This window comes from Pseudomonas sp. D1HM (assembly GCF_019266105.1).
Lineage (GTDB): Bacteria > Pseudomonadota > Gammaproteobacteria > Pseudomonadales > Pseudomonadaceae > Aquipseudomonas > Aquipseudomonas taetrolens.
Window position 1 is genome coordinate 285,864 of the sequence record NZ_LRMN01000002.1, and the last position, 55,372, is coordinate 341,235.

A 55,372-nucleotide genomic window follows, 5' to 3' on the forward strand; every position below is an offset into this window, starting at 1 on the left:
AAGTTACCGGTAAGGGTCCGGTGACTGGGAATAACATTTCCCACGCAAATAACAAAACCCGTCGTCGTTTCCTGCCGAACCTGCAGCATCACCGCTTCTGGGTTGAAGAAGAGAAACGTTTCGTACGTCTGCGCGTATCTGCTAAAGGCATGCGTATCATCGACAAGCGTGGCATTACTGTCGTGCTGGCCGAAATCCGCCGTGCTGGCAAGATCTAAGGGAGCTAATCATGCGTGAATTGATCCGTTTGGTGTCGAGCGCTGGTACAGGCCATTTCTACACCACTGATAAGAACAAGCGCACCACTCCGGACAAAATCGAAATCAAAAAATTCGATCCGCGGGTTCGCAAGCACGTGATCTACAAAGAAGCCAAAATCAAGTAATTGATTTTTGCCTCTTTAAGAAAAAGCCCGCTTCGGCGGGCTTTTTTTTGCCTGAAATTCAAGCGTTCTGCTCAAACACGACATACGTCTTGCGGCATTTTTCCAGCACTTCCCACGTTCCGCTGAAGCCGGCAGGAATCACAAAACGGTCTCCCGCCCGCAGGGTTTTGGCATTGCCTTGCTGGTCGCGCAGGACCGAAACACCTTCAATGATTTCGCAGTACTCGTGCTCGGTGTAGTTCACCGTCCATTGACCGACTGCGCCCTCCCATACACCCGCGCTCATCTGCCCGCATGGACTGGCGTAGTGGTTGTGGATAACTTGTTCGGGATTCCCCTTGAGCACCTTTTCCGGTGCCGGACTGAAACGCTCAGCCTGGGTGTTGGCAGTGTTGAAGTCGACGATGGTTGTGATACTCATGGTGCTTATCCCCCCGGAATGACGGTGTGTTGAGCCAGAAAGTCCAAATACTATGTTTATTAAAACGAACAAGCCATGTCGTTTACGACACATATGTCAAATATATTGAAAGTCCCCGGGCCACTGGTTTAGGGTGGCGCATGTCTCGTGCCAATCACTTTAGTCGATTGGACAGCATCCCTGAGGCGCCACGCGAAAGCCGGGGCGCTTCTATTTTTAATAAGAGGAGGACACTCGAATGACCACCCTGACCCGTGCTGACTGGGAACAACGAGCCCTACAGCTAAAGATCGAAGGCCGCGCGTACATCAACGGTGAATACACCGCCGCAGTCTCCAATGAAACATTCGAGTGCCTCAGCCCGGTCGATGGCCGTTTGCTGGGCAAGGTTGCCAGCTGCGATGCCGCTGACGCCCAGCGTGCCGTCGAAAACGCGCGCAAGACCTTCGACTCCGGTGTCTGGTCGCGCATGGCCCCGGCCAAGCGCAAAGCCACCATGATCCGCTTTGCCGGCCTGCTCAAGCAAAACGCTGAAGAGCTGGCTCTGCTTGAAACCCTGGACATGGGCAAGCCCATTACCGACTCTCTGGAAATCGACGTCCCTGGCGCGGCCAATGCGCTGAGCTGGAGCGGCGAGGCCATTGACAAGATTTACGATGAGGTAGCCGCCACGCCGCATAACCAGCTGGGCCTGGTGACCCGCGAACCCGTAGGTGTTGTCGCGGCGATCGTGCCGTGGAACTTCCCGCTGATGATGGCCTGCTGGAAACTCGGGCCTGCGCTGTCCACCGGTAACTCGGTCATCCTCAAGCCATCCGAGAAATCCCCGCTGACCGCCATCCGCATTGCTGCACTGGCCGTTGAAGCCGGTATCCCGGCCGGCGTGCTGAACGTACTGCCAGGCTACGGTCATACCGTCGGTAAAGCGCTGGCGCTGCACATGGACGTCGACACCCTGGTGTTCACCGGCTCGACCAAAATCGCCAAACAACTGATGGTGTACTCCGGCGAGTCCAACATGAAGCGCGTCTGGCTCGAAGCCGGCGGCAAAAGCCCGAACATCGTGTTTGCAGATGCTCCCGACCTGCAAGCCGCCGCCGAATCGGCTGCCAGTGCCATTGCCTTCAACCAGGGCGAAGTCTGCACCGCCGGTTCGCGCCTGCTGGTCGAGCGCTCGATCAAAGACCGCTTCCTGCCGCTGGTCATCGAAGCCCTCAAGGGCTGGAAGCCTGGCAACCCGCTGGACCCGGCTACCACCGTGGGCGCACTGGTCGACACCCAGCAAATGAACACCGTGCTGTCGTACATCAAGTCCGGCCACAGTGACGGCGCCAAACTGGTGGCGGGCGGTAACCAGATCCTGCAGGAAACCGGCGGGACTTATGTAGAGCCGACCATTTTCGACGGCGTTAACAACGCGATGAAAATCGCTCAGGAAGAGATTTTTGGCCCGGTGCTGTCGGTCATCACCTTCGACACAGCTGAAGAGGCGATCCAGATTGCCAACGACACACCCTACGGGCTCGCAGCTGCCGTCTGGACTGCTGACATTTCCAAAGCTCACCTGACGGCCAAAGCCTTGCGCGCCGGCAGCGTGTGGGTCAACCAATACGATGGCGGCGACATGACCGCACCGTTTGGCGGTTTCAAGCAATCGGGCAACGGCCGCGATAAATCGCTGCATGCGTTCGACAAATACACCGAGCTGAAATCCACCTGGATCAAGCTGTAACAGCACACACGTAACACACGGTGGGAGCGGGAGTGCCCGCGATGCGGGCCTGGGGGCTGATTCAGACTCCATGCCCGCACCGCGGGCAAGCTCGCTCCCACTGTTATTTCTTCTCTCGAAAATTGAGTTATCCACAGGAGCGCGGACATGCGTTGGGCGACTTATTTCGCGGTGCTGGCTTCAATTCTCAGTGTCGGCCTGGCACTGGGCGTCAGCATGCCGCTGGTCTCCTTTCGTCTTGAAGGCTGGGGCTATGACGGATTCGCAATTGGCGTAATGGCGGCCATGCCTGCGGTGGGCGTGCTGGTGGGAGCCAGCGTGGCCAGTAAGCTGGCTGCCCGTTTTGGCACACCGGGCCTGATGCGCCTGTGCCTGTGGGGAGGCGCGCTGTCCATCGGTTTGCTGGCACTACTGCCCAGTTACCCGGTGTGGCTGGTCTTGCGCCTGCTTATCGGCGTGGTACTCACGGTGATTTTTATTCTCGGCGAAAGCTGGATCAACCAGCTGGTGGTCGAACAGTGGCGCGGTCGCCTGGTGGCACTGTATGGCTGTGCCTATGCCTTGAGCCAATTGTCCGGCCCTCTGTTGCTGGGCCTTATCGGTTCGGAGGATGACTACGGGTTCTGGATCGGCGTCGGCTTGCTGACACTGGCACCCTTGCTGCTGATGGGCCGTGACGGAGCGCCGAGCACTGAAGCGTGCAGTGTGACATTCAAGGATTTGCTGGGGTTCTGTCGGGGAATGCCGGCCATTGCTTGGGCCGTGGCGCTGTTTGCAGCCTTCGAGGCGATGATTTTGACGCTGCTGCCCATTTACTGCCTGCGCCAGGGGTTTACGGCGGACATCGCACTGGCGATGGTCAGCACGGTGGTGGTGGGCGACGCCCTGTTGCAGCTGCCGATTGGCGCACTGGCCGACCGCCTGTCCCGCCGCTCGCTGTTTACCGGCTGTGCCGTACTGTTGATGGTGTCGAGCCTGGCGGTGCCATTGCTGCTCAATACGCTGCTGATCTGGCCGCTGTGGGTCATTTTCGGCGCCAGCGCTGGCGGACTGTTCACGTTGTCGTTGATTTTGATCGGTGAACGCTACCGCGACGACGCGCTGGTGCGCGCCAATGCCCACGTGGCGCAACTGTGGGGCATCGGCTGCCTGATCGGTCCGCTGGCCGCCGGGGCCGGTAGCCAGTGGATAAGCGGGCATGCGTTACCGCTGTTCATGGCCGCCGGAGCATTGGGGCTGGTCATCCTGGTATCGCGCCAGGGCGCATTCGGGACAGAAGCGGGCACCAGGCCTCTCAATACAACACCGTGATGAGAACCCCGGGGCGTGATTCAGAGCATCTTCTCCAACCCGACACTTTTACTGAACCACGCATTGACCCGGCGCCACCAACTGCCCGGCTCACGCTTGAGGGTATGCAGCTGGCCGTTGTCTTCCGTCTCCCAGACGATGTCACCCTGCTCCAGTTTCGGCTGGTAGCTCAACGCCGGGGCCATGCCCTGCAGGGCGAGTTTGCGGGCTTCGGCAGCCAATTGCGGGCTATCGACCAACACCCCGACCTCGGTATTCCACAACCCCGAACGCGGGTCAAAATTGAACGAGCCGATAAACGATTTTTGCTGGTCAAAGATCATCGCCTTGCTGTGCAGACTCGAGTCAGAACTCATCCCTTTTCTGAACAAATGCGGGCCACTGCCTCCGCCCACACCCGGCTGGCGCCGCAGTTCGTAGAGCTTGACGCCGTGCTCGAGCAACGCCTTGCGATAGGGTGCATAGCCGCCGTGAACGACCGGCACGTCCGTGGCTTCCAGTGAATTGGTCAATAAACGCACATCGGCCCCGGCATCTGCGCGGCCGGTCAGGTACACAAGGCCGGTTTCGCCGGGCACGAAGTAAGCCGAAATCAGGATCAACTCCTGGGTGACATTGGCCATGTCGGGCGCCAACTGCGTGGTCAGCAGTAAATGCGGGTCGGGCTCGCCTCTGGCCAGCACCTTGCTCGGCGCATCCCACAGCGCCTGATTCCAGGCCCAGATCAGCTCTTGGCGCCATACGTCCAGCCGGGGATCCGTTTCATAGGAAGCCAGTTGCTCATACAGTGCGCGGTTGCGGTACTGCGCCACCTTGAGGGAGGCCTCCAACTCGCTGCGCGCCTTGGCCAGCTCACGCCCGGACAGGCGTGAAGACACGAAATCACCAATCGGCTGACTCAGGGCGCTGTTCCAGTATTGATCGAAGCTGTGCCCCAACTGTTCGGCCACCGGGCCGACGCCGAGCAGGTCGATGTCCGTGAAGTTCAGCTCAGGCTTGGCATCGAAATACTCATCGCCCAAGTTGCGTCCACCGACAATCGCCACACTGTTATCGGCCAACCACAGTTTGTTGTGCATCCGTCGGTGCTGACGCGAAAGATTGAACAGCCGCCCAAGGGCCCGTGTCACCCCGGTGCTGCGCCCCAATTGCAACGGGTTGAACAACCGGATATGGATATTGGGATGGGCGCCAAGGGTGGCAAGCAGCCCGTCCAGGCCATCGCTGGCCGTATCATCGAGCAAAATCCGTACACGGACCCCGCGATCAGCGGCTTTGAGCAGCTCGTCCACCAGCATGCGGGTGCTCAGCCCGTCGTGGACGATGTAATACTGCAAGTCGAGGCTGCTCTGGGCATTGCGAATCAACTCGGCCCGGGCACGGAACGCTTCACCGCTGTTGGGCAACAGGCGAAAGCCCGAACGCCCCATGTATGGCGCAGCTTGTGCCTGAATCGAACGGCCAAAGGCCGAGTCCGATGCAGGCAAAGCCTGTGACGATTCACGGGGTACGTCCAAAGTGGCACAACCTCCCAGCCATAGGGTCAGCAGCAGTACGCCGAGTGGTTTCATCAAAAGAGCCATCAAACGGTCTCTGCCAACAATTGACTGGCCGCCAGGGCAACCTTGCGCACAGCGTCTTCGATCTGCGGCGTAGGCTTTGCAGCGTAGTTCATGCGCAAGCAGTTACGGTACTTGCCCGAGGCTGAAAAAATACTGCCCACCGCAATTTGCACCCCTTGCTCCAGCAAAATTCGGTTGAGGCGCAAGCTGTCAAAACCCTCAGGGAGCTCCAGCCACAGCATAAAACTGCCTTGGGGGCGGCTCACCCGCGTGCCCACCGGGAAGTAACGACTGACCCACCCCAGCATCAAATCGCGATTACGCTGATATTGACTGCGCATGCGGCGCAGGTGCGGCTCGAAATGCCCCTTCTTCAAAAAGTCGGCAATCGCCAGCTGCGGCTGCGGCGCGGTCGAGCCGGTGCTGATGTATTTCATGTGCAGCACCCGCTCCAGATAACGTCCCGGAGCGACCCAGCCAACCCGTAAACCGGGGGCCAGGGTCTTGGAAAATGAGCTGCACAGCAAGACTCGCCCATCATCGTCGAAGGATTTAATGGTGCGCGGGCGGGGGTAGGTATAGGCCAGCTCACCGTAAACATCGTCTTCGATAATCGCCACATCAAACCGCTGCGCCAACGTGACCAACGCCCGCTTTCGCGCCTCGGGCATGATGTAGCCCAAGGGATTATTACAACTGGGCGTGAGCTGGATCGCCTTGATCGGCCATTGTTCAAGTGCCAGCTCAAGGGCTTCCAGGCTGATACCGGTCAGTGGATCGGTCGGGATCTCGAGTGCTTTCATACCTAACCCTTTCAGGGTTTGCATGGCTCCATGAAAGCTTGGCGAATCGACCGCCACGATGTCACCCGGCTCGCACACCGCGCGAATGCTGCACGACAGGGCCTCATGGCAGCCGGTGGTAATCACCAGATCATCTGGCCCGAGATGACAGCCGGAATCGAGCATCAGGCGCCCGATCTGTTCGCGCAAGCTCAAGACGCCGTAGATGTTGTCGTAATACAGCCCGGGCAAATCCTGACGGCGGCTTATCTGAGCCAGGCTGCGCAATAGCGGCTTGATGGTCGGCGTGGTGACGTCCGGCATGCCGCGCCCCAACTGAATCACATTTTTTTGCGGGACCGAGCGCACCAGCTCCAGCACTTGCTCCCATTGCGAAATTTCCACCGGCCGTTGCGCTGGCCTACTCATGACCGGCAAAGCGTGAAGCTCACGCTCCACCGGCACAAAGTACCCGGATTTCGGGCGAGGCGACGCCAGTCCGTTGTCTTCCAGCAAGCGGTAAGCCTGCTGCACCGTGCTCAGGCTGACGCCATGTTCGGCGCTTAAGGCCCGCACCGACGGTAAACGGTCGCCGGGGCGATAAAAGCCCTGTTCGATACGCGTGCCAAGCAAGTCGGCGAGATTAACGTAAAGGGTCATGGCAGAGCTCTCGGCAGATAGGCGAACGACGAACCAGTACAGATGGTGCAAAAACAGAGGATTCAGCAACTAAAAACGCTATCTGTATGAGCGTAAAAGCATGCTGTTGAATCTGTCATGGTTTTTGGTGCAGCGCCATCATGCTGACTCATGACATTTGAGTCAAAAGGGAGCGTCCAATGAATGGTTTGAGCGATGTACGCCTGACACTGCATAACCCGCAACTTCAAACCGAGCACGAGCTCGGCCACGGAGTCTATCCAACTACCAGTGCGCCTCAAGGGTTAAGCCGTTGGGCCTTGTTCTGGCACCGCTCGCGCACTCGCCGCGCCTTGCTCAACCTCAATGAACAGCAACTGCGCGACGTGGGCCTGAACCGCCATCTGGCGCAATGTGAAGGGCTAAAACCGTTTTGGCGCTCTTGACCCGCGCACACGCTGTAAATGTCGTAGCCGCTGCCGCACGCTACGCCCGATTGCGAAGCGATTGTAAATGCGACGGTGTCGGACTTAGCTGACACACCGCCGGACGCAGCCTTCGGCAGCGGCTCCGTTTGTTAGCGCAGCTCTTTCAGCCGGTGCCAGAGCATCCCCAACGCCAGCAAGGGTGAGCGCAGGTATTTGCCGCCCGGGAAGGTGATATGCGGGACTTGGGCAAACAGATCAAAGCCGTCACTGTGCTGCCCGCTGATTGCCTCGGCCAGCAACTTGCCAGCCAGGTGGGTGGCGTTCACCCCGTGCCCTGAATAGGCCTGTGCGTAATACACATTGGGTTGATCCGGCAGTCGACCGATTTGCGGAAGCCGATTGGCGCCAATCCCGATCATCCCGCCCCACTGGTAATCAATTTTCACGTTGGCCAGATGCGGGAATACATCGAGCATTTTCGGACGCATATAGGCGCCAATATCCTGCGGATCCCGTCCCGAATAATGGCAAGCGCCACCAAACAGCAAACGCCGGTCGGCCGAAAGCCGGTAATAGTCCAGCGCCACGCGCTGATCGCACACCGCCATATTTTGCGGCAGCAAGGCATGGGCCTGGGCTTCGCTCAACGGTTCAGTGGCGATGATATAGCTACCGGCAGGCAGCACCTTGCCGCTGAGCTGAGGGTTCAAGTCCTTGAGATAAGCATTGCAACCCAGCACCAGGCTCTTGGCCCGAACCGTCCCCTGCGCCGTGTGCACACGGACTTCAGGACCATAATCGATACGGGTCACCGCTGAGTGCTCGAACAGGCGTACACCCAGCTGTGCCGCGGCAGCAGCTTCGCCCAGCGCCAGGTTCAACGGATGCAGGTGCCCCGATCCCATATCAACGAGCCCTCCGACATAGCGATCGGAGCCCACCACACTGCGCACCTCATTCGCTTGCAGCAGGCGGAGTTCGTGACGATAGCCCAAACCGCGCAGCGCTTCGGCTTCCTCGGCAAAGCCCTCAAGGTCACGCGGCTTGTTGGCCAGGTCACAATAGCCCCACGTCAGGTCACACGGGATATTGAAACGCTCGACACGCTGGCGAACGATTTCCACCGCCTCCAGCCCCATCAGTTTCATCTGCCGCACACCGTCTTTGCCGATGATGCCTTCAAACTGTTCGAGGCCATGACCGACACCGCGAATCAGTTGCCCGCCATTACGCCCGCTGGCCCCCCAACCGATCTTGTGCGCTTCGAGCAGCACCACGCTCATGCCACGCTCGGCCAGTTCCAGTGCTGTGTTCAGGCCCGAGAAGCCACCCCCGACCACGCACACATCCGCCACATGCTCACCTTGCAACACCGGATGGTCGGGTTGCGGCAAGCTGCTGGCGGCATAGTAAGAGGCGGTGTGCTGGCTGCGCTGAACCGGGGCGTTCATGTGCGTAATCCTGATATTTGTGTTTGGAAAATTTTACGGAGCATAAGCCGGGCCATTCCCAAGGAGCAAGAACAGCCGGACGGCGCTGTCTAGAGCAAGGGTTTTCAGGCAGACTTTGCGGTCTTTACACATCCGGTAAGCTTTAGATGAGCTGCAACAGTCACAAGATCCACTTTCTCAGGCAACAGATTCCGTCGTTTGAATGCGTACCGGGTTGCCACGACTGCTGCGGGCCCGTGACCACCTCATCCGAAGAAATGGCCCGCTTGCCGCGCAAAACCGCAGCCGAGCAAGAAGCCGCCATGGATGAACTGAACTGCGTGCACCTGGGCCCCAACGGCTGCACCGTGTACGAAGAGCGGCCGCTGATCTGTCGCCTGTTCGGCACCACGCCGACCTTGCCGTGCCCTAACGGACGCCGCCCGGTGGAGCTGATCCATCCCAGCGCCGAGAAGCTGGTACATGAATACATCGCCAGTACCCGGCAGGTCCTGGTTTAAGGCCAAAGTGCGGGTCAGTCCGGAATCGGCAAGTTCAGGCTTTCCTTCACTTCCTCCATCACGATGTAGCTCTTGGACTCCCGTACGTGGGGCAGCTTGAGCAAGATGTCGCCCAACAGTTTGCGGTACGAGGCCATCTCGCTGATCCGCGCTTTTACCAGATAGTCAAAATCGCCTGAAACCAAGTGGCATTCCAGAACATGGGGCAATTTCAGCACGGCCCGTCGAAATTCTTCGAATGTATCGCCTGATTTGTAATCGAGGCTGATCTCAACGAATACCAGCAAACTGCCCTGCAGATGCTGCGGATTGAGCCGCGCGTTGTACCCCATGATGATCCCTTCGCGTTCCAGCCTGCGTACCCGCTCGGTACAAGGCGTGGTCGACAGTCCCACCTTGTCTCCGAGCTCGGTAAAAGAGATCCGGCCATCAGCCTGCAGGATGCGCAAAATATTCCGGTCAATCTTGTCCAGTTCCCGCTTGGTTTGATGATTTGTACGCATAGGAGATTCTCCTTTGTCAAAAGCGTTTTGGCCGAGAATTGTCGCCAAATATAGCTGGTTATATAGTGAAATTCACTGGCCAATGCTTCTTATACTGCGCTCATCTTCGCTTTGAACAATAAACGTCTGCGGCTGGCCGCGATGAGGGAAATAAATATGCGAGTTATGGTATTGGGTGGCGGCGTTATTGGTACTGCCAGCGCCTATTATCTGGCCCGAGCCGGTTTCGACGTTGTCGTTGTGGACCGTCAGCCAGCCGTTGCAATGGAAACCAGTTTTGCCAACGCCGGCCAGGTGTCCCCGGGCTACGCGTCGCCGTGGGCAGCGCCAGGCGTGCCGCTCAAAGCCATCAAATGGCTGCTGGAACGCCATGCACCCTTGGCGATCAAGGCCACCGCCAATATCGATCAATACCTGTGGATGGCGCAGATGCTGCGCAACTGTACCGCCAGCCGCTATGCCGTCAACAAGGAGCGCATGGTACGTCTGTCCGAGTACAGCCGTGACTGCCTCGACGAATTGCGCGCCGAAACCGGTATTGCTTATGAAGCCCGTAACCTCGGCACCACCCAATTGTTCCGCACACAGGCGCAACTGGATGGTGCAGCCAAGGACATCGCGGTACTCAAGGAGTCCGGCGTTCCTTTCGAGCTGCTCGACCGTGCAGGTATTGCCCGGGTTGAACCGGCACTGGCCAGCGTCACCGACATTCTGGCCGGGGCCCTGCGCCTGCCGAATGACCAGACCGGCGACTGCCAGATGTTCACCACGCGCCTGGCGGAAATGGCGAAGAACCTTGGCGTGGAGTTCCGCTTCAGCCAGGACATCCAGCACCTGGACTTCGCGGGCGACCGGATCAATGGCGTCATGATTGACGGCAAGCTCGAAACCGCTGATCGCTATGTACTGGCCCTTGGCAGCTACTCGCCGCAAATGCTCAAGCCGCTGGGGATCCGTGCACCGGTGTACCCGCTCAAGGGTTACTCGCTGACCATCCCGATTACCAACTCGGACATGGCACCGACTTCGACCATTCTCGACGAAACCTACAAAGTCGCGATTACCCGCTTCGACAACCGCATCCGTGTCGGTGGCATGGCTGAAATCGCCGGCTTTGACCTGTCGCTGAACCCGCGTCGACGCGAAACCCTGGAGATGATCGTCAACGACCTTTATCCTCAGGGCGGCGACCTGACCCAGGCCAGTTTCTGGACAGGCCTGCGTCCGACGACGCCGGATGGCACACCGATTGTGGGCGCAACCCCCTACAAGAACCTGTTTCTGAACACCGGTCATGGCACACTCGGCTGGACGATGGCCTGCGGTTCCGGTCGTTTCCTCGCTGACGTAATGGCCCGAAAGACCCCGCAAATCAGCACGGAAGGCCTCGATATTTCTCGTTATGGCACCCACAAGGAGACTGCACAAAATGGCAATCCAGCGCCAGCTCACCAATGAACGCATGAGCCAGATCGTCGCTCATAACGGCACCGTGTACCTGTCGGGCCAAGTGGGCGACGACATGAACGCAGGGGTCGAGCAGCAAACCCGTGAAACACTGGCCAATATCGAACACTTGCTGGATCTGGCGGGCACCGACAAAAACCATATCCTGTCGGTCACCATCTACCTCAAGGATATCGATGCCGACTTTGCCGGCATGAACAGCGTGTGGGACCAGTGGCTGCCTAAAGGTGTAACACCGGCTCGCGCCACCGTTGAAGCCAAGCTGTGCGAACCGGAGATCCTGGTCGAGCTGTCCGTCATCGCAGCGCTGCCTTGACACCGGGCATCGAGTACCGCCTCTGTGCGGCACAACACGCGGTTAACCCTGCGCGTCAGTGCCGCTTTTTCTTCCTCCGCCGTTAGAAGCCCGCCGCCATGCGCCCAGCCCGTGCCCTGATCGATCTTCAAGCCCTGCGTCATAACTACCAACTGGCCCGCGAAGTGTCGGGAGCCAAGGCCCTCGCCGTGATCAAGGCCGATGCCTATGGGCACGGCGCGGTACGTTGTGCCCAGGCTCTGGAAGCCGAAGCCGATGGGTTTGCCGTCGCCTGTATCGAAGAAGCGCTGGAACTGCGTGCCGCCGGCATTCAGGCTCCGGTTTTGCTGCTCGAAGGCTTTTTTGAAGTCGATGAGTTGCCGCTGATCGTCGAGCACGGATTTTGGTGTGTCGTGCATTCGCTGTGGCAGCTCGATGCACTCGAGCGCGCCAACCTCGCCAAGCCGATCCAGGTGTGGCTTAAACTCGACACGGGCATGCACCGTGTCGGCTTGCACCCCACCGACTACAAAACCGCGTATCAGCGCCTGCAAGCCAGCGCCAACGTGGCCAAAATCGTCTTGATGAGTCACTTTGCCCGCGCCGATGAACTGAACTGCACCCGCAGCGAAGAGCAACTCGCGGTCTTCCAGGCCGCCCGCGCCGACTTGTCTGCTGAAATCAGCTTGCGCAATTCCCCTTCAATTCTGGGCTGGCCCGCCGTGCCCAGCGATTGGGTACGTCCGGGCTTGATGCTGTACGGCGCCACGCCGTTCGAAGAAGCCCAGGCTCAAGCCTCGCGCTTGCAACCGGTGATGACGCTGGAGTCCAAAGTGATTTGCGTACGTGAATTACCTGCCAGCGAACCGGTCGGGTATGGCGCGAAATTCATCACGTCGAAACCAATGCGCATCGGCGTCGTGGCCATGGGTTATGCCGACGGTTATCCGCGTCAGGCACCTACCGGCACCCCCGTACTGGTCGCCGGTCAGCGCAGCCAGTTGCTGGGGCGGGTCTCGATGGACATGCTGTGCATTGACCTGACGGATGTTCCGCAAGCCGGCCTCGGTTCGAGCGTTGAGTTGTGGGGTAAAAATATCCTGGCGAGTGAGGTGGCAGATAAGGCGGACACTATTCCTTACCAGATTTTTTGCAACCTCAAACGCGCGCCACGCCTCTATTCCGGGAGCTGATGGGTTGTAGCCAAAATGCGGGGCCAAAAGGGCGCACAGGTTTGAAGTCGAAGTGTTGTAAATACTGAACGCTATCGCCATGATGGCGGCTTCTCGACTTGAATCTGATCCCCAGGAGGCTCCCGCATTGGACGTCGGTGAACGACTGCAATCCATCCGCAAACTGAAAGGCCTGTCACAGCGTGAACTCGCCAAGCGCGCGGGCGTCACCAACAGCACCATTTCGATGATCGAAAAGAACAGCGTGAGCCCTTCAATAAGCTCCCTGAGAAAAGTGCTGAGTGGCATTCCCATGTCCATGGTCGAGTTTTTTTCCGAAGAGATCCTTCAGGAAAAACCGACACAGATTGTCTACAAAGCCAATGAACTGATCGACATTTCAGATGGCGCCGTGACCATGAAACTGGTCGGCAAGGCGCATCCCAGTCGGGCCATTGCCTTCCTCAATGAAATTTATCCACCGGGCGCAGACACCGGGGACGAAATGCTGACCCATGAAGGCGAAGAAACCGGAATCCTGGTCGAAGGTCGTCTGGAGTTGACCGTAGGTCTTGAGACCTTCGTGCTTGAAGCAGGTGACAGCTACTATTTTGAAAGCTCCAAGCCACACCGCTTCCGTAATCCGTTCGACGTTGCGGCGCGACTTATCAGCGCAGCCACACCGGCTAACTTCTAATAACCAGAGGCACCCTGTAGTTACAGAGGTACCCGGCGCTGCATTTCGCCACCTCTATTCCCCCTTTGTCTTTAGGGTTGTTTCAGAGTGGCGGGCTAACCGTTATACTTTCGCCTGCCCGCGAAACCGTGGTTGTGGGCGTGACTAGCCACCATTGAGGGTGTACGCGTGAACCTAATTATGAAAATGCTGGCCGTACCAGCAACAGTAATGGCCCTTTGGGCAGTCAACGCTCAAGCAGCGACCAACGATGACATCGCAAAACGCCTGGAGCCCGTTGGCAAGGTCTGTATCCAGGGCGAAGAATGCAAAGGCATGGACGTTGTGGCCTCTGCAGGCGGCGGCGGTGGGATGACCCCCGATGACATCATTGCCAAGCACTGCAATGCATGCCACGGCACCGGTCTGCTGGGGGCACCCAAGATCGGTGACACCGCAGCCTGGAAAGAGCGCGCCGATCACCAGGGAGGCCTTGACGGCATCCTGGCCAAGGCCATCACCGGTATCAACGCCATGCCGCCAAAAGGCACGTGCATGAGCTGTTCCGATGAAGACCTCAAAGGTGCCATCCAGAAGATGTCTGGCTTGAAGTAAGCCGACCTTCTCCAAAAAAGCCGCTGATGGGCGGCTTTTTTGTGCCTGAAGGTTTTCATCTGCTCTCTGGTCTTTGCAACGAACAACCGTCACTCTCTGTCACATCTCTATTCACGGATGGTTTTGGAGGCTCAGATGGTGCAGTCCTGTTCGATCGAGAATGCAGTGGATGATGTGCTGGCGCGTTTACCCGCACATATCCACCTCGGTCTGCCGCTGGGTCTGGGCAAAGCCAACCGCTTCGTCAACGCGCTGTATCAGCGGGTCAAGCAATTACCCGAACGTCAGTTGACGATCTACACCGCCTTAAGCCTTGGCCGCCCCATGCTGGGCGATGGGTTGCAGCGACGTTTTCTGCAGCCCTTTATTGAACGGGTATTTGGCGATTACATTGAGCTGGATTATCTGGCGGACCTGCAGCGTGATGCCGTGCCCGACAACATTCAAATCGAGCAGTTTTTTTTGCAACCAGGCAGCTTGCTGAACAGTCCCGCCGCTCAACAACATTACGTCAGCAGCAACTACAGCCACGCTGCCCGCGACATCAATGCTGGTGGCTTGAATCTGGTGGCACAACTCATCGCGCGTCATCCCCAGGACGCTAACCGCCTGAGCTTGAGCTGCAACCCCGACATCACCCTCGATTTATTGCCGATGATCGCCAAACGGCGGGATGCCGGTGAAACCATTCTGATTCTGGGCCAGGTTCACCGCGACTTGCCCTATATGCCAGGCGACTCAGAACTCAGCGCCGATGATTTTGACCTGCTGATCGACGACGAAGAGTGCACTACGCTGTTTTCTACGCCCAATCTGCCGGTGAACACCCAGGACCACTTCATTGGCCTGCACGCCAGCACACTGATTCGCGATGGTGGTACGTTACAAATCGGTATTGGCGCCATGGGCGATGCCTTGAGCGCAGCGTTGTTGGCACGGCATGCCGACAATCCGGGCTATCGCGCCCTGCTCGATGAAATTGATATCACCCCTTGGCGCACGCTGATTGAACAGCAAGGCGGCGTCGAACCGCTCGCTCAGGGCTTGTATGGCTGCAGTGAAATGTTTGTACACGGGCTAATGATGCTGGTGGATGCCGGCATTGTACGGCGCAAGGTGTACCCGGATGCCGAACGACAGGCCCAAGCCAATGCTGGCACCCTGAATGAAAGCCTTCACACCGATGGCGTCAGTGTCCACGGCGGCTTCATTCTGGGGCCAAGCAGCTTTTACCAACGCCTGAGGGATCTGCCCCCCAACAAGCGCGCCGAATTCAACATGACGGCTATCAGCTATATCAACGAGCTGTATGGCCAGGAAGATCTGAAGCGCCTGCAACGGCGTGATGCACGCTTTGTGAACAGCGCCTTTACCGCCACCTTGCTGGGGGCCGCCGTAGCTGATCAGCTGGAGGATGGGCGGGTGCTCAGCGGGGTCGGCGGGCAATATAACTTCGTCGCCCAGGGTCACGCCCTGCATGACGCACGCTCCGTCATCATGTTGCGCAGCTGGCGCGAGTCGGGTGGCGAGGTGAGCTCGAATATCGTCTGGGAATATGGCCATTGCACCATTCCCCGGCATTTACGAGACATCGTGGTGACCGAGTACGGGATCGCCGATTTACGTGGCAAAACCGATCGCCATGTCATTGAAGCGATGCTGAACATCAGCGACTCACGCTTCCAGACCGAACTGATCGAGCAGGCACAGCAGATCGGCAAGCTGCCCAAGGACTTTTGCCTCGATCCACGCTTTGCCGATAACAGCCCGGAACGCTTGCAGGCGATTGCCGCACGCCATGCCCCCTTGTTCCCGGAATACCCGCTTGGCAGCGATTTCAGTGCGCAGGAGCAAGACCTGCTACGAGCGTTGAACTGGCTCAAAAGCAAATTCAAACTCACGCAGATCTACGCGCTGGGCAAAGCTACGCTGGACGCACCTTCGCCGCAGGCATTCCCCGAGCATCTGGCACGCATGCAACTCGCGCAGCCCGAAGGGCTGCGCGAGGAGCTCTACCAGCGTCTGCTGCTGGCCGGGCTACAGGCCACCGTAAAATAACGGGGCCAACCTCCTGCCGGAGCGAGCTTGCTCGCTCTTACAAAAAGGTTACAACGCCGCCAGCCAGGGATTTAACCCGCGCCAGGGACTCAACGCGATAGCCTTGAGCGTCCAGCTCGGCACGGCCGCCCTGGAACGACTTCTCGATGACGATACCCAGGCCCGCAACGGTCGCGCCGGCTTGTTTGATGATCGAAATCAGCGCCTGCGAAGCTTTGCCATTGGCCAGAAAATCGTCGATAACCAATACACGATCGCTGCTGGTCAGGTGACGCGGGGAAATCGCCACGGTGCTTTCAGTTTGCTTGGTGAACGAGTAAACCGTGGCCGACAGCAGGTTCTCAGTCAGGGTCAGCGACTGATGCTTGCGTGCGAAAATAACCGGAACACCCAGATTCAGGCCAGTCATCACAGCCGGGGCAATACCCGAAGCTTCAATGGTGACGATCTTGGTGATGCCGGCATCTTTGAACAAGCGCGCGAACTCGTCGCCGATTTCTTGCATCAGCTTCGGATCGATTTGATGATTCAAAAAGGCGTCAACCTTCAAAACCTGATCGGAAAGCACGATGCCTTCTTCGCGAATTTTCTTGTGCAGTGCTTCCAACGTAACGTCCTCAAATAGCGCCTATGCGCTGAAGGTAGAGTAAAAAATAGTCAAGTTTAGCGTTTTAGCATCGCGCGTATATCGGCCAATGCCGTATTTCCGCGAACCGCTTTCACTTCGGTGGGGGTATCGTCGTTGCCTTCCCAGGCCAAATCGTCCGGCGGCAACTCATCGAGAAAACGACTCGGTGCACAATCGATGATTTCGCCGTACTGCTTGCGCTTGGCGGCAAAGGTAAACGCCAGCGTCTCGCGTGCACGGGTAATCCCCACGTACGCCAGTCGACGTTCTTCTTCGATGGTATCGGCCTCGATGCTGGAGCGGTGCGGCAGGATCTCTTCTTCCATGCCCATGATGAACACGTAGGGAAATTCCAGGCCTTTGGACGCATGCAGCGTCATCATCTGCACACCTTCGGCGCCGTCTTCCTCTTCCTGCTGACGTTCAAGCATGTCACGCAACACCAGCTTGCCGATGGCTTCTTCGATGGTCATACCACCGTCTTCGTCTTTTTCGAGGGTGTTTTTCAACGCCTCAACCAAAAACCAGACGTTGGACATGCGGTAGTCCGCGGCCTTTTCGCTGGAGCTGTTGGTACGTAGCCAGTTCTCGTAATCGATGTCCATGATCATGCTGCGCAGCGCTGCAATCGGGTCTTCACCCGAACACTGCTGGCGAACACGGTCCATAAAACGCTTGAAACGACCCAGACGGTCTGTAAATCGTGCGTCCAGATGTTCGCCCAGGCCAATTTCATCGGTCGCGGCATACATCGAGATTTTACGTTCAGTGGCGTAGTTCCCAAGCTTTTCGAGCGTGGTCGAACCGATTTCACGACGCGGAACGTTGATCACCCGCAAGAATGCGTTGTCGTCGTCCGGGTTCACAATCAGCCGAAAGTAGGCCATCAGGTCTTTAACTTCCTGACGCCCGAAGAAGCTGTTACCGCCTGACAGGCGATAGGGGATCTGATGGTGCTGAAGCTTCAGTTCGATCAGCTTGGCCTGGTAGTTACCGCGGTACAGGATCGCAAAGTCGCTGTACGGGCGGTCGGTGCGCAGGTGCAAAGTGAGAATTTCGACCGCCACGCGCTCGGCTTCAGCGTCTTCGTTACGGCAGCGAATGACCCGAACCTCATCGCCGTGCCCCATTTCGCTCCACAGTTGCTTCTCGAACGCGTGCGGGTTGTTGGCGATCAGAATGTTGGCGCAGCGAAGAATCCGGCTGGTGGAGCGATAGTTTTGCTCAAGCATCACCACTTTCAGGGACGGGTAATCGTCCTTGAGCAGCATCAGGTTTTCCGGGCGGGCACCGCGCCAGGCGTAAATGGACTGGTCGTCATCGCCCACCACGGTGAACTGGTTACGCTTGCCGATCAGGTACTTCACCAGCAAATACTGGCTGGCATTAGTGTCCTGGTATTCATCCACCAGCAGGTAGCGGACCTTGTTCTGCCACTTCTCGAGAATGTCGGCGTGCTCCTCGAACAGCTTCACCGGCAGCAGGATCAGGTCGTCAAAGTCCACAGCGTTATAGGCTTTGAGCGTGCGCTGGTAGTGGGTGTAGACAATGGCCGCCGTCTGTTCCTTGGGATTGCGCGCGTTTTCGAGCGCCTCGGGCGGCAGGATCAGGTCGTTTTTCCACGAACCGATCATGTTCTTGATTTCGTCGACCCCATCATCGCCCGAGTATTCCTTTTGCATGATGTCGGTCATCAGCGCTTTGACATCTGCTTCGTCAAAGATCGAGAAGCCCGGCTTGTAGCCCAGCCGGGCATGCTCCTTGCGGATGATGTTCAGCCCCAGGTTGTGGAACGTGCAAACCGTGAGGCCCCGACCTTCGCCCTTCTTGAGCAATGTGCCCACCCGCTCTTTCATCTCGCGCGCGGCCTTGTTGGTAAAGGTCATGGCGACGATGTACTGGGCACGGATACCGCAATTCTGAATCAGATGCGCAATTTTACGGGTGATCACGCTGGTTTTGCCGGAGCCTGCGCCGGCGAGCACCAAAAGAGGGCCGCCGACGTAGCTCACGGCTTCTTGCTGCCGGGGATTGAGTCGGGACATGACGAGTCAGGGGGTCGTATATAAAAAGGGCGGGCATTTTAACAGGCTGAGCAGATAATGCTGCCTCTGTGCGACAGTGTGACGTAGCCCTCTATCTAAATTTGCCGCTTTTATTACTTTCGCGCAGGATGCCGGGCAGATTTAAGGCTAATGTTGGGATAAAACCGGCAATATGTATTTGATAATCCATGTCATTTGCCCCCTGTAAGCTTGCACGTCATACTGCCCATCGCCTGATTTTTTGCAGAGTCTAGGGAGCTAGCTTGTCTACGCCTGTCGAACCCTTGCGTTTGCTGCTACTGGCCGAAGAGCCATCTTGGGCAGCGTTATTGCGCGAGTGTCTGGCGCCCATGGGAAACACGGTTTTACTGATTTGCGCGCCGGACTGGGAGTCTGTGAACTACCTGTTCGAGGCCGATCGAAATACGCTGCTCCTGACCACCCCGGCCCTGCAACCGGCGCCGGGCCGTTGCCGCTTGTCCAGCGTATTGCTGCTGGATACCGAGCCAGATGCTCCGCCCCAAGGGGTCAGCGACTGGTTGGTGGCGGCCACCCTGAACACCGATGTCCTGCGGCGCTGCCTGCGTCATGTGCGCGAACGCGGTGTGCTTGAACACACGTTGCAGCGTCTGGCCGAGGAAGACCCCCTGACCGGTATCGCCAACCGCCAAGGTTTCCAGACACTGCTAGCGGTGCGTCTGGCCGAAAATGAAGGCCGTGGCATTGCCCTGGGTCACCTGGATCTGGACAACTTTCGCCATGCCAACGACGCCTTGGGCCATCAAGCCGGCGACCGCTTGATCCTGCAAGTGGTGGCACGCCTTAAAAGCCAGCTCGAAGCCGGTGATCAAGTGGCCCGCTTGGGCAGCGACGAATTTGCCCTGGTGATCGACACCCGGCGAGCGCCTGAGCGCGCGGAGTGGATGGCCGAGCGGATCATCGAAGTGATGGCTGAGCCTTACTGGGTCGATGGCGAAAGCCTGCTGATCGGCTGCAGCCTGGGCATCGCCCACGCACGCGCCAACGCGGGGGCCGACCCTTTGATGTGGCATGCGCATATCGCCATGCAGCAGGCCAAAAACACCCAGGGCTGTACGTTTTACCTGTTCGACGAGCGTATCAACCGCAACGCCCGCAGCCTCGCAGACCTCGAAAGCGAGCTGCGTCGCGCCTTGCGACGCGACGAACTGGAACTGCATTACCAACCGCGCCTGGATCTCAGCAGCGGGCAGATTGTCGGGCTTGAAGCATTGGTGCGCTGGCGCCACAGCGAGCGCGGCTTGCTCGCACCCAGCGAATTCGTACCGCTGGCCGAGCAAAGCGGCCTGATCGTGCCCTTGGGATACTGGGTTATTTCGCGGGCCCTGCGCGACATGCAAACCCTGCGTGAAAACAAGCTGGCACCGCTGCACATGGCAATCAACCTGTCGTTCCGCCAATTCCAGGACAGTCAGTTGCTCTCGACCCTCAGCCGCCTGATCACCGAGCGGGGTGTCGACGCTCAGTGGCTGGAATTCGAACTGACCGAAACTGCCGTCATGCGCCGCAGCGAACTGGTCAAGCAAACGATGGATGCCCTGGGTCGACTCGGCGTACGCTTCTCGCTGGATGACTTCGGCACCGGGTTTTCATCGTTCGTGCACCTCAACAGCCTGCCGATCACCCTGCTCAAAATCGATAAAAGCTTCGTCGGCGGCATGGAGAGTCGCGAGGAGAACCGTAAGCTGGTGCACGCCATGATTAATCTGGCTCACAACCTCCAGCTGCAAGTCGTGGCCGAAGGCGTCGAAACCCCCGAGCAGTTAGCGTTGCTACGCGATTTTGGCTGCGACCAGGTGCAAGGCTACTTCATCAGCAAACCGTTGCCGCTGGTGGCGCTGGTTGAATACTTGACCCCCGAAGCAGGACAGCAGGTGTCACACGCGATCTGAGCACGGCACGCCAGCGCCTACACCGTCATGGCCGCTGCGTTCGCCGCCTTGCGCTCACGTTTGAGCATACGCCGTACTTTCCACTCGAATGCCAGCGTCAAACTCACAGAGGCGCACGCCAGGCCCAAGGCCAGGCCCCACCACACGCCGGTTGGGCCCCACTCGAAAGTAAATGCCATCAGCCAGGCCATTGGCGCACCAATGACCCAATAGCAGAAAAGCCCGACCAGGAAGGTCGTCTTGGCGTCCTTGAGCCCACGGATAGCGCCCATGGCAATGGTTTGCGCACCATCGAAGAGCTCAAACCAGGCCGCCACCGCCAACAGGCTGACCGCCAGTTCAAATACCGGGCGAAACGCGGGATCGTTGTAGTCCAGGAACAGGCCGATCAGCTCCTTCGGCCAAAACCAGAACACGAATGAAAAACCAAGCATCACCGCCGCACCAAAGCCGATCCCGACCCGCCCTGCCAGCCGCGCCCGCACCAGATCACCCCCGCCATAATGCTGACCGATGCGCATGGTAATGGCGTACGACATGCCCGCCGGGACCATGAACGCCACCGATACGATCTGCAACGCAATTTGGTGGGCGGCCAGTTGCGTACTGCCCATGGTGCCCATGCAGAGCGCAGCGAAGGCAAACAGTCCGACCTCCACCGCATAGGTGCCACCAATGGGCAGACCGAGGCGCCACAACTCACGCAGATAGGTCAGATTAATCCGCGACAGCCCCTTGCTGATCGGATAAGCCTCGTAGGCCGGGTGCCTGTGGATATGCCAGGCCAGACCCAGCGCCATGCAGGTCGCCACAATGGCCGTCACCAGGCCAATCCCCATCAGGCCCAGTTTTGGCAGGCCGAACATGCCGGTAATCAGCGCGTAATTGAGCAAAAAGTTGGCAACCGTACCGATCAGGCTGATCACCATCACCGGCGTTGCGCGCCCCATCGCACTGGTAAAGCCGCGCAAGGCCATGAATGTCATGTAACCGGGCAGGGCAAATGGCAATAGCAGCAAGAATTGCCCTGCCGCCTCTACGTTGGTGGGCGTCTGGCCGAACAGCAACAACAACGGCTTGATGTTCCACAGCATGACCGCGCCCGCTAATGCCAAAGCCCAGGCCAGCCACAGCCCGGCCTGGGTCAGGCGCGTCGCGCCCTCAATATCACCGGCGCCCTGACGAATCGACACAAGGGTGCCCACGGCAGCAATCACACCAATGCAGAAAATCGACACGAACGAATAACTGGCGGCCCCAAGACTTCCGCCGGCCAGTGCCTCAGGACTCAAGCGAGCCATCATCAGCGTATCGGTAAGTACCATCAGCATATGTGCCAACTGCGAGGCAATCAGCGGCCCTGCCAGCCGCAAAATGGCCCGGAGTTCGATACGTGCAGAATGCTGTTTGATCATCAGTTCGATTTCTTTAGATACGTTGAAAGGCTTGATTCTCGGCGCCTTGAGTGTTTTAAGCAAAGGGATAAAAACGATCCCTGACATAATTAAAACTCATGCATTAGTACAGATATGCTGCCTTTTCCTGCTGAATTGTCGGAATAAACCTCATGCCTCGTAATCTTCCTCCACTCTATGCCTTGCGTGCCTTCGAGGCCGCCGCTCGCCATAGCTCGTTTACCCGCGCGGGCGAAGAGCTGTCGATTACCCAAAGCGCTGTCAGCCGACATATCAAAACCCTGGAGGCGCACTTTGCCTGCCGGTTATTTCAGCGCAACGGCCGTACTTTGCAACTCACTGAAGCCGCCCGTTTGCTTCTGCCCGGGGTTCGCGAAGGGTTTAGCGCCCTGGAACGCGCCTGCACCACCTTGCGCGCCGAAGATGACATCTTGCGCATGAAGGCCCCCTCAACCCTGACCATGCGCTGGCTACTGGCCCGACTCAGTCGCTTTCGGCATTTACAGGCCGGCAACGAGGTGCAACTGACCAGTGCCTGGATGGACATCGACCATGTGGACTTCAATCAGGAACCCTTCGACTGCGCCGTGCTGCTGAGCAATGGTCACTTTCCGCCAGACTGGGAGGCTACGTTGCTGTTCCCGGAAATGCTGATCCCGGTGGGCGCGCCCAATTTGCTGAACGAGCAACCGTGGGATGCCAAACGGCTGGCGGCGACCGAATTGCTCCACCCCACGCCTGACCGCCGGGACTGGCGTCGCTGGCTCGATTGCATGGGCCTCGGCGGGCAAGTTTCGCTCAAGGGCGGACAAGTGTTCGACACTCTGGAACTGGGCATGATCGCCGCCGCCCGAGGCTACGGAATTTCGATGGGGGACCTGTTGATGGTCGCAGAAGACGTTGCCCAGAATCGCTTGAGCCTGCCGTTCTCAGCCGCCGTGGCCAGCGGCGAGAACTACTATCTGGTATGGCCAAAAACCCGCCCCGGCGGCGAACGTTTACGCCGCTTGAGTGATTTTTTGCAGCAAGAAGTCGCCGCCATGGAACTGCCGGAGGTGGAGCGGTTGGGCTAACTGCGCCACCTCCACCCACACACAAATGTCCTTTTACCCAGGCAAACTCGGAATCCACCTACAAATCCGCCCCGGCAACCCGCCATAGACTGCTCGCTTCCACTCAAGGCGAAGGCGAGCAGCTCATGGCGAATAACAGTTACATGACCATTACCGGGACCACCAGCGGTCTCATGTCAGCGGGTTGTTCTACCCCGGCCTCCATGGGCAACAAATGCCAGGCCACCCATGTCGACGAAATCATGGTGCTGTCCGTCGACCACAGCCTGGCCAGCGGTCATAACACCAACCAGTTTGGCAGCAACGCCAAACACCAACCCGTCGTCATCAGCAAATACATCGACAAATCCTCGCCCTTGCTGGCCAAGGCACTGGACGACGGCGAAAGCCTGAACTGCATCATTCACCTTTACCGTTCCTCACCCACCGCCACAGGCGAAGAGAAGTACTTTCGCATCGAACTGCGCGAAGCCCGCATTGCCCACATCAACCTCAGCGTGCCCACCGCAACCTCAAAGGGCGATTCACAACCCATCGAATACGTGGCCATCCGCTATCAGGACATCATCCTCGAACACATCGCCGCCCGCACCAGCGCTGGCATGTCCTGGCTGACCAAAAATGAATGATCCGCGCTGCACCCAGGCAGACGTCGACCAGGCCGGCGAAGAACTCATCGCCCTCGGCCGCAAAGCCTGCGCCCTGCATATCAATGACGGCGTTGCGCGGCTCAGTTTCATGAGGCAAGTAGACGCGTTTGTCGACGAGATTGTTCAAGATGTTGTGGACGGGGTTATCAGCGCGCAAGAAGGGCTGGAGACGTTATGGGAGGAGCATGAGGCGCTGAGGAGGAGGGTGGAGTTTTATTTTTGGAATGGGGTCACAGTAGCTGCTGGCACAACACAAACAACACTTGGCATCACAACTACGGGAGCAACACTGGGTGCGGCAACTCCTTTTGGAGCACTACTAGTTGCACATGGTAGTAATAATATATATGAAGGCGCGGCCAGCATTTGGAACGGCCCAGATGCACGTCCTGCCCAAGGGCTAACCAGACAGTTTTACCAGTTAATTCTTAAAGACGAACATAAAGGGAACATCGCTTATGGCACCTTCGACTTGGGCTTATCTGCTGGCAGCCTATTCCGGCCAGTGCGAAAAACTGGCTCTTTACAGCTATTCAGACGAGACGCCATAAACTATGTAAATGCATACAAACAAGCTGGACGCTTTTCTTTAGCGCTAGAGGCTTTTTCCAATTACAGTACAGTAAGTTCAATATTTTTCGACGAGGAAGACCCTAAATAAATGCCCTACCTGCAGCGCTCGAACCAGGGCTAGACGGCAAAAAACGCTACGCACATAGGATATGGACAATTGCAAACCGGGCACCTACCATTTTTTACGCAGAACAGGAACAGAATATCGCACAGTCAACAAAAAAATAATTACGAATATAATTGCCGCAACAATTCCATACAAAACTCCATCAAGAACAAAAACCAATTCCAGCCCCCACAGTATGACTAACGTATAAAAAGCATCACACGTAAAAACTAAAAAATACAAACTCAAAAAATACCTAGCTCTTTGTAAATTCACACCACACCTCTTAATTTAGAAATACAGTGTTACCAACCAAAGGAAGACACGACAATGTGAATCGCAATACTTTGTGATAATTATTTTTTAATGCTCAGACTAACTTGCGCAGCCTTGGGATATAAAAATGCAAACCAAAAAAACAAAATAACACATAAACCAAAACATATAAAATCTTTAACTCCCACCCTTCTACTGGCACTAATTTTAGAAGCAACCACACCAAAAGTAGCGTATAAAAAATAGAACTACCGCACACCATAAATGCCACAGCCAGATGGTATCTAATATTTTCATAACTCATAATTCGATAAGCTCCCGGCATAATTCACCAACACAAAATCGCATACAGCCCCACCCACCGGCATAAAACTGTCAATCCAAAACACAATAGGTGCTGTATAAAACACGCTGGTCGCCAGCACTATTAAATACACCCCCAGATCGGATACTAAGCCTAATAAAAACATGACTGACCACACCCCAATAAATTCACCACACTATACCTGCCCTCTGTTATGCCTTCCCACCTCCGAAACTTTCATTTACCACAATTACTACGGGTACTACTTATATAAAAGAAACACCTCATTACACCAAAAGACATTTCTTACAAATAACAAACATACCCCACACCTATCACCCAATCACCGGCCGATACTGCAACGCTTCCGCCAGGTGTTTGCGCTCAATGCACTCCACTTGCTCCAGGTCCGCCAATGTGCGCGCCACTTTCAGCAAGCGATGCGCCGCCCGAAGTGACAAGGTCATTCGCTCGCAAGCGGTCTCCAGCCAGGCGTTGTCCACTTCGCTCAGACCACACTGGGTTCGCACACCCGGTAGGTCGAGGAAGGCATTGGCGCACCCCTGGCGTTGCAACTGCCGTTCACGTGCCTTTGCCACTAACGCGGCGACGTTGGCGGTGGTGTCGCCAGAGACAAGCGGGGGGTTGAGTGCGGTGGTTTCGCGGGCTACGGTGAGGTGCAGGTCGATACGGTCGAGCAGGGGGCCGGAGAGTTTGTTGCGGTAGCGCTGGATCTGCTCCGGGGTGCAGCGGCAACGCCCGGTGGGTTCGCCCAAGTAACCGCAAGGGCAGGGGTTCATCGCAGCGACCAGCTGGAAGCGCGCCGGGAAGCGCATCCGGTCCCGGGCGCGGGCAATCACGATAAACCCGGACTCCAGGGGCTCTCTTAAGACTTCCAGCACTTTGCGATCAAACTCGGGCAGCTCATCAAGAAACAACACGCCATGATGGGCGAGAGTGATTTCCCCCGGCTGCGGTTTTGAGCCGCCACCTACCAGCGCCGGGCCGGACGCTGAGTGGTGCGGCTGCCTGAACGGACGCTTAGGCCAGCAACTCAAGGGCACATGACTGGCCACCGACTGGATGGCTGCCACCTCCAGCGCCTCTTGCTCGTTGAGCGGTGGCAATAACCCCGGCAGGCGGCTGGCCAACAGGGTTTTACCGGTACCGGGCGGGCCGGTGAACAGTACATTGTGGCTACCCGCTGCCGCGACCAATAACGCTCGTTTGGCCGAGAGCTGACCTTGTACATCGCTCAGGTCCGGATAAGGTTGGCTCACATGCAACAAACCACTGGCTGCATAAGGCTCAATCGCCCCACGGCCTGCAAAGTGCGCCACGACCTGCAATAAATGCTCGGCTGCGATGACGGTCAATCCGGACGCCAGACAGGCTTCTTCCGCATTCGCCAGCGGCACCACCAGGGCCCGACCTGCCGCTCGCGCGGCCAAGGCCGCCGGCAATACACCCTGGACTGGCCTGATGGCCCCCGACAATGCCAGCTCACCCAAACATTCCACGTGTGCCAGCGCCGGGGCGGGTAATTGCCCGCTGGCCGCCAAAATGCCCAGTGCAATCGCCAGATCAAAGCGCCCGCCATCCTTGGGCAGGTCGGCAGGCGCCAGGTTGAGGGTAATGCGCCGGGCAGGGAAATCCAGCCCGGCATTGAGAATCGCGCTGCGCACACGATCCTTGCTTTCCTTGACCGCGGTTTCAGGCAGCCCGACCAGTGTCAGCGCCGGTAGACCATTGGCCAGATGCGCCTCGACCGTGACACAGGGAGCTTCGACACCCACTTGGGCGCGGCTGTAAACGATAGCCAGCGACATGACTCATTCCTTGAGTTCGCAAAAAGGCATGGTGCGCGAATCAGGATCAAAGAGCAGGGCGGGAATGGATACGGGATGTGTGCTCGATCGTCTGCCAAATGGCCATTCACGTGACGACTACACGGCTTTCGTTCCCAGATCCTCGGCAAAGCGCAGCAAGTAGCCATCGGGATCGGGCACCAGGAAGTTTCGTTCGCCAAACTGCAGGTCGTTACTGCGATACCAGCACTCTTCCAGCGGTTTACGCAGGCGGTGTCCGGCGGCTTCAAGACGGGTGATCAGGGCTTGGGCGTCTGGGCATTTGATCGATAGGTTCATGCCTCGACCAAAGGGCGCTTCGAGCGGGCCGACACGCCAGGCGGACTCTTCAAGATCGTCCTGCTCCAGCATCAACTGGCTGCCATGAAAGGAGAGAAAGGCGAATAGATGCTCGGGCCGCTGGTATTCAATACCAAAGCCAAGTACCCCGCAGTAAAACTGCAGGCTGCGCGCCAGATCCGAGACAATCATCTCGGGCACCAAGCGGTTCATGACCAACATATAAAAACATCCTTGTTTAGAGAAACGCACCGCGGTTGAGCATTACTCGGTCGGCGGCAACATCCGGGCTTCCAGTTCTGCCACTTTGGCTTCAAGGCTTTCGAGGCGGGCACGGGTGCGGGCCAGGACGACCATTTGGCTGTCGAATTCCTCACGGCTCACCAGGTCCAGTTTGCTGAAGCCACTTTGCAGCAAGGCTTTGAACTGGCTTTCGATTTCGTTGCGCGGCAGCGGAGTTTCCCCACTGAACAAACGTGAAGCGTGGCCACTCAGGGTGTCGAGAAGATCTTTGGGCGCGAGCATGGTTAAGGTCCTGAAAACTGATGGCAGGAGTGTATCACGCAGTGTCAGGGCCCATTTATCGCGTGCCCGCGCACGTTTTTTGGGCGTGCCGCCCGCAAACCATGCACCGTTTATGTGCACAAATGGCCTTCAAAATCAGGCTAAAAGCCATCAACTGCGGATAACTTGCTGTAATTGCTGGCTTTCCCAGACATGGCAAGGTTTCTGCTTAGTTGCCTGAGACTCATGCACTGATGCGGTAGCTGTGACGAAAGCAGTGCGGCAAGTGGTTCAAGGAGTGTTTTCGTCACCAGCGATTTATACACGTCGTGCAGCCTGCAGAAGGCTGACGACGCGTTACAAAGCCAGGCACTGCGCTTAGACTTGAGCCGGGTTTGTTTTCCTGGGGCAAGTCCACTATTTCGGGAGAAGTTTCATGAAGCTAGTCACCGCCATTATTAAGCCATTCAAGTTAGATGACGTGCGCGAGTCGCTGTCTGAAATCGGCGTGCAGGGCATTACCGTTACTGAGGTTAAAGGCTTCGGCAGGCAGAAAGGTCACACCGAGCTGTATCGCGGCGCGGAGTACGTGGTCGATTTTCTGCCAAAGGTGAAGATTGATGTCGCCATCGACGACAAAGACCTTGACCGGGTTATCGAGGCGATAACCAAGGCTGCCAACACCGGCAAGATTGGTGACGGCAAGATTTTCGTGGTCAATCTGGAACAGGCAATTCGCATCCGTACCGGCGAAACCGATACCGACGCAATCTAAGCCGCCAAACCCCAACGCCCCAGGAGAAAACACTATGACTCTGCGTAAATTCGCAGGGCTCGGAGCCCTGTTGTCTGTCGTAATGCCTGGCCTGGCCATGGCCGCCGACGAAGTGGCTGCTCCAGTCCTGAATTCCGGCGACACTGCCTGGATGCTGACTGCAACGGCATTAGTGCTGTTCATGACCATTCCCGGCCTGGCACTGTTTTACGGCGGCATGGTTCGCTCCAAGAATATTCTTTCGGTCATGATGCAGTGCTTCGCCATTACCGGCCTGATCAGCATCCTGTGGGTCATTTATGGCTACAGCATCGCGTTCGACACCACCGGGATGGAGCAGGGCGTCACCAACTTCAACTCGTTCATCGGCGGGTTCTCCAAGGTATTTCTCAACGGCGTCACCCCCGACAGCCTGACCTCCGCCACGGCGCTGTTCCCTGAAGCGGTGTTCATTACCTTCCAGATGACTTTCGCCATCATTACCCCGGCACTGATCGTCGGTGCGTTCGCTGAGCGCATGAAGTTCTCGGCCATGCTGATCTTCATGGGTATCTGGTTCACTCTGGTATATGCGCCGATTGCGCATATGGTCTGGAGCGGTGACGGCGGTCTGTTGTGGGACTGGGGTGTACTCGACTTCGCAGGCGGCACCGTGGTGCACATCAACGCCGGCATTGCAGGGCTGGTGGCGTGCATCGTGCTCGGCAAGCGTAAAGGCTACCCGACCACCCCAATGGCTCCGCACAACCTGGGTTACACCCTGATCGGCGCCGCCATGCTGTGGATTGGCTGGTTCGGCTTCAACGCAGGCTCTGCTGCAGCCGCTAACGGCACTGCAGGCATGGCGATGCTGGTTACCCAGATCGCGACAGCTGCTGCCGCGCTGGGCTGGATGTTTGCCGAGTGGATTACCCACGGTAAACCCAGCGCACTGGGCATCGCCTCGGGTGTCGTCGCCGGTCTGGTTGCAATTACACCGGCCGCAGGCACTGTCGGCCCGATGGGCGCGATCGTGATCGGCCTGGCCTCTGGTGTGATCTGCTTCTTCTGCGCCACCAGCCTCAAGCGCAAGCTGGGTTATGACGACTCGCTGGACGCCTTCGGTGTTCACGGCGTCGGCGGTATTGTCGGGGCAATCCTCACCGGCGTATTCGCAGCGCCGGTATTGGGCGGCTTTGGCGAAGTGACCGATATCGCCACCCAGGTCTGGATTCAGTTCAAAGGCGTAGCCTTCACCGTGGTCTATACCGGGATCGTGACCTACGTCATTCTCAAGGTGCTGGATGCCGTGATGGGCCTGCGTGTGGCTGAAGAGGTTGAGGCGGTCGGCCTCGACCTGGCAGAACATAATGAGCGTGGCTACAACTTGTAATTTACCTGCAGAAAAATACCCGGCTTGCCGGGTATTTTTTTGACTGAAATACCGCATCACTCACAGTAATAAAATGGTTTTTCCCTCATCTTCAAGGGAATATCAGGCGCACACCTGTTTGTGAGATGAACACTTACAACACAACTCGACTATTAGCCGCTTTGCTTTTTTATTCAGCACGCTAGAATGCGCGCCGAAGGGCAAAAAACTGCGCCCGGGCAAGACGAAGGCGAGGATGACCTCCCGACGCTTTCAAGGCCTGCGGGCCGAGTAGCCAGAACAACTGGCACCTGGCTCCCGGCAACGTGTTTATGTGAGCGAACACCGTGCTTGCGGCGGTGTCCGTAAAGCCCTCTTCACCCTCACCGATGAAGAGGCGTGAGCCGCGGTTTACCCAAGGCTACTTTTTCACCAGCGGCGGTCGACAGTTGGCGCAGCTGGTCTATAACTAATCTGCTTTACGTAAGTCATGGGGTAGAACATGAGCGACGACGATCTGGAAAATGATGACCTCGAAGTAGGCGACGAAGACGAGACTGAAGAGGGTCTTGAGGCCGCTGCCGATGATGTGGCTGACGATGATGACAGTGGCGACGATACGCCGGCCCCTGTGGCCAAGGGCAAATCGAAAGCCGCAGTCTCGGTTGATGACCTGCCAAGCGTAGAAGCCAAAAACAAAGAGCGTGATGCACTGGCCCGTGCCATGGAAGAGTTTCTGTCCAAGGGCGGCAAGGTGCAGGAAGTCGAGGCCAATGTGGTGGCAGACCCACCCAAGAAGCCTGACAACAAGTACGGCAGCCGCCCTATCTAAGGGTCGATTGTCCGCTTGAAAGAAAAAGCCCGCCGTCGCTGCGGGCTTTTTTGCAGGTGGCTGTAGCCGCCCGCATCAGGGTTACAGATGTTTCAACACTGCCGGCAACTCGCTCAAACAGCCAATTTCGGCATCCGGAGGGGTTGCGCCGTCCCAGTGCTTGCCGCCGGGGTTGAACCAGATGGCACGCAAACCGGCTTGCTGCGCCCCGGCGATATCGTCACCCGGGTGATCACCCACATGCACAGCCATATTCGCCGTCACTCCCCCGCGCAACAACGCTTCGTGAAACAGCCGCGCATCCGGCTTGGCAATGCCAATGTCTTCGGCGCACAACACGAACGCGAAATGGTGACCCAACCCGATCCGCCGCACATCGGCATTGCCATTGGTCACGACGCCCAAGGCGTAATCCCGGGCCAGAGCTTCAAGTGTCGGCTCCGCCTGCGGGAATACCTGCAACGCGTGCCGAGCCTCGATAAACACTTCAAACGCCTGATCCGCCAACGTTGCCGCATTCCCATAGCCCACACCGTGCAGGGCCCGGAACAGGACTCGGCGACGCAATGCACTGATTCGGTGCTTGAGCTGCGGCTCTTCGCGCAAAACCTGCTCGCGAACCGTCTGAAAAAGCCCGGGTTCAATAACGCCCAATTGTGGTGCGTTATGGGTCAGCCACTCGTGCAACGCGGCCTCGGCGCTGGCGATCACCGGCGCGGTGTCCCATAGCGTGTCATCGAGGTCGAAGGTAATCAGCTTGATCGTCATTCACTGCCCTTACTGCGTTTGGCCCGTGGATGGGCGCTGTCGTAGACCGATGCCAAATGCTGGAAATCCAGATGAGTATAGATTTGCGTGGTTTTGATGTCCGCATGCCCGAGTAGCTCTTGTACCGCCCGCAAGTCCTGGGAGGACTCCAGCAAATGACTGGCAAATGAATGACGCAGCATGTGCGGATGCAGATTTTGTCCCAGCTCGCGCTCACCTGCGGCCTTGACCCGCAACTGAATTGCCCGGGCGCCAAGACGCCTGCCGCGCTGGCTGACGAACACGGCGTCATCCTCAGGGTTGGCCAGTGCCCGTAAAGGCAACCACGCCTGCAACGCTTCACGGGCCTTTTTACCCACCGGTAATACGCGGGTTTTACTGCCCTTGCCGAGCACCTGAACCAGCCCGTCAGCCAAATCCAGCTGATCCAGATTGAGCCCGGTCAGCTCCGACAGTCGCAGCCCCGACGAATAAAAAAGCTCCAGGATGGCCTGGTCTCGCTGGGCCAGAAAGTCATCTTCGACCGCTCCCTCCAGCAATTGCAGGGCACGGTCGGTGTCGAGGGTCTTGGGCAGGCGTCGTTCGCCCTTGGGCGGGGCCAGACCGTTGGCCGGGTCGTGATCGCACAGACCTTCGCGATTGAGGTAGTGATAAAGCCCGCGCACCGCCGACAGCAAACGGGCAATGCTGCGTGAGGACTGGCCTTGCTGATGCAGGCGCGACACCAGTTGGCGCAGACGCTGAATATCCAGCGTGGACCAGCTGACAATGGATGCTTTGGTGCAAAACGCCACCACCTTGTTCAGGTCGCGGCGATAGGCTTCAAGCGTATGGGGCGACACCTGGCGCTCACTGCGCAGGTGAGTGCAGTAAGCCTCCAGCTGCCGCTCCATCGCTAACGTACCGAACGCAAAGCGTTGGTAAAACGCGGCAACACGCGACCCAGCACTTCAGCGATATAGCCCAGGAACAGCGTGCCCACCGAGCTTTTGTAGTGCTGCGGATCACGACTGGCAACTGCGAGTACCCCGTGCAGCCCCAAGTGATTGAGCGCTACCACCGCAGTGGAGCCAATCTGTTTGCGCTGCTCTTCACCGAACAGGAAGTCCAGTTCATGCTCACGCAGGCTGCCGCTGACCGTCTTGCCTTCAGCCAATAGACCGCCCAGCGCACGCTGGGCATCGGCACTGCTCACCCACCGACCGACCGGCATCGGATTATCGCCAAACAGGACCAGGCTGACGAAAGGCACCTGAAAGTCCTGACGCAAGCTGTCTTCAACCGCAATCACCAGCTCTTCAAGGCTGGTGGCATCCATCAGGGCCAGGTTGAGACGCCGGGTTTTTTCAAACAGGCGGTCGTTGTCACGTGCCACGTCCATCAGCTGCGACAAACGATGACGCATCTCGATGTTACGGCCACGCAACAGCTCCAGCTGGCGCTCTACCAGCGAAACCGTATCACCACGCTGGTGAGGAATCCGCTGCGTCAGCAGCAGCTCCTCGCGCTGGCTGAAAAAGTCCGGATGCGCCTGCAGGTACGCCACGACGGCCGCAGCCTCAGGGCTTTCAACAGGTGTTTCGAGATCTGAAGGCTGTGCCTGGTCGGTCATCGGTTACGCTCGCTCATAAACGGACTTGTCCTTCGTAAACACGCATCGCCGGGCCGGTCATGATCACGGAATGGCCGGGGCCTTCCCACTCGATGGACAAACGGCCGCCGGGCAGATCAAGGATCAGTGGCGAGTCCATCCAGCCTTGACTGATGGCAGCCACCGCGGCGGCACAGGCGCCAGTACCGCAGGCCTGGGTTTCCCCGGCACCGCGTTCCCAGACACGCAGCTGCCCGCGCTGACGGTCGATCACATGCAAAAAGCCGACATTGACCCGTGCCGGAAAGCGCGGGTGATGCTCGATTTTCGGGCCCAGCTCATGCACCGGTGCGGCATTGATATCGTCCACACGCAGTACCGCATGCGGATTGCCCATTGATACGGCAGCCAGCTCGACGCGCTGACCATCGACGTCTACTTCATAACTCAAGGCTTGAGCATCGGCCACAAACGGAATGTCAGCCGGAACCAGACGGGGCGGCCCCATGTCGACACTGATTTGCCCATCACTGCGCACATTGAGTTCGATGATGCCGCTTTTGGTTTCGACCTTGATCTGGCGCTTGGTGGTTAAACGCTTGTCGAGCACAAAGCGCGCAAAACAGCGCGCGCCGTTGCCACATTGCTCCACTTCAGAACCGTCGGAGTTGAAGATCCGATAACGGAAATCCACTTCCGGGTTACTCGGTGCCTCGACAATCAATAATTGGTCAAAACCGACACCCGTGTGCCGATCACCCCATTGTTTGGCGTGCTTGGGCAAAATATGCGCGTGCTGGCTGACCAGGTCGAGCACCATGAAGTCATTGCCCAGACCGTGCATTTTAGTAAAACGCAGCAACATGGGCTTACTCCGCCAGCAGGCTTTCGCCAGCGAACAACTCGGCGATGGTCTCGCGACGACGCACTTCAAACGCTTGATCACCGTCCACCAGAATTTCGGCGGCACGGCCACGGGTGTTGTAGTTCGAGCTCATGACAAAACCATAGGCACCTGCCGAATGCACGGCCAGCAAATCACCTTCGGCCAGCGCCAGTTGACGGTCCTTGGCCAGGAAATCGCCCGTTTCGCAAATCGGCCCAACGATATCGTAAGCACGTGTTTCGGTGTCGCGCGGGCGAACCGCGGTCACGTCCATCCAGGCCTGATACAACGCCGGGCGAATCAGATCGTTCATCGCCGCATCAACGATGGCGAAATCTTTGTGTTCGGTGTGCTTGAGGTACTCGACCCGGGTCAGCAGAACGCCCGCATTGGCCACGATAAAACGGCCCGGCTCAAACACCAGGGCCAGATCACGACCGTCGATGCGCTCGCGCACAGCCTTGATGTACTCCGCTGCCAGGGGCGGCTCTTCGTCGCGATAACGTACGCCCAGGCCGCCACCCAGATCGATGTGACGCAGGTAAATACCGCAATCACCCAAACGGTCGATCAGCGCCAGCAGGCGATCGAGTGCATCGATGAACGGCTCAAGGGTGGTCAGTTGCGAACCGATATGGCAATCGACGCCCACCACTTCGAGGTTCGGCAACTGCGCAGCACGGATGTACACATCTTCGGCATCGGCGATGGCAATACCGAACTTGTTTTCCTTGAGGCCGGTGGAGATGTACGGGTGCGTGCCCGCATCGACGTCCGGGTTGACCCGCAACGAGACCGGCGCACGAACGCCCAGCCCGGCGGCGACCTCTTGCAGGCGCTCCAGCTCATCGGTGGATTCAACGTTAAAACAGTGAACCCCGACTTCCAGGGCACGGCGCATATCGTCGCGCGTCTTGCCAACACCTGAAAACACGATTTTGTCTGCCGAACCGCCAGCGGCCAGTACACGCTCAAGTTCACCACGGGACACGATGTCGAAACCAGCGCCCAAGCGCGCCAGGACATTGAGTACGCCCAGGTTGGAGTTGGCCTTGACCGCAAAACAGACCAGGTGCGGCGTGCCGTTCAGGGCATCGGCGTAGGCGTTGTATTGCGCCTCGATGTGCGCCCGGGAATAGACATACGTCGGTGTGCCAAAACGCTCGGCGATAGCCGTCAGCGCTACACCTTCGGCGAACAGTTCGCCGTCCCGGTAATTAAAAGCGTCCATGGTGTTCCCTTATTGGTGCTTGTGCGATTGCGATTGCGACGACTTCGCTTGGTCTTCAGGGGATTGGCTGTCATCAGGCAGATACAGCGGTCCTTTTTGACCACAGGCAGAAACAAGGCAGGCGACCGCGACGAGCGCAGCAATAGAAGAGATCAGGCGCTTCATGGCGAAATCCTTTGAAAAGCATTAATTGCGCCCGAGTATACCGAGCACCTACCAGCTTGCCTATGCAGCAGAGCGGCCGAACGGGGGGCCTGTGTGGATAATCAGTGGTGCTCCGACAGCAGGTGCCTTAGGGTTTGCAATCAGTCTGGAGCGCCCGTATCTTGCGAGTTCCGAGCATGACTAGATACTACGAGGTTCCACCATGAGTTTGAATGAAGCCCGTTTTCACGATCTGGTCGATGCCACCCAGGAAAACCTGGAAGACATCTTTGACAACTGCGACCTGGATGTCGATGTAGAGAACTCGGCCGGTATCCTTACGGTCAAGTTCGAAAATGGCAAAGCACTGATTTTCAGCCGTCAGGCCCCCTTGCTCCAGCTCTGGCTGGCCGCCCCCAATGGCGGTTTTCACTTCGATTACGATGAAAAACGCAGCGCGTGGAAGTGCGATAAAAGCGACGAACTGCTCAGCGAAATGGTTGAACGCCTGACCCGGGAACATGCGGGTGCTGAGCTGGAATTTGAAGAGATCTGATTGTGACTGCTCCTGCAAAACCCGCTAAACCGCTGTACAGCAACGTCAGTCCGGCAGTTGCATCGCCTTGCATCAGCACCTGCCGGCTGGATGAGCACAAAGTCTGCCTGGGCTGTTTTCGCCACGTCGAAGATATCCGCGAGTGGCGCTCGGCAGACGACCAGCGGCGCAGAGTCATTTGTGAGCAGGCCCGGCTCAGGCAATCGATGTAGCCGCTGCCGCAGGCTGCGACAAGGCCCGCACAGCCTTCAAAATCTGAGGGCTGCTGCGTAACCCGTCGCGACCTTCGGCAGCGGCTACAGCCTTGACGGCGCCCCCGCTCGCTTGTGTATTTATTCTGCTGTGGTAGTGTCCGGGTTCGCCTCGCACTAACGAGGTTCGTCAAAACCCCGCCATTTTCCGGCGGGGTTTTGCTTTTTCGTGCAGAAAAAAGGAGTCTGCCAGGTCATGAGCACTACACCTTCCATCATCCTCACTCGCCTGGACGTACAGCGTCTGGAGCGCTTGATCGACAGCCTGGACGAATCGACTCCTGGCATTGCCGCGCTGCAAGCCGAACTCGATCGGGCCGAAACCATCGTCGGCCACGAAGAAATCCCGTCGGGCGTCGTGACCATGAACTCGCGTGTACATTGCCGTGAACAAAGCAGCGGCAAGGACTACCACCTGACGCTGGTGTACCCGAAAGACGCCAATGCCGATGAAGGCAAGGTCTCGATTCTGGCACCTGTGGGCAGCGCGCTCCTGGGTTTGCAGGTCGGCCAACACATCAACTGGCCAGCACCGGGTGGCAAAACCCTGAAGCTGGAGTTGGTAGAAGTCGAATACCAGCCTGAAGCAGCTGGCGACTTCAACCTTTAAGCCTTACCCCGGGTACGCCCCAGTCAGATCTATCACAGCGGTAGCGCTCGATTTCGCGGCGCTGCCCCATGTGCAGCCGACTCGCCTGACACGTGTTCATCACACGCCTGCAGGCTCAAGAATCGATAGCTGCCATTGAGTTCACGCGCCAGTGCCAATCGCTCACGACAGACCTGCTCGTCCGTCCACTGGCCGCGATTGTCCAGCAACGCCAGTTGGCACTCATCCCAGCCCCATTCAATCGTCAGACGCTGCAACAACCGTCGCTGCCATTGGGCACCCTGCGGTGCGGTAGCGTCTGTCAGCTTGCGGTTGACCTTGAGGTACAAGCTTCGACGAACGATTTCCAGGCGCTGCAGATCACCCTGCGCCTTCAGGTAATGCTCGATACGGCGGTAGACCATCAGATACGGATCCAGCTCATCAAGGTCCAGTTGATTGGCGTACACCGCTCGCTTAAACCCCAAGGCCAGGCACTCCACCTGCGGTTGCTCGCTGGCGTACACCTCAATCAGCAACAGCTTGAGCACCGATTTGTAAGGCGACTCTGCGCCCTTGAGCAACTGCCACAGACCCGCGCCTAAAAAATCGCCGGCCGGTATGTGCGCCAGATGCCCGAAATCAATGACCTCATCAGGGTCGATCAAATGCCGGCTCAGCAATGAATCAGTAAACTCGGCAGAACGCGCCTCTTCATGCTCCGGCACCCACCACCACAACGGTGTTCTGCCAGCAAGCCAGATGGCGGTTCGATAGAACTCATCCAGCAACAGGCAATACGGCGTCATTGCGCAATCCTCACGGCGCAATTGAGCCTTGCTGGCACGCACTGCATCCATCAGGAAAAAGTGCGCTTCGCAGCCCTCACTCGCCGCCCAGATTTCAAGCCGGTGACATTTTTCGCGCAATGCCACCAACGCCGGCTCATCCAGATCCGGGGCGTGGCAAATCCACACGTCCATATCGCTTTGATCGGTCTGGGCCAGCGAGCCCAGGCTGCCCATCAGAAAAAGCCCATGAATCGGTCGACCCGGACTCGGGAGACAACAACGTGTGTATGAGAAGACACCAGCCAGGCGCTGCGCCGCCGTGAGCGTCGACGCATCCGGCTCATAACCCGAGACTCCAGCCGGGGTACAGGCCGACACATAGCCGGGTAACTGCGGGTGATTCACATGGAACAACAACGCCAGAAGGCTCAGGAGCGTTTGCTGACGCGGTGCGAGCCCTTCGATTGCACGGGCTCGTCGGTACTGATTAACGGCCAGAAATCGTCCACGCAATTGACTGAGAATCTGCCGGTCGATTCCCTCGCTTTGCGCAGGACGTACTTTATGGGGACGCGTCATTTCACTCAGATCGGCTCGCCAAACGAGAAAGAGAAGGGGAGAAACGAAAGGGGAGTTTACAGCCGGCGGCGTGAAAGGCTTAGGAGGAATGTATTTTTGACGTCAGATTTTTTACTTACTGCAGAGAATGAGCCCTCGGAATCATCATTCCTCATAAGATCCCGGGGGCGCGACAACTCGACGTTAAGCGATCTCTGCCAGTTTTTCACCCAACCGGGACTCAGAGTTCAGAATCAACAGCAGACCCTGTACATGCTCGGCCGCATCACGGCCCAGGCTCGTCAGGTAGCCACCATCGGGCTGATTGATCAGATCTTTTTCATAGAGACGCTGGGCTGCCGCAACGACTTTTTGGTCGGCGGATTGATGGATTTTCAGGCCCTCCAGAGTACTTTCCAGGTCAAACAGTGCAAGGACTTCCAGTTCGGCAACCAACTCAGGGGTAAACGACATAAAGACTCCAGACTATGCAGGAAAAGACGACAGCCGCTCTAAGGTGATCGCACTCGCGCCAACTGTCCAGTGACAGTTCACACCTTGTCCACGCTACTTGTCGCACCTGCCCCAAATTGATCCGTTGGCGGGGCAATTGGAGTGTAGTCCGAGTCCTCAACTCCGTGCGTCCAAATGAATAAACGATGCAAGAAGGCTTGCCGACAGCCATTACTTCATCCGGCCAGCAATTCGGTTATATAAACATTCTTAAATAGTATTTTTAAGAATATCCGAGGCTCACTAGTATTGCCCTACGCCAGCAACCCAGTCGGCCACCACCTTTCAAGGAGCAGCACCATGAGCGCATCCCTGCGTAGCGTTGACGGTCAGGACGAAGCCACCATTCTGCGGGAAATCCAGAGCGCGCTTCGAGACCTGCGCTTTGGTGCCGTAGAAATTACCGTCCACAACGCCCAAGTGGTTCAAATCGAACGCAAAGAAAAATTCCGGTTGCAGAACCCAGGCCAGAAGAACACCTGATTCGCAACCTGCGCACTCGCCCGGGTGTGCTCATAACACTAAAAAACGCTTTGGAGCCTCACCTATGTCCCTACGCCGTTACGCTTTGGCCGCGCTGGCCAGTGCCATTTTTGCTGGCTCCGCTGTGGCCAAAGATTACGAACTACTCAACGTTTCCTACGATCCGACCCGCGAGCTGTATCAGGATTACAACGCTGAATTCACCCAATTCTGGAAGCAAAGCCACCCGGACGACACCGTCAAAATCCAGCAATCCCACGGGGGCTCCGGCAAGCAGGCACGCGGTGTAATCGACGGGCTGCGGGCAGATGTCGTGACTCTGGCGCTGGCCGGTGACATCGACGAAATCTCCAAGCTGGGCAAGACACTGCCGGCAAACTGGCAAACCCGCCTCCCGCAAGCCAGCACACCCTACACCTCGACCATCGTGTTCCTGGTTCGCAAAGGCAACCCTAAAGGCATCAAGGATTGGGGCGACCTGACCAAAGAGGGTGTGTCGGTCATTACACCCAACCCTAAGACCAGCGGCGGCGCACGCTGGAACTTCCTGGCCGCTTACGCCTATGGCCTCAAAGCCAACGGCGGCGACGAAGAAAAAGCCAAGGAATACGTTAAAAACCTGTTCAAACATGTTCCCATTCTGGACACCGGTGCCCGGGGTTCGACCATCACCTTTGTCAACAACGGCCAGGGTGACGTATTGCTGGCCTGGGAAAATGAAGCCTTCCTGGCCCTTAAAGAAGACGGTGGCGGCGACAAGTTCGACATCATCGTGCCTTCGCTGTCGATTCTGGCCGAGCCTCCAGTGGCCGTGGTCGACAAAAATGCTGATAAAAAGGGCAACGCCGAGATCGCCAAGGCTTACCTTGAACACTTGTACAGCCCGGCCGGTCAGGAGATCGCAGCCAAAAACTTTTACCGCCCTCGTGACGAAAAAGTGGCGGCCAAATATGCAGAGCAATTTCCAAAGCTGGACCTCGTGACTATCGACAAAGACTTCGGCGGCTGGAAGACTGCGCAACCGAAATTTTTCAATGACGGTGGCGTGTTCGACCAGATCTACCAGGCGCAATAACCTGTGGGGCGAGGGTTTCAAGCCTCGCTGAAAGCTAGAACATAAAGCCCGCAATCACGTTGCGGGCTTCGTGCGTTAACCAAGGACTCTTATGTCACGTCGTATCTCCCCCGTCATACCCGGCTTCGGGCTGACGCTGGGCTACACCTTGGTGTACCTCAGCCTGATTGTGCTTATTCCTCTGGCGGCGATGTTCGTGCATGCCGCTCAACTGACCTGGGACCAGTTCTGGGCCATCATCACCGCTCCCCGGGTTCTGGCCGCACTCAAACTGAGCTTTGGCACCGCCTTTGTCGCCGCGCTGATCAATGGCGTGATCGGTACCGTGCTGGCCTGGGTGCTAGTGCGCTATACCTTCCCGGGGCGCAAGGTCATCGATGCCATGATCGACCTGCCGTTTGCGTTGCCCACAGCAGTGGCAGGCATCGCACTGACCGCGCTGTATGCGCCCAACGGCTGGATCGGCCAGTTTGCTGCCGACCTGGGCTTCAAGATCGCCTACACCCCGATGGGCATCACCCTGGCACTGACATTCGTCACGCTGCCGTTTGTCGTGCGCACGGTGCAACCGGTATTGGCCGATATCCCGCGGGAAGTCGAAGAGGCCGCCGCCTGCCTGGGTGCCAAACCGCTGCAAGTATTCCGTTACATACTGATGCCGGCCTTGCTGCCTGCATGGCTGACCGGTTTTGCCCTGGCCTTTGCCCGGGGCGTCGGCGAATACGGTTCGGTGATTTTCATCGCCGGCAACATACCGAGGGAAACCGAGATCCTGCCGCTGCTGATCATGGTCAAGCTGGACCAGTACGACTACACCGGCGCCACCGCCATCGGCGTGATGATGCTGGTGGTTTCCTTCATCTTGCTGCTGCTGATCAACCTGATCCAGCGCCGCATCGAAACCCCTTGAAGGAGGCGTCACCATGTCCAACTCAACATTGAGCGCCTCATCTGCAGCCAACGCGGCACGCCGTGGCAGCCCGCTGTCGCGGCGCATGCTGATCGGCTTCGGCTGGTTGTTCTTCGTGATCTTCCTGCTGCTGCCGCTGCTGATCGTGGTGTCTCAGGGATTGAAACTCGGTTTCGGTGCATTCTTCGAAGCGATCCTCGAACCGGATGCCCTGTCGGCCCTCAAGCTGACCGTCATTGCAGTCTTGATTTCGGTGCCGCTCAACGTGGTATTCGGTGTCAGTGCCGCCTGGTGCGTCAGCAAATACAGCTTCCGCGGCAAAAGCATCCTGGTCACCCTGATCGACCTGCCGTTTTCGGTCTCGCCCGTGATCGCCGGTCTGGTCTACGTGCTGATGTTCGGCGCACAGGGCTTCTTCGGGGAGTGGCTGCAAGACCACGACATCCAGATTGTCTTCGCACTGCCGGGCATCGTGCTCGCGACGATTTTCGTCACCGTGCCGTTTGTGGCCCGTGAGCTGATCCCGCTGATGCAAGAGCAGGGCACCCAGGAAGAAGAAGCCGCCCGGCTACTGGGCGCCAACGGCTGGCAGATGTTCTGGCATGTCACCGTGCCCAACATCAAGTGGGGCCTGATCTACGGCGTCGTACTGTGTACGGCACGGGCAATGGGCGAATTCGGCGCGGTGTCGGTGGTTTCCGGGCACATCCGCGGGGTCACCAACACCCTGCCGCTGCACGTCGAGATCCTCTACAACGAATACAACCACGTTGCCGCTTTCGCTGTGGCCACCCTGTTGCTGATCCTGGCGCTCTTCATCCTGCTGCTCAAGCAGTGGAGCGAATCCCGTATTAACCGCCTGCGCGCCAGCGCCGCGGAGGAATAAACCATGTCGATCGAAGTCCGTAACGTCAGCAAGAACTTCAACGCCTTCAAGGCCCTGAACAGCATCAATCTGGACATCCAGAGCGGCGAACTGGTTGCCCTGCTCGGGCCATCCGGCTGTGGCAAAACCACTTTGCTGCGCATCATTGCCGGCCTCGAAACCCCGGACCAGGGCAACATCGTTTTCCACGGTGAAGACGTCTCGGGCCACGATGTTCGCGATCGCAACGTCGGTTTCGTGTTTCAGCATTACGCCTTGTTCCGTCACATGACCGTGTTCGACAACGTGGCCTTCGGCTTGCGCATGAAGCCGAAAAACCAGCGCCCGAGCGAAACCCGCATCGCCGAAAAAGTCCACGAACTGCTGAACATGGTGCAACTGGACTGGCTCTCTGACCGTTATCCCGAGCAGCTTTCCGGCGGGCAACGCCAGCGGATCGCCCTGGCCCGCGCCTTGGCGGTCGAACCCAAAGTACTGCTGCTGGACGAACCGTTCGGTGCGCTCGACGCCAAGGTCCGTAAAGAACTGCGTCGCTGGCTGGCCCGCCTGCATGAAGACATCAACCTGACCTCGGTATTCGTGACCCACGACCAGGAAGAAGCGATGGAAGTCGCCGACCGCATCGTGGTGATGAACAAGGGCGTTATCGAGCAGATCGGCTCACCGGGCGAAGTCTACGAAAACCCGGCCAGCGATTTCGTGTACCACTTCCTCGGTGATTCCAACCGTCTGCACATCGGCGAAGACCAGCACGTGCTGTTCCGCCCGCACGAGGTGTCGCTGTCACGCAGCGAGCTCGAAGACCATCACGCCGCCCAGGTACGCGACATCCGCCCACTGGGTGCCACCACCCGGATCACCCTGAAAGTCGAAGGCCAAAACGAGCTGATCGAGGTCGAAGTAGTCAAAGACCACGACAGCCTCACCGACCTGACCCGTGGCGAGACGTTGTTCTTCAAGCCGAAGGTGTGGCAAAAACACGCCCGTCTCTAACGGCTGAGTGCACTGCCCAAGGCCTGACATCTGATGATGTTCAGGCCTTTTTAGTATTCCTGCATGCCTTGTAGGAAGCACCCTAATTGCCCACTGCAAAAAGCTCTAATTCCCTCGCAATCTACCCATTCGCTCCTACATCCGCGGCGCCTTCATACGCTTAGAGTCCAGACCTTTAGCCCACAACAGGTTGCAAAAGGACTCGCATGGCAGACACAGGAAAAATCACCCAGATCTGGCGCCATGCAGGCGGCGAGGGCAGTTATTGCTACCTCGACGACATGACCACCAAGGAACTCGCCGAGCAAGAAGCCGAGCAACGCAGCTATGACGCCATTGCTGCTGCCGATGCCGCCAACGACCAAAAGCGCTTCGAGCGCTACACGCAACAGCAGCAGGATGAGCGCGCGCAAACGTTCGACCTCCACCTGCGTATCGGGGTGTTCTTTGACGGCACAGGCAACAACGCCAGCAATGCGGCAGACGGACAACGCTGCGGTGCACATCACCCCGTAAACCTCGAAGACCTGGACCGCAGCTGCAAGCCGTATATGTCAGAGCCGGACAGCAGCTATGGGAATGACCCGAGCAATATTTCCAAGCTGCATGATTTGTATGAGTTCTCGAAGGAGTTAACAGGCGGCGGTCAACACAAAAGCATCAGACGACGGCTTTACATCGAGGGCATCGGTACCCAAACCGGCAAGGCGGATAACACGTTCGGGCTGGGCACCGGTCGCGGTGAAACAGGGGTGGAAGCCCGGGTCGAAGATGCGTTCAAAAAAATACGCAGCCTGATGAACGAGCTTCACCAGGATCACCCCAACGCTGAAATCCGGAGCCTGACCCTCGACACCTTTGGCTTTAGCCGTGGCGCCGCTGCCGCCCGGCATTTTGCCAATCAGGTCGCAAACCGCAACAACGGCCCGCTGATCGAGGTGTTGCGCACGACCAAGGCCAGGCTCAGCCCCCACTTCCTGGCGGACTCTTGTGATGTGAGCGTGCGGTTTATCGGCTTGTTCGACACCGTGGCGTCGATTGCCGCACTAAGCAACCTGGGGAATTACAGCAGCAACCACGTCCCCCGCCTGCAGCTGTACCTGAACCCACAGTTGTTCCCCTGCGTGGTGCAATTGGCCGCCCGCGATGAAAAACGCTTCAACTTCGCCTTGAGCCACGTCGGCCCCGACCATTTCGAGGTGACCTTGCCTGGTGCCCACTCTGACCTCGGGGGCGGGTACCGGGCGCTGACTGAAGAAACACTGATGGTCACGCCCATGCAATCACTGGAGGTGGCCCGCGAACAGGATGTCAGTGAAACCTCGATTTACCGCGATGCGGAACAAGCCAGGACACGCTGGATCGACGAAGGGTGGCCGGCGGATACCTTGCACATCGTGACGCCGCAGGCGCTGCCGCTCCCGGCGGACACCCAGGACCGAATGGGGCCGGCCCGCAAAAAAGTCTACGCCGGCGTGCAAAGTCGGCGAGAGGTCAGGGGGGAACTGTCCCGTGTGTATTTAAGGGTGATGCATGCACTGGCCAAGGCTAAAAACGTGCCCTTTCAGGAAATTCCGGATAAGGAGGCGTACCGAATACCAAGCGAACTTCAAGCGTTATCTGACAAGTTTGTAGCGGGGGACTACAGCATCACACCTGCAGAGGACACGCTGTTAAAGCGCCGTTATATCCACATCTCGGGGAACTGGAACCACCCGCATGGCAGAGAAACGGGCGATGGCTTAACGCTGCGCTACATCAACTCACCGATGGAGGACGGAATCCGCGTCCGCCATCCTCACATACCGAGCTGACTATGACCCGACTTAAAACCGCTGCGCTCCTGCTCGGCCTGCTACTGCTCAGTGCCTGCGAACACGACCCGTTGTCTGCGGATAACGACCCAAAGCTGGACTCATGGAGCCTGGACATTGACGCACCCTTTTATATGCAAGGGATGATCGAATTCATTATCGTCGAGGACATCCATGGGCGTTATTTCAGACGTCCCGGAGGGGGGCCCGTCGGTGGGGGCGATCCAGGCCTTGATCGCGAGTACGCACGGGGGTGGGGCCAGGTTGGAGGAAACATTTACTCCATCAGTAGTATCGATTTGCCCAAACGGATATTCGTACGCTGGCAGTCCATTGTTGAACAAAAAACCTACAAAGGCTGGGTCGACATTCCCGAGAGTGGCCGCAACATCATGCGCGGCTCGACGGCACGCCGCTGCCCGGACTGGCCCGATTACCCTGCGAATCCCATGATTTCCGCCGTTCTAGGCGTTGCCCCGGGCGGCGTTATCCGAGTCTGGGCAAACGATAACTGCCTGAACGACAACCTGATCGCAGGTGCTCAAGCCGAAATTGAGCCGTTAGGACCTGATCAAGGCTTAAGTGAAGGGCGCTTCGCATACCCGATCACGGAACACTCCAAACGCTACATCGAACGTTATGGAATCCCTTATGGCAGTTGGTAACGTGAGGGGCACCTCGGGCCTGAAATTTACGGCCCTGATGCTCGGCCTGCTACTGCTCAGTGCTTGCAAACACGACCCGTTGTCTGCAGATAACGACCCGAAGCTGGACTCATGGAGCCTGGACATTGACGCACCCTTTTATATGCAAGGGATGATCGAACTCATTGTCGTCGAGGACATCCATGGGCGTTATTTCAGGCGGCCCGGAGGGGGGACCGTCGGTGGGGACGATCCAGGTCTTGATCGCGAGTACGCACGGGGGTGGGGCCCGGTTGGAGGAAACATTTACTCCATCAGCAGTATCGACTTGCCCAAACGGATATTCGTACGCTGGCAGTCCATTGTTGAGCAGAAAACCTACAAAGGCTGGGTCGACATTCCCGAGAGTGGCCGCAGCATCATGCGCGGCTCGACGGCACGCCGCTGTCCGGACTGGCCCGATTACCCTGCGAATCCCATGATTTCCGCCGTTCTAGGCGTTGCCCCGGGCGGAGTTATCCGAGTCTGGGCAAACGATAACTGCCTGAACGACAACCTGATCGCAGGTGCTCAAGCCGAGATTGAGCCGCTAGGGCCCTTCCAAGGGAAATCCAACGGCCGCTATCGCCTGCATAAAGAACACTCCAAACGCTACATCGAACGTTATGGAATCCCTTATGGCAGTTGGTAACGTGAGAGGCACCTTGGGCCTGAAATTTACGGCCCTGATGCTGAGCCTGCTACTGCTCAGTGCCTGCAAACACGACCCGTTGTCTGCAGATAACGACCCGAAGCTGGACTCATGGAGCCTGGACATTGAGGGGCCCTCTTATATGCAGGGGATGATCGAACTCATTGTCGTCGAGGACATCCATGGGCGTTACTTCAGGCGGCCTGGTGGAAGTTCAGTCGGCAGTGGCAATCCTGGCCTTGATCGCGAGTACGCACGAGGCTGGACAACCATCGGCGGAAACATTTACTCCATCAGCAGTATCGACTTGCCCAAACGGATATTCGTACGCTGGCAGTCCATTGTTGAGCAGAAAACCTACAAAGGCTGGGTCGACATTCCCGAGAGTGGCCGCAGCATCATGCGCGGCTCGACGGCACGCCGCTGTCCGGACTGGCCCGACTATCCAGCAAATTCCATGGCTGCCGCGGTTATAGGTGTCGCCCCGGGTGGCGTGATTCGGGTCTGGGTTGACGATAACTGCCTGAACGACAACCTGGTCGCAGGTGCTCAAGCCGAGATTGAGCCGTTAGGGCCCTTCCAAGGGAAATCCAACGGCCGCTATCGCCTGCATAAAGAACACTCCAAACGCTACATCGAACGTTATGGAATCCCTTATGGCAGTTGGTAACGTGAAAGGCACCTTGGGCCTGAAATTTACGGCCCTGATGCTGAGCCTGCTACTGCTCAGTGCCTGCGAACACGACCCGTTGTCTGCAGATAACGACCCGAAGCTGGACTCATGGAGCCTGGACATTGAGGGGCCCTCTTATATGCAGGGGATGATCGAACTCATTGTCGTCGAGGACATCCATGGGCGTTTCTTCAGGCGACCTGGTGGAAGTTCAGTCGGCAGTGGCAATCCTGGCCTTGATCGCGAGTATGCACGAGGCTGGACAACCATCGGCGGAAACATTTACTCCATCAGCAGTATCGACTTGCCCAAACGGATATTCGTACGCTGGCAGTCCATTGTTGAACAAAAAACCTACAAAGGCTGGGTCGACATTCCCGAGAGTGGCCGCAGCATCATGCGCGGCTCGACGGCACGCCGCTGTCCGGACTGGCCCGATTACCCTGCGAATCCCATGATTTCCGCCGTTCTAGGCGTTGCCCCGGGCGGAGTTATCCGAGTCTGGGCAAACGATAACTGCCTGAACGACAACCTGATCGCAGGTGCTCAAGCCGAGATTGAGCCGCTAGGGCCCTTCCAAGGGAAATCCAACGGCCGCTATCGCCTGCATAAAGAACACTCCAAACGCTACATCGAACGTTATGGAATCCCCTATGGCAGTTGGTAACGTGAGAGGCACCTCGGGCCTGAAATTTACGGCCCTGATGTTGAGCCTGCTACTGCTCAGTGCCTGCAAACACGACCCGTTGTCTGCGGATAACGACCCGAAGCTGGACTCATGGAGTCTGGACATTGAGGGGCCCTCTTATATGCAGGGGATGATCGAACTCATTGTCGTCGAGGACATCCATGGGCGTTATTTCAGGCGACCTGGTGGAAGTTCAGTCGGCAGTGGCAATCCTGGCCTTGATCGCGAGTACGCACGAGGCTGGACAACCATCGGCGGAAACATTTACTCCATCAGCAGTATCGACTTGCCCAAACGGATATTCGTACGCTGGCAGTCCATTGTTGAACAAAAAACCTACAAAGGCTGGGTCGACATTCCCGAGAGTGGCCGCAGCATCATGCGCGGCTCGACGGCACGCCGCTGTCCGGACTGGCCCGATTACCCTGCGAATCCCATGATTTCCGCCGTTCTAGGCGTTGCCCCGGGTGGCGTTATCCGAGTCTGGGCAAACGATAACTGCCTGAACGACAACCTGATCGCAGGTGCTCAAGCCGAGATTGAACCGTTAGGCCCAAGCCAAGGCCTGACTCAAGGCCGATTCGCATACCCGATCACGGAACACTCCAAACGCTACATCGAACGTTATGGAATCCCCTATGGCAGTTGGTAGATCCGGTTATCCCGCCATGAACTAACAGTGGCTGGCCCTGAGGTGCCAGCCACTGTCACGGGGGGTTATGGTTTTTTCAGCTTGGGGTTGGGGAAGAACTGCACCGCTTGCACTTTAGGATCAGGTGTTTTTTTCAGGGCGGAGGTGTTGACCCGTGTACCCAATTCCTTGGGTACGGACAGGCCTTGCTCGTTCAGCGTGTCGGCGTAACCACAGGCCACGCATTCACGGTGCGGTACGTCGTTTTCATTCCACATCATCAGCTTGTCAGGCTCGCTGCACGCCGGGCAGACAGCCCCGGCGATGAAGCGTTTTTTGGTCACGTTCACAGGGGCATCACTCATGCTGCTGCGTCCTCGGTCAGGCCGCTGTGACGCAAGAGTGCGTCAATCGACGGCTCGCGTCCGCGGAAGTCGACGAACAGTTGCATCGGTGCCAGTGAGCCACCCCGAGCCAGAATCGCCTGACGGAACGCCTTGCCGGTTTGCGGGTTGAATACGCCTTCTTCCTCAAAGCGCGAAAACGCATCGGCCGAGAGCACTTCAGCCCATTTATAGCTGTAGTAACCCGCCGCGTAGCCGCCTGCAAAGATATGCGCAAAGCTGTTAGGGAAGCGGTTATAAGCCGGTGGACGCATCACCGACACTTCGTCACGGATGCCGTCCAGCACCTGCGCAACGCTGCGACCATCACCGTGGGTGGCGTGCAGTTCGAAGTCGAACAACGAGAACTCCAGTTGGCGCACCATCATGAGCCCGGACTGAAAGTTCTTGGCGGCCAGCATCTTGTCCAGCAGGTCTTTGGGCAACGCCTCACCGGATTCGTAGTGGCTGGAAATCAACGCCAGGCCCTCAGGCTCCCAGCACCAGTTTTCCATGAATTGGCTCGGCAGTTCGACCGCATCCCAAGCCACGCCGTTAATACCCGACACGCCCGAGTGCTCGATCTCGGTCAGCATGTGGTGCAGACCGTGACCAAACTCGTGGAACAGGGTCGTGACTTCATCGTGAGTCAGCAACGCAGGCTTGCCTGCAACGGCCGGGGTGAAGTTGCACACCAGGTTGGCCACCGGGCTCTGCAGCGTACCGGCGGCAGTTCGGCGACGGTCGCGGGCGCCGTCCATCCAGGCACCGCCACGCTTGTTGGCTCGGGCGTAGAGATCAAAGAAGAAACGCCCGATATGCTGGCCGTTTTCCTTGATTTCAAACAGGCGGACATCCGGATGCCAGGTGTCGAAACCTTTGATTTCGGCAATTTCAATGCCGTACAGACGTTGCACAATGGCAAACAGGCCGCCCAGTACCGTGTCGATCGGGAAGTACGCGCGCAGGGCTTCTTGCGACACGCTATAGCGCTGCTCTCGCAGTTTCTCGCCAAAGAACCCGCTGTCCCAGCTTTTCAGCTCAGGGCAGCCCTGTTCGGCGGCATAGGCCTGCAGTTGCTCAAGGTCACGTTCGGCAAACGGTTTGCTGCGCTTGGCCAGGTCGCGCAGGAAGCTCAGCACCTGATCCGGTGTCTCGGCCATTTTGGTGGCCAGGCTCAGTTCGGCAAAGCTGCCGAAACCCAGAAGCCTGGCCAGCTCCTGACGCAGGTCGAGGATTTCTTCCATCACCGGGCCATTATCGAACTTGCCGGCATTCGGGCCTTGGTCCGACGCACGGGTGCAATACGCGGCGTACACCTCTTCGCGCAGGGCACGGTCCTCGGCGTAGGTCATTACCGGGAAGTAGCTCGGGAACTCAAGGCTGATCAACCAGCCGTCCAGACCTTTGGCCTGGGCCGCAGCTGCCATTTGAGCCTTGGCCGAGTCGGTCAGGCCTGCCAGCGCGGCTTCATCGGTAACGTGCTTGGTCCAGGCCTGGGTGGCGTCCAGCAATTGGTTGGAAAACTTGCTGCCCAGCTCCGAGAGTTTGCTCTGCACTTCGGCATAACGCTTTTGCTCGGCTTCAGGCAGGTCGATACCCGACAGACGGAAGTCACGCAGCGAGTGCTCCAGAATGGTTTTTTGCGCCTGGTCAAAACCCGCTACTTGCGGGCTGTGGGCCAGGGCTTCGAAGGCCTGGAACAGCTCACGGTTCTGGCCCATCTCGGTGGAGTAAGCGCTCAATGCAGGCAAGCAGGCCTCATAGGCTTCGCGCAGTTCGGCGCTGTTGCACACGGCGTTGAGGTGGCTGACAGGGCTCCAGGCCGCGCCCAGTCGGTCGTTCAGCTCATCCATCGCCAGCACCAGGCCGGCCCATGTCGGGTTCTGGCCCTGGTCTTTCAGAATTTTTTCGATGCCCGCGCGGTTGTCGGCGAGGATCTGTTCAATGGCCGGCTGTACGTGCTCAGGACGGATCGCCGAGAACGGCGGCAGGTCGTACGGCTGCAATAGAGGGTTGTTCTCGCTCACGTTTGGCACCTTGGCTTAAAGAAACATTGGGCCATCTTAATTACAATCGACGTTCGGCGCAGCACTCAGCCCCGCTATCACTGCTAAAGAAGGAAGCTATTTGTGTCCATCCGTCCGTTCCAGCAGCACACACCGACCCTGGGCGAACGCGCCTTTGTCGACCGTTCCGCGGTGGTGATCGGAGACGTCGAGATCGGCGCCGACAGTTCGATCTGGCCGCTGACCGTCATTCGTGGCGATATGCACCGTATCCGCATCGGTGCGCGCACCAGCGTGCAGGACGGCTGCGTGCTGCACATCACTCACGCCGGACCGTTCAACCCGGATGGTTTCCCGCTGCTGATCGGCGATGACGTGACCATCGCCCACAAAGTGATGTTGCATGGCTGCACCGTGGGCAACCGGATCTTGATCGGCATGGGCAGTATCGTGATGGATGGTGCCGTGATTGAAGACGACGTCATTGTCGGTGCAGGCAGCCTGGTGCCGCCGGGCAAACGTCTGGCCAGCGGCTTTCTGTATGTGGGTAGCCCGGTCAAACCCGTGCGCGAGCTGACTGAAAAAGAAAAAGCCTTCTTCACCTACAGCGCCGGCAACTACGTAAAACTGAAAGATCAGCATTTGGCCGAAGGCTATCACCAGCCGGTTTGAGCCCTCTATTGATTACGGCTTAGGAGCCTTGCATGCACTATCAAAACGTACTGTTCGACCTTGACGGCACCCTGACAGATCCACGTGAAGGCATCACCCGTTCGATCCAGTTCAGCCTGAGCAAAATGGGGATCGACGAACCCGACCTGAGCCGGCTTGAGCACTTTATCGGCCCGCCCTTGTTGCAAGCCTTTATGGCCACATACGGTTTTGACGAGGCCCGGGCCTGGGAGGCCATGGGCTTTTACCGCGAACGCTTTGCCGTGACCGGGCTGTATGAAAACGAAGTGTTCGAAGGGGTCACGCCCTTGCTCGAAGAGCTGGTGGGGCAAGGCCGCCAACTGTTCATCGCCACTTCAAAACCGCAGGTCTACGCCCGCGAAATTGCCCGTCATTTTGATTTCGCCAAACACTTCAAAGTGATCTACGGCAGCGAACTGGACGGCACACGCACCAACAAGGTCGAGCTGATAGCTCACTTGATGAGCGAGCAAGGGCTGGAGCCGGCACATACCCTGATGATCGGTGACCGCAAGCACGACCTGATCGGCGCCCGCGACAACGGCATGGACGCCGCAGCCGTGGGTTACGGCTTCGGCAGCTTTGAAGAACTGAACTCATTTGCGCCGAAGTATCACTTTGAGACGCTGGCCGAGCTGCATCAGGCCTTCAAAGCGTAAAGCCCAATTCCTCGCAGGTGCTGACCTCGCCCCGCGTCAGCACCTGCGGAGGCTTCGCAAACCATCATTTTGGTTATTAACAAATATCTTCTTATTCCTTAGCGAATCTAAAAAGCGTCCCTATACTGACTCGGTAACGTACATACCGCAGGAGACGCACACCCATGGGCAACGAGTCGATTCGCTATCTGATAGTGCCGGGCTGGCAAGGTTCGTCCGACGATCATTGGCAGACCCACTGGCAGAACAGCCTGCCGAACAGCGCCCGGGTGGAGCAGGCCGACTGGTTGACCCCGCGTCACGAAGACTGGATTGCGGCCCTGGCCGAAGCGATTGCCGCTGACAGTACGCCCGTGATCCTGATTGCCCACAGCCTGGGCTGCATCACCGTTGCGCACTGGGCGCAACGCGCACCGCAGAGTCTGTTGAGCCAGGTACGCGGCGCTTTGCTGGTGGCACCGGCCGATGTCGAACGTCCTGCATGTGCACCGGCCTTGCGCAACTTTGCACCGATCCCGGATCAGACCCTGCCGTTTGCGAGTCAGGTCGTCAGCTCCGACAATGACCCTGCCGTAAGCGCGCCACGGGCCATGGAGCTTGCGCTTCAGTGGGGCGCCGAAATCGGGATTATCAGTGGCGCCGGCCATATCAACGTCAAGTCCGGACACCATCGCTGGGAGCAGGGTTTCGCCTATTTGTATCGCCTGCAAACCCGTATTGAGCATAGCGCCCTGCGCCGCGCCTGAATTTTCTGTAACGCCCGCGCCCTCTCTTCGGCAGCGGGCGGGAGCCTGCCATGAGCTTGCATGAAACCTTTGGCCAGCCCTTGCTGACCTTTCCCGACGCTGAAAAAAGCCCTCTCAGTATTCGCGCCAAGGCGCTGGTGTTCGTCGACCCGCGCTCGCGACAACTGCGCAATGACCTGGAACTGCTGGCTCCCCGTACCTTGCCGGTGCTGATTCGCGGCGAAACCGGCAGCGGCAAGGAGCTGCTCGCCCGGCATATTCACCGCGCCAGCGATCGCACCGGTCTTTTTGTATCCGTTAACTGCGGTGCCATTAGCCCCACGTATGCCGACGCCGAGTTATTCGGCTACGCACCCGGCGCGCATAACAGCTCACCGAGCAGCCGCGCCGGGTGGTTTGGTTCGGCCAATGGCGGGACGCTGTACCTGGATGAAATCGGTGATTTACCGCTGGCGATTCAGGCCAAATTGCTGACGGCGCTGGAAACCCATGAAGTCACCCGCGTTGGTGCCCCTCATCCGAGCCCGGTGGATGTGCGCTTGGTGGCCGCCACCAGTATTGATCTGGCGCAAGCGGTACAGGCCGGAAAATTCAACGAACGCCTGTATCACTACCTCAGTGAAGGGCGACTGGATTTACCCGCCTTGCGCGAACGCGTGGGGGATATTCTGTCGCTGGCCGAATACTTTTTGGGGATCTACAGCCAGCGCCTGAATCTGCCCGTGCCGTTCATCAGCGACAGCGCGCAACGGATGCTGGAGCGCCACAGCTGGCCGGGCAATACCCGCGAACTGGAGAACGTCATCCATTTTGCTTTGCTGGTGAGCACGGGCGACGAGATATTGCCCGAGCATTTGAACCTGCCGGATACCCTGGGACACATTGAGCTGTTTATTAAAGGTGCAACGCCTCAGGAGCTGGCCGCACTCAAGCAACTGCTCTGACCCGGTCGCCGCTGCCGCCAGTTGCAACGGGGTGCGCAACATGGCCGATGCAAGTGAACAAAATGGCATAAGAAGTTGAATAAATATTATTGTTCGGGAATAAAGAATCCCGGTATTGTTTCGTGCGTCTTCCAATAAAACCGTCATTGAACGGGCACACTCCAATAAGGGCATGGCATGAAAAAGGTTCTGTTGTTTACCGCACTGGCGGCTGCTTTGACGGCAGGCCTGGCACACGCTGGCGAAAAACTGGTGGTGGCCGCCACCCCGGTTCCCCATGCCGAAATCCTTGAACTGATCAAACCCGCCCTCGCTAAAGAAGGCGTGGATCTGGAAATCAAGGTATTCACCGATTACGTGCAGCCCAACGTGCAGGTCGATCAGAAGCGTCTGGACGCCAACTATTTCCAGACCCTGCCGTACCTCAATAGCTTCAACGAAGGCAAAGGCACCAACCTGGTCACCGTGATCGGTGTTCACGTTGAACCGTTCGGTGGTTACTCGAAGAAGATCAAAAACCTTTCCGAACTCAAAGACGGCGCGACCGTGGCGATCCCTAACGAAGGCAGCAACAGCGGCCGTGCGTTGATCCTGCTGCAAAAAGCCGGGCTGATCGAACTCAAAGACCCTAAAAACGCGCTGGCCACTCCCAAAGACATCGCCAAGAACCCGCACAACCTGAAATTCAAAGAGCTTGAGTCGGCGATGCTGGCACGGGTGCTGGATCAGGTCGACCTGGACATGATCAATACCAACTACGCACTGGAAGCGGGCCTCAACCCGGCCAAAGACGCACTGCTCATCGAAGGTGCAGATTCGCCGTACGTGAACTTCCTGGTAGCCCGTCCGGATAACAAGGACAGTGTTGCCATACAGAAACTGGCCAAGGCGCTGACCAGCCCTGAAGTCAAAGCCTTCATTGCCGAAAAATACAAAGGTGCGGTGCTGCCTGCGTTCTGACCGAACCCCGCGCCACACAAAACGCCGACAGCTTTTAAAGTGTCGGCGTTTTTTATTGCCGACTCGCGGGGCCCCAACACCTGGTGCAGAAGGCTGCGGCGACAGGAAGCCGAGCAACACTGAAAATTCCCACACTCAATGAGCCCTGTTCTACGCTATGTGTCGTATCGTCACGCTAATCAGCATCACGCAAAGGAGCTTGCATGGCTGGTCCACGAAACAAGGGGGTTTGGGGCTTAAGCCTGTGTCTCTTCCTGACCGCTTGCGGCAAAGAGGGCCCTAAAGAGCCTTTGTCCCCACGGGTGTATGTCCAGCAGGTCAGCTCACGCGAGTTTGCTCAGCCGATTCAACTCAGTGGCGATATACAGGCACGGGTCGAAACGCAGCTGTCATTCCGGGTCGGTGGCAAGGTTATTGAGCGCAAGGTCGATGTCGGGGATCACGTCCAGGCCTATCAAGTGCTGGCACGCCTCGATCCCAAAGACCTGAAAATCCAGGTCGAGACCGCGCAGGCCAGCGTCAATGCGCAACAAGCCCAAGTGGTACAAACCCGAGCGGCCTTTGTCCGCCAGCAAAAGCTGCTGCCCAAGGGCTATACCAGCCGAAGTGAATACGACGCCGCCAACGCCGCCCAACTCAGCGCGCAAAGTGCTTTAGCTGCAGCCCAGGCGCAGTTGGCCAACGCCCGCGAACAATTGAGTTACAGCAACCTTGTGGCAGAGGCTGCGGGCGTAATCACTGCCCGCCAGGCTGAAGTCGGGCAAGTGGTGCAGGCCACCATGCCGATTTTCACATTGGCCCGTGATGGTGCGCGGGATGCGGTATTTAACGTGTATGAATCGCTGTTCATCGAGCCGCCCAAAGACCCCACCGTCGAGATCACGTTGCTCAGTGACCCGACAATCAAGGTCAAGGGCCAGATCCGCGAAATCACGCCCACCGTCGCGGCGCAAAGCGGCACGCTGCAAATCAAGGTGCAGCTCGACACACTCCCCAAAGGCATGG

59 protein-coding genes and 1 pseudogene (2 of these 60 only partly in view) are annotated in these 55,372 nt (G+C 57.9%); 39 read left to right on the forward strand and 21 right to left on the reverse strand.

The window, feature by feature from the left end:
- Window positions 1-218 carry the 3' portion of a 50S ribosomal protein L28 gene (gene rpmB, locus AWM69_RS02280; RefSeq protein ID WP_019410280.1) on the forward strand. 16 nt of this gene lie to the left of the window's left edge, so the window shows 218 of its 234 coding nt (coding positions 17-234); the start codon falls outside the window, past its left edge; it ends in the stop codon at window positions 216-218.
- 11 nt (window positions 219-229) lie between these two features.
- Window positions 230-385, forward strand: a complete 156-nt coding sequence (gene rpmG, locus AWM69_RS02285; protein WP_003437824.1) for a 50S ribosomal protein L33 — start codon at window positions 230-232, stop codon at window positions 383-385.
- Window positions 386-443: 58 nt separating this feature from the next.
- Here the strand turns inward: rpmG and AWM69_RS02290 are convergent, their stop codons facing one another.
- Entirely contained in the window at window positions 444-806 is a 363-nt protein-coding gene (locus AWM69_RS02290; RefSeq protein ID WP_131654273.1) for a cupin domain-containing protein, read from the reverse strand.
- A 238-nt stretch (window positions 807-1,044) separates the two neighbouring features.
- Here AWM69_RS02290 and AWM69_RS02295 point away from each other — a divergent pair, with 238 nt between their 5' ends.
- Together AWM69_RS02295 and AWM69_RS02300 are read left to right on the forward strand one after the other, a co-directional pair.
- A complete protein-coding gene (locus AWM69_RS02295) occupies window positions 1,045-2,538 on the forward strand; it encodes an aldehyde dehydrogenase (RefSeq protein ID WP_131654272.1) in 1,494 nt (497 codons plus the stop codon).
- Between the two features lie 147 nt (window positions 2,539-2,685).
- Complete coding sequence (locus AWM69_RS02300; protein WP_218725676.1) at window positions 2,686-3,849, forward strand: MFS transporter; 1,164 nt, start codon at window positions 2,686-2,688, stop codon at window positions 3,847-3,849.
- Between the two features lie 20 nt (window positions 3,850-3,869).
- On the opposite strand, the gene AWM69_RS02305 is transcribed toward AWM69_RS02300, so the two are convergent.
- Both AWM69_RS02305 and AWM69_RS02310 read right to left on the reverse strand, forming a co-directional pair.
- On the reverse strand, window positions 3,870-5,420 hold the full coding sequence (locus AWM69_RS02305; RefSeq protein WP_131654271.1) for a phospholipase D family protein: 1,551 nt from the start codon (window positions 5,418-5,420) through the stop codon (window positions 3,870-3,872).
- A gap of 11 nt (window positions 5,421-5,431) precedes the next feature.
- The gene (locus tag AWM69_RS02310; RefSeq protein ID WP_218725677.1) at window positions 5,432-6,853 is read right to left on the reverse strand and encodes a PLP-dependent aminotransferase family protein; all 1,422 of its coding nucleotides are present in this window, start codon (window positions 6,851-6,853) and stop codon (window positions 5,432-5,434) included.
- A 179-nt stretch (window positions 6,854-7,032) separates the two neighbouring features.
- Here AWM69_RS02310 and AWM69_RS02315 point away from each other — a divergent pair, with 179 nt between their 5' ends.
- Window positions 7,033-7,278, forward strand: coding sequence for a DUF1127 domain-containing protein (locus AWM69_RS02315; RefSeq protein ID WP_218725678.1), 246 nt, complete (start codon window positions 7,033-7,035; stop codon window positions 7,276-7,278).
- 131 nt (window positions 7,279-7,409) lie between these two features.
- Here AWM69_RS02315 and AWM69_RS02320 read toward each other — a convergent pair whose 3' ends face one another.
- Complete coding sequence (locus AWM69_RS02320) at window positions 7,410-8,711, reverse strand: FAD-binding oxidoreductase (RefSeq protein ID WP_131654269.1); 1,302 nt, start codon at window positions 8,709-8,711, stop codon at window positions 7,410-7,412.
- A 146-nt stretch (window positions 8,712-8,857) separates the two neighbouring features.
- Between AWM69_RS02320 and AWM69_RS02325 the strand changes: the two genes are divergently transcribed.
- Entirely contained in the window at window positions 8,858-9,211 is a 354-nt protein-coding gene (locus AWM69_RS02325) for a YkgJ family cysteine cluster protein (protein ID WP_048381394.1), read from the forward strand.
- Window positions 9,212-9,225: 14 nt separating this feature from the next.
- Here the strand turns inward: AWM69_RS02325 and AWM69_RS02330 are convergent, their stop codons facing one another.
- Window positions 9,226-9,714 carry an Lrp/AsnC ligand binding domain-containing protein gene (locus AWM69_RS02330; RefSeq protein ID WP_048381396.1) on the reverse strand — a complete coding sequence of 163 codons (489 nt, stop codon included), beginning with the start codon at window positions 9,712-9,714 and terminating at the stop codon, window positions 9,226-9,228.
- Between the two features lie 156 nt (window positions 9,715-9,870).
- Here AWM69_RS02330 and dadA point away from each other — a divergent pair, with 156 nt between their 5' ends.
- The 6 genes from dadA (at window position 9,871) to AWM69_RS02360 (ending at window position 15,997) form a co-directional block, all read left to right on the forward strand.
- Window positions 9,871-11,172 carry a D-amino acid dehydrogenase gene (gene dadA, locus AWM69_RS02335; RefSeq protein WP_131654268.1) on the forward strand — a complete coding sequence of 434 codons (1,302 nt, stop codon included), beginning with the start codon at window positions 9,871-9,873 and terminating at the stop codon, window positions 11,170-11,172.
- On the forward strand, window positions 11,144-11,497 hold the full coding sequence (locus AWM69_RS02340; RefSeq protein ID WP_131654267.1) for a RidA family protein: 354 nt from the start codon (window positions 11,144-11,146) through the stop codon (window positions 11,495-11,497). Before dadA ends, AWM69_RS02340 begins: the two co-directional genes overlap by 29 nt.
- Window positions 11,498-11,595: 98 nt before the next feature.
- Window positions 11,596-12,669, forward strand: a complete 1,074-nt coding sequence (gene alr / locus AWM69_RS02345; RefSeq protein WP_218725679.1) for an alanine racemase — start codon at window positions 11,596-11,598, stop codon at window positions 12,667-12,669.
- 127 nt (window positions 12,670-12,796) lie between these two features.
- Window positions 12,797-13,345, forward strand: coding sequence for a cupin domain-containing protein (locus tag AWM69_RS02350; protein ID WP_003437848.1), 549 nt, complete (start codon window positions 12,797-12,799; stop codon window positions 13,343-13,345).
- Window positions 13,346-13,525: 180 nt separating this feature from the next.
- Complete coding sequence (locus AWM69_RS02355) at window positions 13,526-13,939, forward strand: cytochrome c5 family protein (RefSeq protein WP_218725739.1); 414 nt, start codon at window positions 13,526-13,528, stop codon at window positions 13,937-13,939.
- A 135-nt stretch (window positions 13,940-14,074) separates the two neighbouring features.
- Window positions 14,075-15,997: an acetyl-CoA hydrolase/transferase C-terminal domain-containing protein gene (locus AWM69_RS02360; protein ID WP_218725680.1), complete on the forward strand. Its 1,923-nt coding sequence runs from the start codon at window positions 14,075-14,077 to the stop codon at window positions 15,995-15,997.
- Window positions 15,998-16,034: 37 nt separating this feature from the next.
- Here the strand turns inward: AWM69_RS02360 and AWM69_RS02365 are convergent, their stop codons facing one another.
- Together AWM69_RS02365 and rep are read right to left on the reverse strand one after the other, a co-directional pair.
- Window positions 16,035-16,604, reverse strand: coding sequence for a xanthine phosphoribosyltransferase (locus AWM69_RS02365; protein WP_048381408.1), 570 nt, complete (start codon window positions 16,602-16,604; stop codon window positions 16,035-16,037).
- Window positions 16,605-16,660: 56 nt separating this feature from the next.
- Window positions 16,661-18,670, reverse strand: a complete 2,010-nt coding sequence (gene rep / locus AWM69_RS02370) for a DNA helicase Rep (protein ID WP_131654264.1) — start codon at window positions 18,668-18,670, stop codon at window positions 16,661-16,663.
- Between the two features lie 263 nt (window positions 18,671-18,933).
- On the opposite strand from rep, the gene AWM69_RS02375 reads away from it, so the two are divergent.
- Window positions 18,934-20,601 (forward strand): bifunctional diguanylate cyclase/phosphodiesterase, encoded by a 1,668-nt coding sequence (locus AWM69_RS02375; RefSeq protein WP_131654263.1) that lies wholly within the window; start codon window positions 18,934-18,936, stop codon window positions 20,599-20,601.
- A gap of 17 nt (window positions 20,602-20,618) precedes the next feature.
- Here the strand turns inward: AWM69_RS02375 and AWM69_RS02380 are convergent, their stop codons facing one another.
- On the reverse strand, window positions 20,619-22,016 hold the full coding sequence (locus AWM69_RS02380) for a NorM family multidrug efflux MATE transporter (protein WP_131654360.1): 1,398 nt from the start codon (window positions 22,014-22,016) through the stop codon (window positions 20,619-20,621).
- Window positions 22,017-22,168: 152 nt separating this feature from the next.
- Here AWM69_RS02380 and AWM69_RS02385 point away from each other — a divergent pair, with 152 nt between their 5' ends.
- The 3 genes from AWM69_RS02385 (at window position 22,169) to AWM69_RS02395 (ending at window position 24,400) form a co-directional block, all read left to right on the forward strand.
- The gene (locus AWM69_RS02385; RefSeq protein ID WP_048381414.1) at window positions 22,169-23,089 is read left to right on the forward strand and encodes a LysR substrate-binding domain-containing protein; all 921 of its coding nucleotides are present in this window, start codon (window positions 22,169-22,171) and stop codon (window positions 23,087-23,089) included.
- A gap of 125 nt (window positions 23,090-23,214) precedes the next feature.
- Window positions 23,215-23,718: an Hcp family type VI secretion system effector gene (locus AWM69_RS02390; protein WP_218725681.1), complete on the forward strand. Its 504-nt coding sequence runs from the start codon at window positions 23,215-23,217 to the stop codon at window positions 23,716-23,718.
- A complete protein-coding gene (locus tag AWM69_RS02395) occupies window positions 23,711-24,400 on the forward strand; it encodes a DUF4225 domain-containing protein (RefSeq protein ID WP_218725682.1) in 690 nt (229 codons plus the stop codon). Before AWM69_RS02390 ends, AWM69_RS02395 begins: the two co-directional genes overlap by 8 nt.
- 933 nt (window positions 24,401-25,333) lie before the next feature.
- Here the strand turns inward: AWM69_RS02395 and AWM69_RS02400 are convergent.
- The 3 genes from AWM69_RS02400 to AWM69_RS02410 form a co-directional block, all read right to left on the reverse strand.
- Window positions 25,334-26,827: a YifB family Mg chelatase-like AAA ATPase gene (locus tag AWM69_RS02400; RefSeq protein WP_218725683.1), complete on the reverse strand. Its 1,494-nt coding sequence runs from the start codon at window positions 26,825-26,827 to the stop codon at window positions 25,334-25,336.
- A 117-nt stretch (window positions 26,828-26,944) separates the two neighbouring features.
- Window positions 26,945-27,367, reverse strand: a complete 423-nt coding sequence (locus AWM69_RS02405; protein WP_131654258.1) for a VOC family protein — start codon at window positions 27,365-27,367, stop codon at window positions 26,945-26,947.
- Between the two features lie 42 nt (window positions 27,368-27,409).
- The gene (locus tag AWM69_RS02410; protein WP_048381424.1) at window positions 27,410-27,670 is read right to left on the reverse strand and encodes an accessory factor UbiK family protein; all 261 of its coding nucleotides are present in this window, start codon (window positions 27,668-27,670) and stop codon (window positions 27,410-27,412) included.
- A gap of 415 nt (window positions 27,671-28,085) precedes the next feature.
- On the opposite strand from AWM69_RS02410, the gene glnK reads away from it, so the two are divergent.
- The 3 genes from glnK to sutA all read left to right on the forward strand — a co-directional run bounded on the left by glnK (window position 28,086) and on the right by sutA (window position 30,607).
- On the forward strand, window positions 28,086-28,424 hold the full coding sequence (gene glnK, locus AWM69_RS02415) for a P-II family nitrogen regulator (RefSeq protein WP_002555808.1): 339 nt from the start codon (window positions 28,086-28,088) through the stop codon (window positions 28,422-28,424).
- 34 nt (window positions 28,425-28,458) lie between these two features.
- A complete protein-coding gene (locus AWM69_RS02420; protein WP_131654257.1) occupies window positions 28,459-29,796 on the forward strand; it encodes an ammonium transporter in 1,338 nt (445 codons plus the stop codon).
- Window positions 29,797-30,277: 481 nt separating this feature from the next.
- A complete protein-coding gene (gene sutA, locus AWM69_RS02425; RefSeq protein ID WP_048381428.1) occupies window positions 30,278-30,607 on the forward strand; it encodes a transcriptional regulator SutA in 330 nt (109 codons plus the stop codon).
- A gap of 81 nt (window positions 30,608-30,688) precedes the next feature.
- On the opposite strand, the gene AWM69_RS02430 is transcribed toward sutA, so the two are convergent.
- The 6 genes from AWM69_RS02430 to AWM69_RS02455 are packed head-to-tail and all read right to left on the reverse strand — an operon-like array spanning window position 30,689 to window position 35,248.
- Window positions 30,689-31,375 (reverse strand): HAD family hydrolase, encoded by a 687-nt coding sequence (locus AWM69_RS02430; protein ID WP_218725684.1) that lies wholly within the window; start codon window positions 31,373-31,375, stop codon window positions 30,689-30,691.
- A complete protein-coding gene (gene xerC, locus AWM69_RS02435) occupies window positions 31,372-32,268 on the reverse strand; it encodes a tyrosine recombinase XerC (protein ID WP_048381433.1) in 897 nt (298 codons plus the stop codon). Before xerC ends, AWM69_RS02430 begins: the two co-directional genes overlap by 4 nt.
- 2 nt (window positions 32,269-32,270) lie before the next feature.
- Window positions 32,271-32,987: a DUF484 family protein gene (locus AWM69_RS02440; protein ID WP_218725685.1), complete on the reverse strand. Its 717-nt coding sequence runs from the start codon at window positions 32,985-32,987 to the stop codon at window positions 32,271-32,273.
- A 13-nt stretch (window positions 32,988-33,000) separates the two neighbouring features.
- Window positions 33,001-33,831: a diaminopimelate epimerase gene (gene dapF / locus AWM69_RS02445; protein ID WP_048381437.1), complete on the reverse strand. Its 831-nt coding sequence runs from the start codon at window positions 33,829-33,831 to the stop codon at window positions 33,001-33,003.
- Between the two features lie 4 nt (window positions 33,832-33,835).
- Window positions 33,836-35,083, reverse strand: coding sequence for a diaminopimelate decarboxylase (gene lysA / locus AWM69_RS02450; protein ID WP_131654255.1), 1,248 nt, complete (start codon window positions 35,081-35,083; stop codon window positions 33,836-33,838).
- 9 nt (window positions 35,084-35,092) lie between these two features.
- Entirely contained in the window at window positions 35,093-35,248 is a 156-nt protein-coding gene (locus tag AWM69_RS02455; RefSeq protein WP_048381440.1) for a lipoprotein, read from the reverse strand.
- A gap of 202 nt (window positions 35,249-35,450) precedes the next feature.
- Here AWM69_RS02455 and cyaY point away from each other — a divergent pair, with 202 nt between their 5' ends.
- The 3 genes from cyaY (at window position 35,451) to rnk (ending at window position 36,644) form a co-directional block, all read left to right on the forward strand.
- A complete protein-coding gene (gene cyaY / locus AWM69_RS02460; protein ID WP_048381441.1) occupies window positions 35,451-35,783 on the forward strand; it encodes an iron donor protein CyaY in 333 nt (110 codons plus the stop codon).
- Entirely contained in the window at window positions 35,780-35,995 is a 216-nt protein-coding gene (locus AWM69_RS02465; RefSeq protein ID WP_162837532.1) for a DUF1289 domain-containing protein, read from the forward strand. Before cyaY ends, AWM69_RS02465 begins: the two co-directional genes overlap by 4 nt.
- Window positions 35,996-36,230: 235 nt before the next feature.
- Complete coding sequence (gene rnk / locus AWM69_RS02470) at window positions 36,231-36,644, forward strand: nucleoside diphosphate kinase regulator (RefSeq protein WP_048381443.1); 414 nt, start codon at window positions 36,231-36,233, stop codon at window positions 36,642-36,644.
- A 95-nt stretch (window positions 36,645-36,739) separates the two neighbouring features.
- Here the strand turns inward: rnk and AWM69_RS02475 are convergent.
- Window positions 36,740-37,993, reverse strand: a pseudogene (locus AWM69_RS02475) (class I adenylate cyclase); the annotation flags it as partial.
- 183 nt (window positions 37,994-38,176) lie between these two features.
- Window positions 38,177-38,446: a TIGR02647 family protein gene (locus tag AWM69_RS02480; RefSeq protein WP_048381445.1), complete on the reverse strand. Its 270-nt coding sequence runs from the start codon at window positions 38,444-38,446 to the stop codon at window positions 38,177-38,179.
- 339 nt (window positions 38,447-38,785) lie between these two features.
- Between AWM69_RS02480 and oscA the strand changes: the two genes are divergently transcribed.
- The 11 genes from oscA to AWM69_RS02535 all read left to right on the forward strand — a co-directional run bounded on the left by oscA (window position 38,786) and on the right by AWM69_RS02535 (window position 47,994).
- Entirely contained in the window at window positions 38,786-38,968 is a 183-nt protein-coding gene (gene oscA / locus AWM69_RS02485; RefSeq protein WP_048381447.1) for a sulfur starvation response protein OscA, read from the forward strand.
- A gap of 64 nt (window positions 38,969-39,032) precedes the next feature.
- Complete coding sequence (locus tag AWM69_RS02490) at window positions 39,033-40,043, forward strand: sulfate ABC transporter substrate-binding protein (RefSeq protein ID WP_218725687.1); 1,011 nt, start codon at window positions 39,033-39,035, stop codon at window positions 40,041-40,043.
- Between the two features lie 91 nt (window positions 40,044-40,134).
- On the forward strand, window positions 40,135-40,953 hold the full coding sequence (cysT, locus tag AWM69_RS02495) for a sulfate ABC transporter permease subunit CysT (protein WP_131654253.1): 819 nt from the start codon (window positions 40,135-40,137) through the stop codon (window positions 40,951-40,953).
- A gap of 13 nt (window positions 40,954-40,966) precedes the next feature.
- Window positions 40,967-41,839 carry a sulfate ABC transporter permease subunit CysW gene (cysW, locus tag AWM69_RS02500; protein ID WP_048381453.1) on the forward strand — a complete coding sequence of 291 codons (873 nt, stop codon included), beginning with the start codon at window positions 40,967-40,969 and terminating at the stop codon, window positions 41,837-41,839.
- A 3-nt stretch (window positions 41,840-41,842) separates the two neighbouring features.
- Window positions 41,843-42,832, forward strand: a complete 990-nt coding sequence (locus AWM69_RS02505) for a sulfate/molybdate ABC transporter ATP-binding protein (protein WP_218725688.1) — start codon at window positions 41,843-41,845, stop codon at window positions 42,830-42,832.
- 206 nt (window positions 42,833-43,038) lie between these two features.
- Window positions 43,039-44,646 carry a DUF2235 domain-containing protein gene (locus tag AWM69_RS02510; protein WP_218725689.1) on the forward strand — a complete coding sequence of 536 codons (1,608 nt, stop codon included), beginning with the start codon at window positions 43,039-43,041 and terminating at the stop codon, window positions 44,644-44,646.
- A 2-nt stretch (window positions 44,647-44,648) separates the two neighbouring features.
- Window positions 44,649-45,311, forward strand: a complete 663-nt coding sequence (locus tag AWM69_RS02515; RefSeq protein ID WP_218725690.1) for a DUF2931 family protein — start codon at window positions 44,649-44,651, stop codon at window positions 45,309-45,311.
- Window positions 45,298-45,981, forward strand: coding sequence for a DUF2931 family protein (locus AWM69_RS02520; RefSeq protein ID WP_256930146.1), 684 nt, complete (start codon window positions 45,298-45,300; stop codon window positions 45,979-45,981). Before AWM69_RS02515 ends, AWM69_RS02520 begins: the two co-directional genes overlap by 14 nt.
- The gene (locus tag AWM69_RS02525) at window positions 45,968-46,651 is read left to right on the forward strand and encodes a DUF2931 family protein (protein WP_256930147.1); all 684 of its coding nucleotides are present in this window, start codon (window positions 45,968-45,970) and stop codon (window positions 46,649-46,651) included. Before AWM69_RS02520 ends, AWM69_RS02525 begins: the two co-directional genes overlap by 14 nt.
- Window positions 46,638-47,321: a DUF2931 family protein gene (locus tag AWM69_RS02530; protein WP_256930148.1), complete on the forward strand. Its 684-nt coding sequence runs from the start codon at window positions 46,638-46,640 to the stop codon at window positions 47,319-47,321. The genes AWM69_RS02525 and AWM69_RS02530 overlap by 14 nt, the downstream gene beginning before the upstream one ends.
- Window positions 47,308-47,994: a DUF2931 family protein gene (locus AWM69_RS02535; RefSeq protein WP_256930149.1), complete on the forward strand. Its 687-nt coding sequence runs from the start codon at window positions 47,308-47,310 to the stop codon at window positions 47,992-47,994. Before AWM69_RS02530 ends, AWM69_RS02535 begins: the two co-directional genes overlap by 14 nt.
- Before the next feature lie 65 nt (window positions 47,995-48,059).
- Here the strand turns inward: AWM69_RS02535 and AWM69_RS02540 are convergent, their stop codons facing one another.
- Window positions 48,060-48,338, reverse strand: coding sequence for a YheV family putative zinc ribbon protein (locus tag AWM69_RS02540; protein WP_048381458.1), 279 nt, complete (start codon window positions 48,336-48,338; stop codon window positions 48,060-48,062).
- Window positions 48,335-50,386, reverse strand: a complete 2,052-nt coding sequence (gene prlC / locus AWM69_RS02545) for an oligopeptidase A (protein ID WP_218725691.1) — start codon at window positions 50,384-50,386, stop codon at window positions 48,335-48,337. Before prlC ends, AWM69_RS02540 begins: the two co-directional genes overlap by 4 nt.
- 102 nt (window positions 50,387-50,488) lie before the next feature.
- Here prlC and AWM69_RS02550 point away from each other — a divergent pair, with 102 nt between their 5' ends.
- The 6 genes from AWM69_RS02550 to AWM69_RS02575 form a co-directional block, all read left to right on the forward strand.
- Entirely contained in the window at window positions 50,489-51,037 is a 549-nt protein-coding gene (locus AWM69_RS02550) for a gamma carbonic anhydrase family protein (protein WP_131654246.1), read from the forward strand.
- 32 nt (window positions 51,038-51,069) lie between these two features.
- The gene (locus AWM69_RS02555) at window positions 51,070-51,717 is read left to right on the forward strand and encodes an HAD family hydrolase (RefSeq protein WP_218725692.1); all 648 of its coding nucleotides are present in this window, start codon (window positions 51,070-51,072) and stop codon (window positions 51,715-51,717) included.
- A gap of 164 nt (window positions 51,718-51,881) precedes the next feature.
- Entirely contained in the window at window positions 51,882-52,463 is a 582-nt protein-coding gene (locus tag AWM69_RS02560; RefSeq protein ID WP_131654244.1) for an alpha/beta hydrolase, read from the forward strand.
- A 50-nt stretch (window positions 52,464-52,513) separates the two neighbouring features.
- Window positions 52,514-53,407: a sigma 54-interacting transcriptional regulator gene (locus tag AWM69_RS02565; RefSeq protein ID WP_218725693.1), complete on the forward strand. Its 894-nt coding sequence runs from the start codon at window positions 52,514-52,516 to the stop codon at window positions 53,405-53,407.
- Between the two features lie 177 nt (window positions 53,408-53,584).
- On the forward strand, window positions 53,585-54,367 hold the full coding sequence (locus AWM69_RS02570; protein ID WP_131654242.1) for a MetQ/NlpA family ABC transporter substrate-binding protein: 783 nt from the start codon (window positions 53,585-53,587) through the stop codon (window positions 54,365-54,367).
- Window positions 54,368-54,570: 203 nt separating this feature from the next.
- Window positions 54,571-55,372: the 5' portion of an efflux RND transporter periplasmic adaptor subunit gene (locus tag AWM69_RS02575; RefSeq protein WP_218725694.1), read on the forward strand. 290 nt of this gene lie beyond the right edge of the window; 802 of the gene's 1,092 nt are visible here — the first part of the coding sequence; the start codon lies at window positions 54,571-54,573; its stop codon lies off the right edge, out of view.

What these genes read in the sequence shown, in the direction of transcription:
- rpmG (WP_003437824.1), top strand. Translation starts at nt 230, where the DNA reads ATGCGTGAATTGATCCGTTTGGTGTCGAGCGCTGGTACAGGCCATTTC.
- AWM69_RS02290 (WP_131654273.1), bottom strand. Translation starts at nt 806, where the DNA reads ATGAGTATCACAACCATCGTCGACTTCAACACTGCCAACACCCAGGCT.
- AWM69_RS02295 (WP_131654272.1), top strand. Translation starts at nt 1,045, where the DNA reads ATGACCACCCTGACCCGTGCTGACTGGGAACAACGAGCCCTACAGCTA.
- AWM69_RS02300 (WP_218725676.1), top strand. Translation starts at nt 2,686, where the DNA reads ATGCGTTGGGCGACTTATTTCGCGGTGCTGGCTTCAATTCTCAGTGTC.
- AWM69_RS02305 (WP_131654271.1), bottom strand. Translation starts at nt 5,420, where the DNA reads ATGAAACCACTCGGCGTACTGCTGCTGACCCTATGGCTGGGAGGTTGT.
- AWM69_RS02310 (WP_218725677.1), bottom strand. Translation starts at nt 6,853, where the DNA reads ATGACCCTTTACGTTAATCTCGCCGACTTGCTTGGCACGCGTATCGAA.
- AWM69_RS02315 (WP_218725678.1), top strand. Translation starts at nt 7,033, where the DNA reads ATGAATGGTTTGAGCGATGTACGCCTGACACTGCATAACCCGCAACTT.
- AWM69_RS02320 (WP_131654269.1), bottom strand. Translation starts at nt 8,711, where the DNA reads ATGAACGCCCCGGTTCAGCGCAGCCAGCACACCGCCTCTTACTATGCC.
- AWM69_RS02325 (WP_048381394.1), top strand. Translation starts at nt 8,858, where the DNA reads ATGAGCTGCAACAGTCACAAGATCCACTTTCTCAGGCAACAGATTCCG.
- AWM69_RS02330 (WP_048381396.1), bottom strand. Translation starts at nt 9,714, where the DNA reads ATGCGTACAAATCATCAAACCAAGCGGGAACTGGACAAGATTGACCGG.
- dadA (WP_131654268.1), top strand. Translation starts at nt 9,871, where the DNA reads ATGCGAGTTATGGTATTGGGTGGCGGCGTTATTGGTACTGCCAGCGCC.
- AWM69_RS02340 (WP_131654267.1), top strand. Translation starts at nt 11,144, where the DNA reads ATGGCAATCCAGCGCCAGCTCACCAATGAACGCATGAGCCAGATCGTC.
- alr (WP_218725679.1), top strand. Translation starts at nt 11,596, where the DNA reads ATGCGCCCAGCCCGTGCCCTGATCGATCTTCAAGCCCTGCGTCATAAC.
- AWM69_RS02355 (WP_218725739.1), top strand. Translation starts at nt 13,526, where the DNA reads ATGAAAATGCTGGCCGTACCAGCAACAGTAATGGCCCTTTGGGCAGTC.
- AWM69_RS02360 (WP_218725680.1), top strand. Translation starts at nt 14,075, where the DNA reads ATGGTGCAGTCCTGTTCGATCGAGAATGCAGTGGATGATGTGCTGGCG.
- rep (WP_131654264.1), bottom strand. Translation starts at nt 18,670, where the DNA reads ATGTCCCGACTCAATCCCCGGCAGCAAGAAGCCGTGAGCTACGTCGGC.
- AWM69_RS02380 (WP_131654360.1), bottom strand. Translation starts at nt 22,016, where the DNA reads ATGATCAAACAGCATTCTGCACGTATCGAACTCCGGGCCATTTTGCGG.
- AWM69_RS02385 (WP_048381414.1), top strand. Translation starts at nt 22,169, where the DNA reads ATGCCTCGTAATCTTCCTCCACTCTATGCCTTGCGTGCCTTCGAGGCC.
- AWM69_RS02390 (WP_218725681.1), top strand. Translation starts at nt 23,215, where the DNA reads ATGGCGAATAACAGTTACATGACCATTACCGGGACCACCAGCGGTCTC.
- AWM69_RS02395 (WP_218725682.1), top strand. Translation starts at nt 23,711, where the DNA reads ATGAATGATCCGCGCTGCACCCAGGCAGACGTCGACCAGGCCGGCGAA.
- AWM69_RS02400 (WP_218725683.1), bottom strand. Translation starts at nt 26,827, where the DNA reads ATGTCGCTGGCTATCGTTTACAGCCGCGCCCAAGTGGGTGTCGAAGCT.
- AWM69_RS02405 (WP_131654258.1), bottom strand. Translation starts at nt 27,367, where the DNA reads ATGTTGGTCATGAACCGCTTGGTGCCCGAGATGATTGTCTCGGATCTG.
- AWM69_RS02410 (WP_048381424.1), bottom strand. Translation starts at nt 27,670, where the DNA reads ATGCTCGCGCCCAAAGATCTTCTCGACACCCTGAGTGGCCACGCTTCA.
- glnK (WP_002555808.1), top strand. Translation starts at nt 28,086, where the DNA reads ATGAAGCTAGTCACCGCCATTATTAAGCCATTCAAGTTAGATGACGTG.
- AWM69_RS02420 (WP_131654257.1), top strand. Translation starts at nt 28,459, where the DNA reads ATGACTCTGCGTAAATTCGCAGGGCTCGGAGCCCTGTTGTCTGTCGTA.
- sutA (WP_048381428.1), top strand. Translation starts at nt 30,278, where the DNA reads ATGAGCGACGACGATCTGGAAAATGATGACCTCGAAGTAGGCGACGAA.
- AWM69_RS02430 (WP_218725684.1), bottom strand. Translation starts at nt 31,375, where the DNA reads ATGACGATCAAGCTGATTACCTTCGACCTCGATGACACGCTATGGGAC.
- xerC (WP_048381433.1), bottom strand. Translation starts at nt 32,268, where the DNA reads ATGGAGCGGCAGCTGGAGGCTTACTGCACTCACCTGCGCAGTGAGCGC.
- AWM69_RS02440 (WP_218725685.1), bottom strand. Translation starts at nt 32,987, where the DNA reads ATGACCGACCAGGCACAGCCTTCAGATCTCGAAACACCTGTTGAAAGC.
- dapF (WP_048381437.1), bottom strand. Translation starts at nt 33,831, where the DNA reads ATGTTGCTGCGTTTTACTAAAATGCACGGTCTGGGCAATGACTTCATG.
- lysA (WP_131654255.1), bottom strand. Translation starts at nt 35,083, where the DNA reads ATGGACGCTTTTAATTACCGGGACGGCGAACTGTTCGCCGAAGGTGTA.
- AWM69_RS02455 (WP_048381440.1), bottom strand. Translation starts at nt 35,248, where the DNA reads ATGAAGCGCCTGATCTCTTCTATTGCTGCGCTCGTCGCGGTCGCCTGC.
- cyaY (WP_048381441.1), top strand. Translation starts at nt 35,451, where the DNA reads ATGAGTTTGAATGAAGCCCGTTTTCACGATCTGGTCGATGCCACCCAG.
- rnk (WP_048381443.1), top strand. Translation starts at nt 36,231, where the DNA reads ATGAGCACTACACCTTCCATCATCCTCACTCGCCTGGACGTACAGCGT.
- AWM69_RS02480 (WP_048381445.1), bottom strand. Translation starts at nt 38,446, where the DNA reads ATGTCGTTTACCCCTGAGTTGGTTGCCGAACTGGAAGTCCTTGCACTG.
- oscA (WP_048381447.1), top strand. Translation starts at nt 38,786, where the DNA reads ATGAGCGCATCCCTGCGTAGCGTTGACGGTCAGGACGAAGCCACCATT.
- AWM69_RS02490 (WP_218725687.1), top strand. Translation starts at nt 39,033, where the DNA reads ATGTCCCTACGCCGTTACGCTTTGGCCGCGCTGGCCAGTGCCATTTTT.
- cysT (WP_131654253.1), top strand. Translation starts at nt 40,135, where the DNA reads ATGTCACGTCGTATCTCCCCCGTCATACCCGGCTTCGGGCTGACGCTG.
- cysW (WP_048381453.1), top strand. Translation starts at nt 40,967, where the DNA reads ATGTCCAACTCAACATTGAGCGCCTCATCTGCAGCCAACGCGGCACGC.
- AWM69_RS02505 (WP_218725688.1), top strand. Translation starts at nt 41,843, where the DNA reads ATGTCGATCGAAGTCCGTAACGTCAGCAAGAACTTCAACGCCTTCAAG.
- AWM69_RS02510 (WP_218725689.1), top strand. Translation starts at nt 43,039, where the DNA reads ATGGCAGACACAGGAAAAATCACCCAGATCTGGCGCCATGCAGGCGGC.
- AWM69_RS02515 (WP_218725690.1), top strand. Translation starts at nt 44,649, where the DNA reads ATGACCCGACTTAAAACCGCTGCGCTCCTGCTCGGCCTGCTACTGCTC.
- AWM69_RS02520 (WP_256930146.1), top strand. Translation starts at nt 45,298, where the DNA reads ATGGCAGTTGGTAACGTGAGGGGCACCTCGGGCCTGAAATTTACGGCC.
- AWM69_RS02525 (WP_256930147.1), top strand. Translation starts at nt 45,968, where the DNA reads ATGGCAGTTGGTAACGTGAGAGGCACCTTGGGCCTGAAATTTACGGCC.
- AWM69_RS02530 (WP_256930148.1), top strand. Translation starts at nt 46,638, where the DNA reads ATGGCAGTTGGTAACGTGAAAGGCACCTTGGGCCTGAAATTTACGGCC.
- AWM69_RS02535 (WP_256930149.1), top strand. Translation starts at nt 47,308, where the DNA reads ATGGCAGTTGGTAACGTGAGAGGCACCTCGGGCCTGAAATTTACGGCC.
- AWM69_RS02540 (WP_048381458.1), bottom strand. Translation starts at nt 48,338, where the DNA reads ATGAGTGATGCCCCTGTGAACGTGACCAAAAAACGCTTCATCGCCGGG.
- AWM69_RS02555 (WP_218725692.1), top strand. Translation starts at nt 51,070, where the DNA reads ATGCACTATCAAAACGTACTGTTCGACCTTGACGGCACCCTGACAGAT.
- AWM69_RS02560 (WP_131654244.1), top strand. Translation starts at nt 51,882, where the DNA reads ATGGGCAACGAGTCGATTCGCTATCTGATAGTGCCGGGCTGGCAAGGT.
- AWM69_RS02565 (WP_218725693.1), top strand. Translation starts at nt 52,514, where the DNA reads ATGAGCTTGCATGAAACCTTTGGCCAGCCCTTGCTGACCTTTCCCGAC.
- AWM69_RS02570 (WP_131654242.1), top strand. Translation starts at nt 53,585, where the DNA reads ATGAAAAAGGTTCTGTTGTTTACCGCACTGGCGGCTGCTTTGACGGCA.